We start from the raw sequence: 54,293 nt of genomic DNA, 5'->3' as shown, positions 1-54,293 counted from the left end.
CCCCCCCCCCCCCCCCCCCCCCCCCCCCCCCCCCCCCCCCCCCCCCCCCCCCCCCCCCCCCCCCCCCCCCCCCCCCCCCCCCCCCCCCCCCCGCCACCGGACGGCGGAGGGCGGGACGCCCGCCACGGCCGGCGACCCCGCGCCGACAACGGGCGCAACTTACGCATACGCCATTTCTACCCGCACTCCCGCGAACCGCACGTCGCCGCCGGTCCCGGCCCTGGCGGAGACTCACGGGCAGTGCCCGACCCTCCGCGATCACCACGGCACCCTCAGCGACCAGGGCGCCCTGTCCGCCCCGCTTGCGGCCCGGCGATGCCGCTGCCGCAGTCACCGTCGCCTCGGCAGCCCGGACACCGCCTCGCGCAGCTCCGCTGCGGCGTCCGGCCGGTGCTCGACCCGCTGGGGGCCGTGCTCCCACTGGGGGGCGGTAGCGGTTCCGCTCGTTGAAGGTGGCGCCGGCATGGGCGGCGCCAAGTTCGTCGGCGAGCACGTGGACGTCGGCGTCCGGGAAGTCGGCGAGGCCGCCGGCGTGGTCCGGGTCGAGGTGGGTGAGCACGACCGCGCGGACGTCGCGCGGGTCGTGTCCGAGGGCGCGGACCCGGCCGTCGCATCGCTGGTGAGCCGCAGGCTACCCGCAAGTAGCCGGCGAATGGCCCGGCACCGTTGAACGCGCCCGCCCGTCGGTCCCGTTGACGGAGAGGGGCGCGCACCAGGGCGCCCGCAGACCCGGGGAGGACATGGATGCAGTCCCGACGCGACCAGGTGCAGGCCCACCTGTTCGTGGTGAGCAGGCTCGCCTCCGGCATGCTGCGCGCCGAGCCCGACGCCGCCGACACCCCGACCGGGCGCACCACCCGGGGCGCCGTGACCGGGCTCGCGCTGGGCGTGCTGATCGGCCTCGGGGCCGCCGTGTACGGGGTCATGGTCCCCGGCGGCGACACGGCGTGGGCCAAGCCCGGCACGCTGGTGATGGTCAAGGAGACCGGCGCCCGCTACCTCTACGTCGGCGGGCAGCTGCACCCGGTGCTCAACGACACCAGCGCGAAGCTCGTGGCCGGCGAGCAGATGGCCGTCGAGGAGGTGAGCCGCGCCTCGCTCGCGGACACGCCCCGCGGCGCGCCGGTCGGCATCGCGGGCGCCCCGGACGGGCTGCCGCCGGCCGCCGACCTGGCGGGCGGCACCTGGCTGGTGTGCGGGACGGTCCAGCCGGCCCCGGGTGGCGGCGCGCCCGCGCCGAAGCTGGGCGTGCAGCTGGACCCGGCGAGGGAGGGCAAGGCGCTGGCCCCCGGCCAGGGCCTGCTGGTGACGACCCCGGACGGCGCCGTCCACCTGCTCTGGCAGGGCCAGCGCCTGCGCGTCGACACGGCGGACAAGGCGGTCCAGGCGCTGGGCTACTCGGGCACGACGCCGTTCCCCGTACCGGCCGGGCTGCTCAACGCGCTGCCCGCCGGGCCCGACCTCGCCGCCCCCGCCGTTCCCGGGCGCGGCGACCCGGGTCCGGCGCTGGCCGGCGGCCCGACCCGCGTCGGCCAGCTCTTCGAAGCCCCCGGCGGGGTGCACTACGTGCTGCAGCGGGACGGCCTGGTACCGCTGACGAAGACGCAGTACGGGCTCCTGATCGGCGATCCGAGCACCCAGAGCGCGGCGTACGGCGGCACGGCTCCGGCGCCCGCACGGATCGGCGCCGCGGACCTCGCCGCGCACACCGCACCGGGCGCCGGAGCCCCGGCAGCGGGTCTGCCGGAGTCCCCGCCGACGCTCGTCACCCCGCTGCGCGACGAGGGCGTGTGCGCGGACCTGCACGTGGGCGCCGGGGCGCCGGTCGGCTCGGTGACCGTCCTGGCCGCGGCGGACGCCGCGGCGGGCCGGGCGCCGGCACCACCGGTGCCGGGCTGTTCGGTCGCCGACCTGATCGCCATCCGTCCTGGCCGCGGCGCGCTCGTCCGGGCGCTCTCCGGTGCGGGCACGGGCAGCACGGAGTACCTGGTGACGGAGGCGGGCGTGCGCTACCCGCTGCCGTCCACCGCCGCCGTCAAACAGCTCGGCTACGCCGGTGCCACCCCGGTCGCCGTCCCCTCGGGCGTCCTGGGACTGCTGCCGACGGGTCCGAGCCTGGACCCGTCGGGGCTGGGCGCGGGCGCCTCCGCGAGCGCGCCCGCCAACGCTGGCGGCGCCACCGCGAGTTCACCCGCCTGCGGCTGAACCCCTCAGCGAACAGCCTCCGTTGACGAGATAGACCGACGAACGAAAGGAGCTCCGATGGCCACCCCCGCACCCGGCGGCATGCTCAATGTCGAGCAGCAGGCGATCCAGAACGCCCTGCAGAGCCTTGAGGGCCAGATCTCGGAGATGATCACTTCCGGCCAGACGGTCGAGCGGATCAACATGGAGATCGCCGCCAACTACGTGTCCGGGGCCAGCAAGGCCTTCCAGGACAAGGTCAGCGACTGGGTCGTGAACTACAAGCGGGTCATGCAGGCCTTCGACAAGCTCACCCAGGACCTCGGCAGCGCCCGCCAGATCCTCACGAAGGCCGAGGAGGACGCCCACGTCCACGGCGGCAACTGGGGCGCCTCGGACGGCGTCTACCACGCCCTCGGCGGCGCGAGCTGACGGGTAGCCAGCGCCCGCCAACACGACCACACCCACCGAACACGAGGAGGAGGCGCCCATGAGCGGCCCCACCGACATCATGCTCAGGCACGAGTCGATCGACGCGGCCTTCCAGGACCTGCTCAGCGCGGCCCAGACCATGCAGAACGGCCTGACGGAGCTGATCCGGCAGCTGCAGGGCATGGAGGCGAACGCCGGCCAGTACAAGCAGGCGTTCGGCGAGTTCCTGACCACCGCGCGGATGAGCTCCGAGGCCATGCACGACGACATGCGCGACGGCGCCAAGGCCCTCAACGAGATGAACGAGGCGATGAGGTACGCCGACCGGGCCGCCGCCGCGGGCTTCTGAGCGGGGCACGGGCATGGCCAAGGAGTTCCGTACCACCGAGGACAGCCTCAACGCCATCAGGACGCGGGTCGACCTCTGGCGGAGCTGGTTGCTGGGCAACGCGCCGCCGGACAACATGCCCAAGCGCGCGGATGGCGACAAGCACACGAACCTGGTCCGGCAGATCCAGGCCTTCGCGCTCGGCGCGGAGGGCCTGGGGAGTGTGGACAACCCGGACGGCTACGGCAAGTTGCTGGGCGCGCTCGGGATGCCGACGTCGACGCAGATGCAGACGGACTTCCAGAACTTCACCAAGGCGGTGAAGGCCCAGCTGGACGTTCTCGTCAAGTCGTTCGACCGGGTGTCGGACGGCCTCGATCTGGCCACGGTGAAGTTCAAGGACGGCGAGGAGCACGCGCTCAGCGCGTCCGAGATGTTCACGATCCTGTCCGGCTCGCCGAACACGAGCTCGACCAACCCGGTGACGCCCCCTCCCGGGCCTCCGCCGGCCCCGCCGAAGCCCTGAGGGGTGTCGCGGGCCCGGGCGTCGTCGCCGGGCCCGCGACGGCTTCCGTGGGTGGCAACCCAAGTCGTTCGCAGTGATTACAGCGTTCGCAGGACCCGCAGGAGGGTGATTCGATTGGCCGACAGTGGTGGCAGCGGTGGCGGTGGCGGTGGTGGCGGTGGCGCCGATTACCCGTGGGAAAATGCGCTGAAGGCCTTCGGCAACCCCAGCCCCGTCTCCCGCGACGACGTGGCCAATCCCGCGGTCGTCGGGGACTGGATCAAGGGATCGATCGTCCGGTCGGGGACCCTGCTGACCGAGGGCAAGGACAACGACGTCGTCGTCGCCGCCGTCCTGACGAAGTCGGACGGCTCCACGTGGTACGTCGGACTCAACGGCAACTACAAGGGCAACGGCGATGACAAGCCGGGCTTCGACTTCGCGAACAACAAGTGGGACCTGTTCGTCAACAACGTGGACGTCTTCCTGCCCGCTCTGACCTTGGGCGGGGAGAACAAGGCCACGAGCCGGCCGAGCCTCCGGTCCGGCGCCTATCTGGTGAAGAACCTGGGCGCCCTGCTCGATCTGATGAAGTCCGACATCCACTCATGGGGGAACGACCTCGACGTCGCGGACAGCGACTTCCAGGGCAGTGCGGCCGGCGAACTGAAGTCGTTTCTGGCCGGCATCGAGGACGCCCTGTTGCTCCTGGAGTTCCGGATCAAGCGGCACGGAGACCCCGTGACCACGCTGGACAAGGCGCAGCTGGCCCTGGGGGACGCGTACACCAACCTGATCAAGGCGCGTGATGCCTGGAAGAACTTCAGTACGCGGTGTTCGCCCATCCCCTGTCTGCGGGACGCGCTGACGGAGCTGCTCAAAGATCCTACGTTGGGCAAGGGCACCGACGGGAATGACACGGTCCTCTCCGGTGGCCTCGACGTGAGGAGCGACGCGTTCCTCTCCGCTGTGGAAGGCCGGGCGAAGCAGCTCTGGAAGAACTACGTCATCGACAACCTCGACAAGGCCGCGATCGGGTACATGGGCGCCCTCAGCGGCGCGTTCGTCGACGTCTCGGAGTCGCTCTACACGGACATCCCGACCGAGACCCCCGCACCGGCCCCCATCGCCCCGCCGAATCCCGGCGGCACGGACGGAGGTGGGCCGGGTGGGAAGGACGGCGCCGGCGGCCCGGGAGGGAAGGACGGCAACGACAAGCTCAACCTCGACGGTGGCGGAGGTGGCGGTGACGGCAAGGGCGGCGACAAGCACGGCGGCGGCCCGCTCCACCTCAACGGCGGGGGACCGCCCCCGCCGAAGCACGGCGGGCCGCTCACCCTGGACCCGAACGGCGGCAACACCGGCGGCACCCGCATCCCACTGCTCGACAAGGACGGGAACAAGCTGCTCGGCAAGGACGGCCAGCCGCTGACCGTCCCGCCCGGTTCGACCATCGACGGCCAGGGGCGGGTGATCGGACCAGACCACAAGCCGGTGATCGGACCGGACGGCAAGCCGCTGGTGGTCCCCAAGGGCACCAAGCTGGGCACGCCGACGCCCGTGGTCCCCGGCGGTGGGTTCTTCACGGTGCCGCCGGGCTCGAAGATCGATGAGAACGGGATGGTCGTCGGCCCGGACGGCAAGCAGCTGCGGGATGCCAGGGGCAATCCGGTCTACGCGGGCAAGAAGGGCTCGATCGACAAGGAGGGCCGGCTCCTCGGCGCCGACGGCAAGCCCGTCACGACGAACGAGCAGCTGTTCGCCGACGAGGAACACGCCCTGAACTCCCTGACCACGCTCGACCCCGCCACCAGCAACGGCGGGTTCGACCTCGGATCGCTGCGCGGCGGGAACCGGTGGCCCGATCCCGGCTCCTTCAACCTCGACAGCGGCCTGTCGGGATCGTCGGACGCCAGCCGCCTGTCCCTTGCCGACGTGGGCGTACCGAAGCCGGAGACCGGGTCCGGCTCACCACTGACCCTCGCCGGCGGTTTCTACGGCGACAAGGCGGTGCGTGAGGGCGGAGCGGTCAACTCTCCCGAGGACCTCGCCCTGTTGGAGACCGCCAAGAAGGCCGCTGCCCAGCAGTCGCTGAGTGAGAAGAGCGGCCCGAAGACGCCCAACCCGGCCCAGGAGGAGGCTCAGCTCCAGGGCCGCAGCGTCACCACCACCGGCGGAGGCATGCCGCCCATGATGCCGCCCGGCGGCATGGGCGCGGGTGCGGGCGGCCAGCAGGACGGCAAGGAGCGCCAGCGCACCACCTGGCTGGCCGAGGACGAAGAGGTGTGGGGCACCGATGCGGGTGCCGTCAGCGGGGTCATCGGTCGGTGACCGCACCCGCGCTGAACGCGTCCCGGCGACCGTCCCGTTGTCCCGAGTAGCAACCCGAAGGCCGATGCGCACCGGGCCCCGCCCCCGTGTGGCCCGGTGCGCGTCCTTCTCCGAGAGAGGCGTCAGATGGCGGTCTCCCCGTTCGCGCAACAAATCGAAGAGGCCATGGAGACCCTGCGCGAGCAGCAGGGCAAGCTGGCCGAGGCGACGCGCAAGCTCCAGGCGGAAACGGTCTCCGTCACCTCCAAGGACCGCATGGTCACGGCCGTCCTCGGCGCGCAGGGCCAGGTGGTGTCGCTCACCTTCCACACCACCGGCTACCGCTCCATGGCCCCGGCCCAGCTGAGCGCGGCCCTGGCCGACGTGCTCAACCGGGCCCGCGCGGACATGGGCGCCAAGGTGACGGAGTCCCTGGGCTCCTTCGAGGGCCTCGGCGAGACGCTGCGCACCTCGATGACCGGCGGCACCGAGCTCGACGAACTGCTCGCCCCGCTCCAGGCGATGCGTCCCGGATTCACCGCCGGGGCCCGGCGCGAGCGGCAGGAGGAGTTCCGTGGCTGAGTTCAAGGCGACGGCGGAGATGGGGTCCGCCTTCTCCAAGTACCCCGAGATGTCGGCCCTGCTCCTCAGGATGCAGGGCAGGGTCCACGAGATCGACGGATTCAACACCAACTCGGCCGGCCACGACGAGATCGGCAACGCCTACTTCGAGACGGTGAACCCGCCGACGAAGGGCCTCCTCAAGCTGCTGGGCCAGGTCAGCGCGATCGCCGAGAAGGCCGGCCACAACGGCCAGACCGCCGCCAAGCTGTTCGTCCGCACGGACGACGACCTCGCCTCGGGCGTCTGACAGCGCCTCCGGACGACCCGGCCGACGCACCTCGTACCTCAGGAGTCCCACCGCCATGTCGATCCACATCCCGGACGGGCTCGCCAAGCTCTTCCACGGTCTGACCGGCATGGCGTGGCCGGAGGCGGACGAGGACAAGCTGCGCCTCGCCGGCGACGACTACCTCCTCGTCGCCAAGGACATCCCGCAGTTGGAGGACTATGTCCGTGACCTGACCGTCTATTGCCAGAACCAGGTCTCGGGCCAGACCGGCGACGGCTTCGCCGAAATGGCGGCCACGCTGATGGGCATCAGCGGGGGCAACGCCCTCGCCCAGGCCGTCGAACAGGCCAATCAACTGGGCAAGGTCGCGCACGACACGGCCAACCAGGTCGAGTACACGAAGTGGATGATCATTGGTCAGCTCGTGCAGCTGGCCATCGAGATAGCCTGGGCGATCGCGGCCGCCCCGTTCACCGGCGGGTTGTCCCTCGGCGAGGCCGTGGCCGCCAAGCTGGTCACGCAGGCCGTGCTCCGCAAGATCCTCGCCTGGCTGATCGACCGGATCGTGATGCACACCTTCGTGAGCATCGCGGGCGGTGTGGTGATGGACACCATCATCCAGCTCATCCAGATCGAGAAGGGCCACAAGGACCACTGGGACACCAAGTCCCTGCTCCAGGCGGTCGAGTTCGGTGCGCTCAACGGCCTCGTCGGCGGCCCGCTCAGCCTGCTCGGGGCCGGCCTGACCAAGCTCTTCCGGAACGTGATCGCCAAGAGCCTGGGCAAGGAGGCCGGCCGCGTCCTCGGCGGTGACCTGGCCAAGGTCTCCAACGGGCTGGCCAAGGACAGTCTGGGCGGAGTCCTGTCCAAGGACGGCCTTCGGGCGATCGAGAACGACGCGACGAAGGCCGTGGTCGAGAACCTCGGGAAGGGCGCCGAGAACGCCCTCGCCAACGAGGCCGCGCACACCGCAGCGGGCGCGGCCGCACGGGACGGCGAGAAGTGGCTGGCCAAGGAGTCCGCCGAGGCCTTCGGCAACGACCTGGCGCAGACCATCGGCCGCTACTCCCACGACATCGCCAACGCCTTCAAGGGCGGCCTGCGCGAACTCCCCGCCCAGGCGGTGGCCCGGTTCGAGAAGGACGTCGCGCAGGTCTTCGAGAAGCACTTCGGCGCCATCCTCGGCAAGGAGGAGGCCGCAGCCCTCGGCAAGGACTTCGCCCGCGCGATGGCGGCGAACGGCGGGCGCGGCGCCGCCGAGCACGAGGCGCTGCGCGACGCGATGAAGGCTGCGCTGAAGCCGGGCGGGTTGAGCTCGGAGGGCGTCGACCAGTTGGTCGAACACCTCCCCGGCCTGCTCGACAAGGTGGGCGGCGACACCAAGCTGTTCAAGGTGGGAATGGCGCTGGGCGGTTACCTGGCCGGCGGCGTGCAGAACGGGCTCACCGAGGGGTTCTACAACCTGACCTTCGGGCCCGACCACGAGTTCTCCGTGAGCTGGGAGAGCTTCGTTTCCGGCATGGCCATGGGCTTCGTCGGCCACATGGGGCACAAGGCCGTGGCCCCGCTCGCCGAGCACTACAGGATCTGGGTCTCCAAGAAGCTGGCCGATCCGAACGACACGGGCCCGGGCACCCAGTACCTTCCCTGGAACCACCCGCTCACCATCCTGTCGGCGGTAGCCAACCTCACCGGTCGCTCCACGCCGTTCCCCGTACCGCGGCCGAAGCCGGTCGCGGGCAAGGTGGAACACGTGGGCGAGTCGGCGCACACGGAGATTCCGAAGGCGGGGAGCACGTCGACGGTCGGGGGCAAGACGGCGCCGTCCCCGTCGTCGTCCCCGTCGTCGTCGGAGAAGGCCCCGATCGCGCCGGTGCCCGATTCGGTGAAGGTCCAGGGTGGTGCGGAGCACCAGCAGCCGTCCGGGCAGGAGACCGGCGGGCAGCAGGGGGCGGTCAAGACCTCGTCGGAGGACGGGAGTTCACCGTCCGCGCCGCCGTCGAGCGAGCCCGAGGCGCCGGCACACGCGGCGACGTCGGGCGGGGAACCGGGGCAGGTCGCCCCGCCGGGGCGGGTCGCGACGTCGGGGTCCGGGGCGCACGGGGTGCCCGAGGAGCCAAGGAACGTCGACGTTCCCGTCCTGCCGGTCGCCGAGGGGACGCCGGACGTCACGCCGCCGCACGACGCCCCGGCGGTCGGTCGCCACCTCCCCGACGGGAGCGGCTGGCTCCTCCACGACCCGGGCGCGGACGCGCCGCCCGTCCCGACGGACCTCGGGAGCGTCCTCGACCGTACCCAGCAGGACGGCACCCGCTTCCCCGTGCTCGTGCACGTCGGCGAGAACGGCCGGCCCGTGCTGGACGGCCAGGAGGTGCCGCCGGAGCGGATGGCCGACCTCCTCCGCCGTCGGGAGGCGGACGGGGAGTGGGAACCCGGCGCCCAGACCGTCGAGTTCCTCGGTTACGGCGACCGCCGTGCCGTCGACCCGCGGTACGTCCAGCATGTCGTCGACGAGCTCGCCCGCTCCCCACGCTTCGCGGACACCCAGGCCCGGACGGCCGGAAACAGCACCGGGGCCGGGTTCCGCAGCACCGAGTCCGCCGAGCGCGCAAGGGCGTTCGACGAGTCCTCCGCCGACCGGCGCACCTTCGGAGACCTTCTGCGGACGTCGTCCGACGGCGACACCGGTCCGTCCGCCCACGATCGGGCCGGCTCCGAGGACGGCGCGCGCCCCGCGGCGCCCAGGGTGAGCCCGGACCGGACGCCGCGCTTCGTCGTCCGCTCCGGCTTCGAAGCCCGGCGGTTCGAGCACGATGGCCCGGTCACCGACCTGACGGTGCGGGTCGCGTTCCGCGACGGCGCTGCGGGGCACGAGGTCGGGCCGGTGTGGGAGAAGGTCGTCCGGGGTGTGGAGGACCACCTCAACGCACCCGGCTACCGCCTGGCGAACGGTGATCGGATGCACGTCACCGTGCTGCGAGCCGAGCCGGGCGAGCAGGCGCACCTGACCGTCGACCTGGTGGGCCGCGAGCGCGGCATGGACCAGCACTCCTGGTGGCCGGACGCCGACCCGGTCGACTACGCCCACGAACTGGGCCACCAGCTCGGCCTGCGCGACGAGTACCGTGAGGCGGACCTGCCGCACCGGCCCGCGGTGGCCGGGAGCCTGGCCGGCGACTACCGTGCCCCGGCTCCGGACGGTTTGCGCGGGGGTGGTCTGCGCAGCCGCCACCTGGACCTGATCTCCTCGGTCGTGGGACACCTGGATCCGCCGGTACGCGGCGGGGGCCGCCATTCCTGGGGCCAGGCGCGGGCGGCTGCGCCTCCGCACGCCCGGAGCCACGTCTGGGTGGATCCCGTCTCGGCTCCGCGCGGGCCCGTCCGGCCGGACGCGTCCGGTGGGCCGGGCCGCCCGGAGGTCTCGCCGCGCACGCACGGCGGAGACGGGACGCCCGGCGAACAGCATCCGAACCCGCCCGGCGCCAACGGGGCGGCCCAGAGCGACACCTCGAACAACTCGATCATCATGCACCCCAGTTACGCCTCCGGTGACCAGTTCGGCGTCGCCGTCTCGATGCTCCACGACCGCAACCTGCACGTGGTGATCGCCCGCGGGCCCGAAGCGGGGCAGCCCGGGCACGACCCGGTGAACGACAAGTCCCGGGAGATCGCGCGGTTCTACCTCGACTCCGGCATCCCGGCGGACCGCATCCACGTCGTGGACGTCCCCAGCGTGGAGAAGAGGGGGCAATGGAGGGCGCTGAACCGCGAGGCCGAGCGGATCGCGCGGGAAGACTGGGGCATCGCGAAGTCCTTCGACGAGATGTACCAGGTCAAGGAGATCTGGGGCGTGACGGACGGCACCGACTACGTTGCCCGGACCTTCTCGAAGGACCTGCGCAGCAGGGTCCGCGACGCCTGGGGAATGACCGACGAGCACGACGGACGGATTCACGAGTGGCTGGAGGGCCGCGGGATCCACCTGCCGGATGACCGCAGGGGGAAGGTCCTGGTCCTCTGGTCCCGCTTCACCGGCAAGCGCACCCAGTGGTCCGACCTGCGGGCACGGATGGAGCACGACACGAGCTTCGAGGGGACGCGACAGATCCTGCGGGAGGTCGCCCGCGACTACGACGCCGTGATCGTCACCGGAGATCCCCACCCTCGCCGGGGCGGCAAGTGGGATGCGCTGGTCGCGGAGATGCGCGAGGAACTCGGCGTCGACAACATCCACAATGTCACCGGCTTCTGGCGCGACACCCGCTCGGACGTCACCGGCTGGACCGAAGGCACGAGGACCGGGCAGCTCCGGCTGTACGACTACCTCCACCGCAACCACAGGCTGGACCACCTCGGTGCCCGCTCCGGAAACCTGGAGGCCTCGGCGCTCATCGGTCACCGGGTCTCCTACCTGGAGGAGGAAGGTGCCAGCGGCTCGAAACGGATGGAGCAGTGGCACGACGCCGGCGGCGGCCGCACGAGGCTCGGCGGCCTCGCGCCGCGCTACGAGCGGGCGGTCATCGCCGAGCCGCCCACCGCGTCCGGGCGGTACGCCAAGCCCTACGACAACAACCGCCAGGACCGCACCGGCACGCACCGCTACGACGCGCCGGACCGAACCGCCTGGTGGCGCAAACCCATCGACGTGTACGGGAAGGAACGCGGCTTCGACTACATGTCCCTGAGCAGCATCCGGAGGAGGCTCGACCTCCCCACCAGGCGGTCCGTCGACTACCCGGCCTTCCTCCAGCACCGCGCCGAGCACCTCCAGCGCCGGTACGACAAGCTCCGCCGCGAGGTCGAACCGTACCTGGCCGGGACCGAGGAGGAGGCCGCCTACCTGGCCGGCTTCGACGCCTACTTCCGGGCCACGGCGCCGCCGCCCGGCCACGACAGCCTCTACCAGTGGTACTCCTCGGAGCTGCTGCCCCACCTGCCCGCCCTCTGGGCGTACTGCCGGAGCCGCTACAACGCCGGTTCGCTGTACAGCTGGGGCTACGAGTTCGTGACGGACGTACCCCGGGACGGAGACTGCCTCTACCACTCCGTCAACGCCCTGCTCGGCCGGACCGAGGGTGCGCAGGCACTGCGGAACGAGGTCGTCGGCTGGATGGACCGGAACCGGCAGGCGGTCGCCCAGTACGCCGCCGAGTTCAGCACACCGCAGTTCCCCGTGTCGTTCCGGGGACTTCGCGAGCTGATCGCCGCCCAGGGCCAATGGGCCGGGACCGCGGGCGACCTCGTCCCCCGGATCGTCGCCTCGGCCCTGAGGACCCGGCTGCACGTCTTCGACGGAGAGGTACAGCACAGTGTGGAGCCGCTGGACGGCGTGGTCGAGGGCGAACTCCACGTGTTCCTCAACGAACGCCACTACACGCCTGTGCGCCCCTTAGGGAGCGCCGCGGCCGACGGCGCGCTCAAGCGGACGCACGACGCCCGTGACAGTGACGGCGAGGGCGAAGACGGGGCGGGACCGCAGGGCCAGGGCGGCAAGAAGGCCCGGCCGGCCGCGGCGCCGCCCGCCGGCGAGGCAGCGGCGGAGCGACAGCAGCCCCCGGCACCGCCCGGCGGCGGGGCTCCGGCGCGCACTCCCGTGCACGAACGCGTGGCCGCGCTGGAGCACCTCGACGCCGGGACCAGGCGGCAACTCGCGGGCGACCCCGCCTTCGTGAACGGGCTGCGGTCCGACCTCGGGGCTGCCGACTTCGCCCAGGTGACCGCCCGGCTGATCATCGACGTCGACCCCCGCACCCACCAGCCCGTCACCGCTCGTCGGGAAGCCGAGGCGCAAGTGGCCCGGATGCTTCACGACCCGCAGACGGCCGCGCGGCTGCTCCGCGAGGGCGTCCGGGTCGTCGTCGTGCCGCGCGACGTGCCGATGACGCACGTCCAGGGCATGGAGGGGCTGCGCGGCCGGAAGGCGGGCGGTGACGCGGGCGACGGCCGGGCCTGGGACACCGTTAGGGGCGCCTTCCTGGACAGGGTGGTCGCCGTCACGGAGGAAAACCTGCTCGGGGCAAGGACGGGCGTCGAGCCGGCCGGCGGGCCCTCGACCGCCCACCCCGAGGGGTACTCCATCACGACTCACGAACTCGCCCATGCCATCCACGAGTTCGTCCTGACGGACCACGAGAGGGAACTCGTCAGGGATGCCTACCAGGGCAAGCGCCAGGCCGACGGGCTGACGGACCTGTTCGGCGATGAGCCCGTCACGGCCTGGCCCGACGGCGGACGGCGCAATGCGGCCGACGAGCTGGTCGGAAACTATTCCTCGGCCGACGAACACGAGTTCTTCGCCCAACTGACCAACGCCTACCTCGGCACCAATCGCGGCAACGACCCGGGCACCGGACTGCCCCGCAACAACGGCGCCGACTGGGTCCGCCGGAACGAGCCCGAGCTGCTGCCCCTGCTGGAACGCCTCTACGGCCCCGACCCGCAGGCCGCCCACCTCGAACCGGCCAACCCGGTCAGCCGCACCACGGCCGAGGAGGCCCTGTTCGACGGCTTCCGGGAGTTCATGCGCGCGGCGACCGGTGAGCCGCACTCCGAACCGCATGAGCAGTATCCGGCGGCCGAGGAGCCGCACCACCCCCTCACCGAGGTCGACCTGATCGAACTCGCCCTCAATCCCTCCGCAGCCCATGTCGCCCTCTCGTCACCCAAGGGCGAGGACCCGAAGCCCGTCCCGACTGTTGAGCAACTGGTCACGCCGCTGGTCAACCAGATCCTCCCGAGCCCGCACCCCGGCATGACCTTCGCCATCGGGCATCTGCGCCTGGAGGGGAAGGACAGGGACGGGAACCCGTACGAGTGGACGTCACCGCGGGCCAACAGCGGCGCGAGGCAGTTCCCCGGGATCAATGACCGGGAGCAGCTCGAGGAGCTGAAGGCGCAGTCCTGGCCCGAGGACGAGAGAGCGATCAAGGAGGGGAAGGGCTACCAGAGCGCGGAGAAGTGGCGGGCGGATACGGTCGCCGCGGTGCTCCGCGACGCGGCCGCGGAGCACCGGGCCGCATCGGCCGGCCTGAAGGACGCGGCCGCCGAGTACCAGTCCGCGCTGGCGGCGCTGAAGACCTGGGTCACGAAGCCTGGCGAAAGGGCAGCGGCCGAGGAGCGTCTGGTCGCGTCCACCAGGAAGATCGACGATGCGCTGGCCGTGGCCGCGGCCGCGCGGGAGAGGACGACGAAGGACGAAGAGTCCGAAGAGACGCCCGAGTTGTGGCGGAAGGTCGAGCTGGCGAACAGCCGCCACGCGGAGGCGGTGAGCCTCCACGAGCAGGTCGTGGACATCCAACAGGCGCTCAAGGATGCCAAGGCCCGGAACGAACCGGCGGCCAGGATGGAGGAGTTGGGCAAGCAGGCGGAGGATCTCCACAGGCGGGCCTTCCAGAAGGTGCTGGACTACGCGCAGGCCGAGGAAAGGGTGGTCGTCGGACTCAGGGGGACCGCAGCCAAGCACTCCTTCGGGTACCAGCGGAAGGATGCGGAGGTCAGCCTGCTGAACGGGACGTACCGTCAGCTGGAGGCGTGGGGTTTCAAGGAGAAGAACCGGGTGACGGGGACGTTCACCGTCTTCTCCAGCAAGGGCACCTGCGAGAGCTGCAAGGACGTCGTGCGGGACCTGAACGCGCGGTATCCCGGGATCCGGGTGGTGGCCGCCTATCCGAAGGACGACGGCAAGGCCGTGCCGAGCCGGGAGGTCACGTTCAAGGGCGCGAAGATCAATGTGGCGATCCCGTACGGATACGAGCACGTCGACGGAACCTTCGAGGTCACCGTCGCCGACGCGCTGGGAAGGAAGAGGAAGCACTGGATCGAGTACAAGACCGTCGCCCCCGTCGTGCGCCCGAGCGATCCGTCGGTGAAGTCCACGCCGCAGCCCGTGAAGGCGGCGTGGGGCAAGCCGGCGCCTCAGTCGTAGTCGTCCGGGCCCCACGCAGCGCCCGCAGCCCCCGCAGCCGGACACGAGGACCAGCCGCACTCTCCGCCGGCCACCCCGGCGAGCAACCAGGCGGACCGGCCGCAGCACCAGCGCGTGCGGCGGGCCGAGGCTGCGCAGGAGGCGGCCAGGGCCGCGTTCGGCGCAGCGATCGCGGGCGGGGAACAGCAGGTGTGGCCCGGGACCGGAGCCGACCCGGCGGCCGTGGCCGCCTGGTACCGGCGCATCTGGGAGTCCTACGGCGGTGCCGATGGGGGCGCCGAGCCGGAGCCGACGGAAGAGTGAGCACCACTCGTCCGGGGCCTGCCGGGAGCTGCCGGGCCTCGCCGCCCGACAGACCGGAGCCCCGGCCGTCATCGGCGGCCGGGGCACGAGGCGGGGGCGTGGGGGCTCAGCCGCCCAACGCGCGCAGCGAGTGGTAGAGGCCGCAGGCCTGGAGGGCCAGGGGGAGGAGGGCGAGGGCGGTGAGGGTGTGGAGGAGGTCGGCGATGCGGCCCCAGTAGGGCAGGAGGCGGCGGCCGGGGACGGTCCAGGCGGCGACCAGGAGGGCGGCGGTCAGGGCCACCAGGGCGCCGAGGAGGGCGAGGCGTTCCGCGGGGGAGGCGTCCGTGGTGAAGCGGGTGAGCAGCACGGCGCCGCCGAACACACCGGGCAGCAGGACGGCGAGGCGCTGGCGGACGCTGCCGATGGCACGGGCGTGGAGGACGAGCAGCAGCGCGAGCGCCCCGGCCTCGGCCGGGCCGGCCCAACTGCCGGCGAACGGCAGGACGGTGAGGCAGACCGCGCAGACGGCGCCGATCGCGGTGTAGAGCGCCATCAGGTGGTCGTCGGCGACGAGCGCGCGGGGGAGGACGGCGGCGGCCGGGACGGGATCGATGTTCTCCTGGAGCTCCTCGGCGTTGCGCGGCAGCATCGGCAGCCGCAGCCCGGAGAGCCGGAACGCGACGGACGGCACGAAGGCGCCGACCAGGACGGCGAAGACCGATATCAGAGAAACGAGTTGGTCCGTCGTGAGGCCGAGCAGGAGCAGCGCCCCGGCCACCACCCCGAGCGCGGCGACCAGCACCAGGCCTATGAACAGCGGCGCCGCTGCCCCCACCGCCGCCAGCGACAGCACGGCGGCGCCCGCTGCCGCGGAGGAGGCCGCGAGCACCCGGGCCCCGAGCAGGTCGCCGCCGTCCGGTCCGGCGGGTAGCAGCAGGGCGGCGAGTGCCAGGTACGGGACGGCGGCGGCGCCGAGCGCGGTGCCCGCGCCGGCGTCCGCCATCGCGCGGGAGGCGCTGGCCGCGCCGAGCAGCAGGAGCAGCGCGACGCCCGCCGCCGCGGCCTCGCGCGGCGCGGCCGGGCCCGGGAGGGCGAGCACGATCCAGCCCGCCGCGAGGGCGGTCAGGGCGAGTGCGAGGGCGAGGCGGCGGGTGAGGGCGGGGCGCCAGGTGTCGCCGCGCTCCCGCATGCCGGTGGCGACACCGTCGACCAGGTCGTCGAAGTGCACCGGGGGCAGGGCCTCGTGACGGGGGCGCAGGTAGAGCGCGTCGCCGTCGTGGAGGGAGAGCGCCTCGACGCTCTGCTCCTCGTCCAGCGGCTCCTCGCCGAGCCGCTGGAGCACCCAGCCGCCGTGCTCCAGGCCGGTCTCGGCGAGGTCGGGGCCGGCGTGGCCGATGATCGCGGGGAGCAGATCGGCCAGGGGGACGTCGGCGGGGACGGCGAGTTCGAAGACCGCCTCCGGCGCGTGGAACCTCAATCGGCACAGTCCTGCGACGGCGCTGGTGCTCACGCCTCTCCTCGGGGTCGGGGTCCGTAGTGTTCTCCGTCTTCTCGAACGGGCCGCGCGGGAGTCGGCGTTCAAGCACCCGATGAACCCCGCGCCCGCCGCCGCCCGTCAGCGGGAGAGGACGGCAGCGGAACGTGAGGAGCCCTGAGTGAGCGTGGTCCTGGTCAAGCGGACGCCCAGGCGCCCGGGGCCCGAGATGCCGGACGGCGACGTCCAGCTCCAGGAACCGCCGGTCCTGCCCGAGAAGCAGAGCGGCATGGCGGGCGTGATCGCCATGGCGCCGATGGCGCTGGGCTCGCTGTCGATGGTGTTCATGTTCCTGCGCCCGGCCGGGCCCGAGGGCGGCGGCGCGCTGAGCTACGTCGCGGTCGGCATGATGGCGCTGTCCTCCGTCGGCATGCTCGTCACCCAGCTGATCCGCGGCTCCAGCGACCGCAAGCACCAGCTGCGCGCCGAGCGCCGCGACTACCTGCGCTACCTCGCCCAGATGCGCCGCCAGGTGCGCCGCTCGATCGACGCCCAGCGGCAGGCGCTGGCCTGGCGCCACCCGGCGCCTTGCGAGCTGTGGTCGCTGGTGGGCACCACCCGGCAGTGGGAACGGCGGGCCGCGCACCCGGACTTCAGCGACGTCCGGATCGGCCTGGGCTCCCAGCGCCTCGCGACCCCGCTCGCCCCGCTCGCCACCAAGCCGGTCGAGGACCTGGAGCCGCTGTGCGCCCACGCGCTGCGCCGCTTCATCCACGCCTACGGCACCGTCGCCGACCAGCCGATGGCGATCCACCTTCGCGGCTTCGCCCAACTCCTGCTGCGCGCCGACGATCCCGAGGCCGCCCGCGCGCTCGTGGGCGCGATGCTCGCCCAACTCGCCGTCGTGCACGGGCCGGACGAGCTCCACATCGCCGTCGTCGCCGACCCTGAGCGGCGCGCGGACTGGGAATGGGCCAAGTGGCTGCCGCACGCCCTGCACTCGACCGACACCGACGGCGCCGGCCCGGTCCGGCTCGTCGCGGGCAGCCTAGGCGAGGTCGAGCAGCTGCTCGGCGAGGAGTTCACCGGCCGGCCCGCGTACGAGCCCGACGCTGTCCCGAGCCGGGAGGAGCCGTTCACCGTCCTCGTCCTCGACGGCCCCGGCGCGCACGCCGGCAGCCGTGCGGCGCTCACCGGCTACCGCAACGCCGTCCTCGTCGACCTCGCCGACACCCTGGAGTGGCGTCCGGCCCGCACCACCCTGCGGCTGCGCGTGGAGGAGGGGCGGCTCACCATGGTCGGCGCCGACCGCAACCGCAAGGACGTCGTGACCGACCTGGGCCGCCCCGACGCCCTCGCCCTGCCCGCCGCCACCCGGCTCGCCGCCGAGCTCGCCCGCTACCGCATCGCCGACGGCGTCGACGTCGCCGAGCCGATGGCCACCGACTTCGACCTCACCGCCCTGCTCGGCATCCCCGACCTGCACGCCCACGACGTCGAGACGCTGTGGGCCCAGCGCGGCATCCCGCAGCGCCTGCGCGTGCCGCTCGGCCTCGGCCCGGACGGCCGGCCCGTCGACCTCGACCTCAAGGAGTCCGCGCAGGGCGGCATGGGCCCGCACGGCATGCTCATCGGCGCCACCGGCTCCGGCAAGTCCGAACTGCTGCGCACGCTCGTCCTCGCGCTGGCTGTCACCCACTCCTCCGAGGTGCTGAACTTCGTCCTCGTCGACTTCAAGGGCGGCGCGACCTTCCTCGGCCTCGACACCCTGCCGCACACCTCCGCCGTGATCACCAACCTGGCGGACGAGGCCTCGCTGGTGGACCGCATGCGCGATGCCCTGCACGGCGAACTCGTCCGCCGCCAGGAGCTGTTGCGCGTCGCCGGGTACGCGTCCCTGCTGGAGTACGAGACGGCGCGGGACGGCGGCGCGGCGCTGCGGCCGCTGCCCACCCTGTTCGTCGTCGTCGACGAGTTCAGCGAACTGCTGTCCGCCCACCGGGACTTCATGGACCTGTTCGTGATGATCGGGCGGCTCGGCCGCTCGCTCGGCGTCCACCTCCTGCTCGCCTCGCAGCGGTTGGACGAGGGCCGGATGAGCGCGCTCGAATCCCACCTGTCCTACCGGATCGGCCTGCGGACGTTCTCGGCCATGGAGAGCCGGGGCGTCCTCGGCGTCCCCGACGCCTACCAGCTGCCCTCCCAGCCCGGCAACGGCTTCCTGCGCAGCGACATCTCCACCCTGACCAGGTTCAAGGCCGCCTACGTCTCAGGCCCGTACCGGCCCAAGCGGCGCGCAGCCCAGCAGGCCGCCGTCGCCGGACAGGTCGTCCGGTACGGCACGGATTACGTGATGCCGCGGCGGATTCCGGCGGTGTCGGAGGTGGAGGAGGAGGCCACGGCGCCGGCCGGTTCCCTGCTGGAGATCGCCGCCGACCGCCTGCGCGACGCCGGCCCGCCGGCCCACCGGGTCTGGCTGCCGCCCCTCGGCGTCCCGCCCACCCTCGACGAACTCCTGCCCCCGCTCGTTCCATACGCCGACCGTGGCCTCACCACCGAGGACGAACGCACCCACGGCGCCCTGGAGTTGCCCGTAGGCGTCATCGACCGCCCCTTCCACCAGCTCCGCGACCTGCTCACCGCCGACCTCTCCGGCGCCGGCGGCCACGTCGGCATCGCCGGCGCCCCGCAGAGCGGCAAGAGCAACCTGCTGCGCACCCTCGTCACCGGCCTCGCCCTGACCCACACCCCGCGCGAAGTCCAGTTCTACTGCCTGGACTTCGGCGGCGGCACCCTCTCCGCTTTGCGCGGCCTCCCGCACGTCGGCGGCGTCACCGGACGCCACGACGGCGAACGGGTGCTGCGTACCATCACCGAGGTCAACGGCATCATCACCCGGCGCGAGAAGTACTTCGCCGAACTCGGCATCGACTCCGTCGCCGCCTTCCGCCGCCGCAAGGCGGCCGGCGACCCCGCGCTGGCCGGCGACCCGCACGGGGACGTCTTCCTCGTCATCGACGGCTGGAACACCCTGCGCCAGGAGTTCAACGACCTCGTCCAGCCGCTCACCCTCATCTCCCAGCGCGGCATCAACTACGGCGTCCACCTCGTCATCGCCACCACCCGCTGGGGCGAGATCACCGGCGGCCTCCGCGACCAGCTGCAGACCCGCTTCGAACTGCGCCTCGGCGACTCCGTCGACTCCGTCATCAACATGCGTGCCGCCGCCAAGGTGCCCAAGCTCCCCGGGCGCGGCCTCACCGACGACCAGCTCCACTTCCTCACCGCCCTGCCCCGCATCGACGGCGCCGGCAGCGCCGACGACCTCGGTGAGGGCGTCGCCGACCTCGTCGACGCCGTCGCCGCCCACTGGACCGGGCCCCGCGCCCCCGAGGTCCGGATGCTGCCGCTCAGCCTCGACGCCGGACAGCTGCCCGCGCCGGAAGGGCGGCTGCGCGTCGCCATCGGCCTGGAGGACACCGAACTCGCCCCCCTGTGGCACGACTTCGAGGAGAACCCGCACCTGCTCGTCGTCGGCGACAGCGAATCCGGCAAGACCAACCTGCTCGAACTCCTGATCCGCGGCATCACCAGCGCCTACACGCCGGCCGAGGCCCGCATCATGCTCGTCGACTTCCGGCGCGGCCTCTACGACGCCGTCCCGGAGGAGTACCGCCTCGGCTACGCGGTCGCCGTCGACAAGCTCCGCCAGATCGTCGACGGGGCGTCGCGCGCGATGAAGAACCGCATCCCGCCCGCCGACATCACCCCCGCCCGCCTCAGACTGCGGGACTGGTGGGAGGGCCCCGAACTGTTCGTCCTCGTCGACGACTACGACCTCGTCGGCGCCGGCACCGGAGCCCACCCGTTCGCCGCCCTGCTCGACGACCTCGCCCAGGGCGCGGAGATCGGCCTCCACCTCGTCGTCGCCCGCGGCGCCAACGGCATCGCACGGGCCATGGGCGACCCGCTGGTCCGCAAGCTCCAGGAGGTCAACTCGCCGACCATGCTGCTCTCCTGTCCGCCGTCCGAGGGCTACGTGTTCGGCAACCTCAAGCCGAGGGAGTTCCCGGCAGGGCGCGGGCTCTACATCACCCGGCGGCGGACCGCGCAGGTGCAGACCGGCCGCTTGGCGCACCCGGCCGGCTCGGGCGGAGATCCGGAGGGTGACCGGTGAGCCGGGTGGTCGAGCGGTCGACGTTGCGGGGGTTGGGTCCGCACTTCGTGATCGCGCCGCCGGGTGCGGAGGCGGCCGGGTTGGCGGCGGCGCTGGCGCCGGTACGGGCCGAGGCGCGCAGCCTGCTGGTCCTCGCGGCGGCCGAGGACGCGGCGCCCGTGTTGCGCGCGTCGCTTTCCGAGCTGACCGGTGCCGCTCTCGGGTCGGGTGCGGACACCCTCGTCCTCGCGGCCTCCGGCCTGGCCGCACCGGGTCCGGACGGCCGTCGACCGGCCGAACTCCTCGCCGGGCTGAGCGGGCTGACCGTCGTCGCGCCGGACGCGGTGGTGTCCGTCGAGCCTGACGGCACCCTGCGGGCCGCGGGCGGCTCCTGGTGGCGCTGCCGGCCGGGCGGCGGGCCACCGGAGGTCCTGGGCGAGCGCTGGCCGGCGGCGGTGACGCTCACGCCATTGGCCGGGGGCGGATTCTGGGTGACGTCCGGGCCATCCGAGAGGCGGCCCGCGATCCTCGACCACGCCTCGGGGCCGGACGGCGCCGTCGTGGTGGTGGTCGGCGAGCCGTCGGAGAAGCCGCCCTCCGGCTTCCACGTCGCGTACGCGGCGTCGGAGGCGATGAGGTCGGCGAGCCCGAACGCCGTGCTGCTGCTCAGCGCTCCGTGGGCCGAGCCGATCGAACTCGTCGAACTGGCGGCGGTCGTCGCCGTCTCACTGCGGTGCGAAGTGCGCGCCGCAATCGGCCTGCCCGTCCGCGACGGCGCCGGTCACCGGCACGTGCACGTGGCGCCCGACGGGACGGCCGGCTGGGAGCCGTACCTGACCGAACTGGCCGCCCGCCCGGTCGAACGCAAGGTCACCGCTGTCGGCTGGCGCAGCCGCCCCGGCACCCCCACCGCCCCCGGACCCGCCCGTTACCCCGCCTTCCCAGGCTGGGAACTGGAGGCGGTTGCGGCCGGCTTGTGGCTCCGCCCCACCGGCACCAGCAACCGCGGCCCCCGCATGCGCCGCCCCGACCCCGCCCGCCCGGTCCTCGTGGTCGGGACCCCGGACCGCCCGGTCACCGAGGACACCTGGGCCCACCTCGGGGACGCCCTGGTCGCCCTTCCGTCCGCACCCCGGCTCGGCCTGGTGGTGGCGGGCACGATGGACGCGGAGTCCCAGGCGGTGGGCCGCTTCTGCGCCCGCCTCCACGGGTTGGACTGGCTGGGGCCGGAGATCCCGTGGCCCGCCCCGGGGGCGGGGGAGACGGCCGGCGAGCCGTGGCTGGGCGGGGCTGCGGAGGCCGAGGGGGTGTCCGTCCCGGCACCGGATGGTACGGACCCCGGCACGCCGGTGCCGGGGCTGCCGGCGGGGCGGGGGGAACCGACGGCGCCGGCCGCCCTTGCGGCGGCCGTGCCTGTGGCCGTCGGCGGACCGGCGCCGGCTCTCAGCGCGGTACCGGACCGCAGCGCGGCGCCCGGGTTCGCCCCGGTGTCCGGACCTTCCGCCGGCGGCGTGCCGGAGTCGGACCTGGTGGCACCCGTGTCGGGCAGTGGCGGGGAGCCGGGGCCGCTGGCGGCCACGGCGCCAGAAGTCGGCGGGACCGACTTTTCGGTACCCGCCTCGCCGAACGCGCCGGAGCCGGGTCCCACCGAGGCGTCCTCGGCACGTCCCGAGGCCGAAGCGCCGGACGGTGAGGAGCCGCCCGAGGCCGCTCCCGAGCCCGTACCCGCGCCGACGCGGGTCTCCGCCGTCGGTGGCCTGGGGGACGGCGCGACACCGTCCGCCTCCAACGGGGCCTCCGAGCCGGCCGCCGCCACACCGACGCCCGGTGAACCGTCGTCGGACCGCGCGGCAGTGCCGCCCATCCCGACCGCCGCGGCACCGCCGGCGCGCAACACCGCGCCGGTCCCCCGTTCCCAGCCCACCGAAGCCCCGACCCCGGCCGGGGACCGTGCCGCGCTCGTCGCCCTCCTGGGGTCCGCATACCCGCGCCTCGCGCGCCGCGCCGAGGACGCCTCGACCAGGCTGCCAGGGCTGCGCCCCCAGGCCGCCGAGGGCGATCCCGGCCCGGAGCTGGTCGCGGTCCTGCTGCACCACACCGAGTCCGCCCTCCCCGCCGCTCGTGAAGACGTCGTCGCCGCGGCCCGGACGGGTGCGCCCGGTCCGCTGGGGTCGTACCTGCGGTGCCTCGCCGCCGGGTTGCGGCGACTCCCGAGCCACTACGGCGGCGTGCTGCTCGCGGCACCGGCCGACGGAGGCGACCTGGCGCGCTTCACGCCCGGCGCGGTCGTCACCGAGCGGGCGCCGGTGAGCGGGCTGGCCGCGGTGGACGCCGATCTCGGGGAGAACGTGGAGGTGGAGTTCGCGGTCTGGTCCGTCGGCGGGCGACGGTGCTCGGCCTTCGGCGAGCCGGGCGAGCCGGCGGCGGTGGTCTTCGCGCCGGGGACGAGCTTCGAGGTGATGGCCGTCGACGAACCGGACCCGGCCGCCGGCCTCCCCGCCCGCGTGCTGCTGCACGAGGTGGGGAGCATCCGTCCGGCCCCCGACCGCCTGCGCACGTGGCTCGCCCGCCGGGACGCGATCGCCCCGGCCGACCGCGTCCGCCCGCCCCACCCGGCGCACCACCGCGTGGACTTGGGAGCGGTCGGCTGATCCCGGAACCGCCCGGGTGCGCCGGACCGGGACCCCCCGTGTCACCGAGGCCGGACGCGGCGCGGTGCTCGTCGGGGAGCAGCAGCGGAAGGATTGGCGCGCCGCCTGGACCCGAAGGTCCGGCCGGGCGCCGCGCTCGCGGCCGCCTGGCGGCGCCTGGTCGCGTCACCTGGGCATGCTCCGCCGAATCGGAGCGCGCAGAGCAGATCGAACCGGTTCCGAGCACCTCTCCGTCACCACTTGTGAGGGCCGAACCGTCCGTTCGGCCCCGGCTGGAATCCGTGCCTCTTCCCTGGAGCAATCATGAAGCAGATCAAGTCCGTTGCCGTCGCCGTCGCGGCGCTCGCCGCCCTCGTCGTGGGCGCCGCGCCCGCGGTCGCGGCGGGTCCGGGTGGGGGCGGCTCGGGTTCGGGCGGCAGTGGGGTGAGCACGTGCAGCAGCCCGGTGTGGGGCGGCAAGTACCTGTGCGGCGGCGCGTACGGCGACGGCACGGCGACGTACTACTTCCGTGACGGTCGTCAGGAGGTCTTCGTGGTCGGTACCGACCACGCCATGTGGACGCGCTGGACCACCGGTGCGTCCGGCGGCAAGAGCGGCTGGCTCTCCATGGGCGGTGTCCTGGCCGGCCCGGTCGGCCTCATCGCCCAGGACATGGGGGCCGGCCGCTTCGAGATGGGCGCCACCGGCACCGACGGCCGCCTCTGGGCCCGCGCCCGCGACACCAACGGCAACTGGACCGGCTGGTACGTGATCTCGAAGTAGCACGGCAGCTGAACCTCCCGCCGCCGGCCGGCCGTCGGAGAGGACGTGGACCCCGGTGCGGATCGTGCCGGACGCGCGGGAGGAGTGCCGAAGGTGAGCGTGGGCGAGGAGAACGAGGAGAAGCACGGCACGGGGAGTCAGGGCTCGCCCGGTTTCCGGCTCCCCGTGGTGAACTGGGCGATGGCAGCCGAGGGGGACGGCGAGGAGGAGACGGTCGAGGTCGACCCGGTCGCCTCGGTGCCGGGATCGGTCGGGGTCGGCTCCGCCCCCGAGGTGCCGGTCACGGCCGGGCCCCCCACGCCGGTGGGCCCCGCCCCTCGGAACGCCTTCGAGACGGCGAGTGAGCGGGCGAGCGAGGCGGGGGCGCAGCCCGACACCGGTAGCGCGGCCGCCACACCGGAGGCGCTCGCGGAGGCGGCCGTGGCGGACCCTGAGGGCGCCGCGGCCGCCGCCAACGGCCCCCGCCCGGGGCGGGTCTCGCGTCCGATGGTCGCGGCCGCCGTCGCGGTGGGCCTGGTCCTGGTGGGTGCGTCCGTCGTCGTCACGCAGCTGGGCGGCGGTGACCCGAAGCACGGCCCAGCGCAGGCGGACAACCCGCCCGGGTACGGGCAGGGCGACGGCGGCAACGGGTACGTGCCGGGCACCGACGGCAACAACGGCGGTAACGGCGGTAACGGCGCGGCTCCCGGGGATCCGGGCGCGCCCGGTGGCACCACTCCGGGCGTCGCGGTGCCCGTCGGCGACCCCGCCGCGGCGGCGCCGACCACGGACGCCGGTCAGCCAGGCGCCCCCGGCCAGCCGGCCGGTGCCCCTGCGGCCGGCGTGCCCGGAGCGGCCGGCGTGCCCGCACCCCGGCAGGCCGGCACGGTGAGCCAGGGAGGTGGCAACCCGGCCACCACGACCGGCGGTTCGTCCGGAGGCGGCACCCCGCAGCAGCCCGCATCGGGGGCGGCGAAGCCCGCCGTCCCCGGCCCGCAGCAGCCGGCGCCCCAGCAGCCGGCCCCGCAACAGCCCGCCCCGGCCGCGAAGCCCGCCGACCCGCCGCCCGTGGTGACGGTCCTCGGCCCGGGATGCAGCGGCAAGGGCGCCTACCGGGAGGTCGGCCGGTTCAGCAAGGGCATCGAGGGCTGGATCGGCAACTCCGGCGGCTGGAACGGGGACGGCTGCAACGGGAGCTACACCTCCGTCCCGATGTCCGGCGACGCCTCGAAGGACGACCCCTCCGCCTCGGTGGTGTGGACGTTCACCGTGGGCAACGTCAGCACCTGCGCCCTGTCCGTCCACGTCCCCGCGAGCGCGGACGTGACGAAGGTCGGCGGCCACCCGACGTACTACACGGTGCAGAGCGGCGGATCGGGCCGGTCCTTCACCGTCAACGAGACGGCCAGTCAGGGAAGGTGGGTGGACGTGGGCAGCTTCGCCTACAGCGGCTCGCTGGCCGTCACCCTGCACACCCGCGGCGTGGACTGGGGCGGCGGCGCGTCCCACGCCCACCACGCGGCGAGCGCGATCCGCGCGACCTGCACCTCTTGAGCTCCTCCACGTCACACCTGAGCCACCAACGAAGGGAATCCCCCGGCATGTCGCGCGCGGTGCTGACGGTCTGTGCGGAGCAGCGGGAGTCCGGCTCGCAGCCGGGCTTCTACCGCACGATCGGCGAGGCCCTCCAGGCGGCCCGCAGCGGCGCGGTGATCTCGGTGCGCCCCGGCCGGTACGAGGAGAACCTGGTGGTCACCAAGATGGTGACGATCACGGCCGAGGACGTCCGGGGCAGTGTGCGGATCAGCCCGCGCCGCGGCTCGGTGCTCCAAGTGCTGGCCGAAGCCGTGCAGTTGACCGGCCTGGTGCTCCAGGGTCGGGACGAGGAGCTGCCCGCCGTGGACGTGCCGCGCGGCCAGCTCGCCCTCCAGGACTGCGAGGTGGCGGGCAGCGCGTGGACGGCCGTACTGACCCGCCAGCAGGGCGAGTTGGTGATGCGCGGCTGCCGCGTGGTGAACCCGGCGGGCGCCGGGCTGGTGGAGACCTCGACCGGCGCGAGCGTCATCGAGGACAGCGTGATCGAACACCTCGGCACCTCCGCCCTGGTGATCGGCGAGCGAGCCAACCCCACCGTGCGCCGCTGCGTGCTGCGCGACGCCCGCGGCAACGGCGTGTGCGCCAACGGCGAGTCGCGCGGCGTGGTCGAGGACTGCGAGATCTCGGCAACGGACAAGCCCGCCATCGCACTCGAGGAACAGTGCACCACCCGCGTGGTGCGCACCGAGATCCGAGACAGCGCGCTCGGCGTGTTCATCGGCTCCACCGCCCGCGTGGAGCTGGAGGACTGCACCGTCAGCGCCGTGCGCGCCCACGGCTACGTGCTCACCAACGGCACCGACCCGCTGCTGCGCCGCTGCCGGGCCGTCCGTTCCCAGGGCAACGGTCTGCACATCACCGGACGCGCCAGGGGCACCTTCGAGGACTGCGAGGTCACGGCCGCCGTCCAGGCCGGCATCCACATCGGGGAGTCCGCCGGGCCGAGCCTGGTCCGGACGGTGGTGCGCGACGGCGAGACGGACGGCGTCGAGCTGACCGGCGAGAGCGCGGCCGAGTTCGACCGCCTGGAGGTCCGGGACGCGGCCGGTGCCGGGGTCGTCGTCCGCGACGGCGCCAACCCGCTGCTGCGCCGGCTCGCCGTGACGTCCGCGGCCGGACACGGCGTCGAGGTGCTGCGCGACGGGCGCGGCCGGATCGAGGGCGCGACCGTCGTCGACTCGGGCCGGGACGGGGTGCGGATCGAGGACGGCGCGAACACCTACGTCGGCGGCAGCACCGTGCGCGGCAGCAAGGGCTGTGGGATCTCGATCGGCCCCGACGGCATCGCGACGCTGCGCGATGTCGAGGCCGAGGACAACGCGTACGACGGCGTGAGCGTCGAGCACGACGGCGAGCTGACCGCGACCCGGGCCGGTCTGCGGGCCAACCGGCGCCACGGCCTGCGCCTCCTGCCCGGCGCGCGGGCGACGCTGACGGGCTGCCGGATGACCGGCAACGCGGTGGACGGCGTCCGTTCGGAGTCCGCGGAACCCGTCCGGCTGAGCGACTGCCTGGTCGCCGAGAACGCGGGCGCGGGCCTGCGGCAGACCGAGCCGACCGAACGGCTCGCCGTCGAGCACCTGGACAGCCGTGACAACCGCTCCGCGGACGCCCACGGCACGGCCACGGCCGCGGCCGCGACGACCCCGCCGGGCGCGGAGGGCGCATCGGACGGCCCGGTCGGTGAGGCCGCCGCCCCCGTGAAGGAGCAGGGCGCGCAGGCCGTCCTGCAGACCCTCGTCGGCCTGGAGGGCGTCAAGGACCAGGTCGCCACCCTCGTCAACCTCAACAAGCTCGCCCGCCGCCGCGAACAGGCCGGCCTGCCCGCCCTCCCGATGAGCCGCCACCTCGTCTTCGCCGGCCCGCCCGGCACCGGCAAGACCACCGTCGCCCGCCTCTACGGCGCCATCCTGGCCGAACTCGGCGTGCTGCGCAGCGGCCACCTGACCGAGGTGGCGCGCGCCGACCTGGTCGCGTCCATCATCGGCGGCACCGCGCTCAAGACCACCGAGGTGGTCAAGGAGGCGCTCGGTGGCGTGCTGTTCATCGACGAGGCCTACACGCTCTCCGCCGGATCGGGCGGCAGCGGACCCGACTTCGGCCGCGAGGCCATCGACACCCTCGTGAAGCTCATGGAGGACCACCGCGAGGACCTCGTGGTGATCGTCGCCGGGTACGAGGACGAGATCCGCGAGTTCCTGGCCTCGAACCCGGGCCTCGCCTCCCGCTTCAGCCGCACCGTCGAGTTCGAGAACTACAGCGACGACGAGCTCACCACCATCGTCGAGCGGGCGGCCGCGAGCCACGGCTACGAACTCGGCGAGGGCACGCGCGAGGCCCTCGCCGTCCACTTCGAACGGATGCCCAAGAGGCCGGACTTCGGCAACGGTCGGGCGGCGCGCAAGGTGTTCGAGGAGATGGTCGACCGGCAGGCCGGGCGGCTCGCCGAAATCGAACACTTCTCTGACGGCGACCTCACCCTGCTCCTCCCGGCCGACGTCGGTGAGGAGGCCGCGGCGGCGGCGTCCCGGGCCGCGGCGGGGGAGGAGGAGCCGACGGCGCCCGGCCTGCTGGACCGGCTGCGCGCGATGGTCGGCCTCGCAGCGGCCAAGGAGCAGGTCGAGGACCTCGTCAACCTCACCCGCCAGACCCGCCGCCGCACCGAGGCCGGCCTCCCGTCGGCGACCATCAGCCACCACCTCGTCTTCTCCGGCCCGCCCGGCACCGGCAAGACCACCGTCGCCCGCCTCTACGGCGAACTCCTCGCCGAACTGGGCGTGTTGCCCGGCGGCCAGCTCATCGAGACCGCTCGCGCCGACCTCGTCGGCCGCTACATCGGCCACACCGCCCAGCTCACCCGTGACGCCTTCGAACGCGCCCGCGGCGGCGTGCTGTTCATCGACGAGGCGTACACGCTGACGCCCCGGCACGGCGGTGGCGGCGACTTCGGCCAGGAGGCCGTCGACACGCTGATGAAGCTCATGGAGGACCACCGCGACGAGGTCGTCGTCATCGTCGCCGGCTACCAGGACGAAATGCGCGGCTTCCTCGCCTCCAACCCCGGCCTGGCGTCCCGTTTCTCCCGCGAGATCACCTTCGACCACTACTCGGACGACGAACTCCTCACCATCGTCCGCCTCCAAGCCGAGGCCGCGGGCTACACCTGCACCCCTGACACCCTGACGGCCCTGAGCGACCTCTTCCGGGCCGTTCCGCGCGACAACTCCTTCGGCAACGGCCGCTTCGCGCGCCAGGTGCTGGAGGCGATGATCACCCGCCAGGCGGGTCGCCTGGCCCGCCTGGACATCGCGGACCTGGACGAACTCAGCCTGTTGCTGCCCCAGGACATCTCGGCCGAACGCATCGGCAGCTTCGCGTGAGCCGGGGGGCCGGGGCTGGAGCAGGGGCGGGAGCGCTGCCGGTAGGGCCGGCAGTCGGGGCATCGGCGACCGTACTGGCCGCTGCGCTGCTGCTTCCGGCGGGGGCCGCCCGGGCCGACACGCCCGTGCCCGCGCCCCTGCCTTCCGCTTCGTCCGGGGACGCCCTGCCGGGCGTCAGCCAGCTACGGCGGGAGGTGTCCGGAAAGCCCGCGGGCTGCCTGCCCGCGTCGGCGAAGGGCACCCAACTGACGCCCTGGCCACAGACGTTCCTGCGACCCGACCGGGTTTGGCAGCTGAGCCGTGGCGACGGAGTGACGGTCGCGGTGCTCGGTTCGGGGTTGGGCGACGGCTCCGGCCTGCTCACCGGCCGGACCGACTTCGCGCCGAGGCTCGACGGCGCCGCCGACCCGGCCCACGACTGCGTCGGCCACGGCAGCTTCCTGGCCGGACTGATCGCCGCCGACCGGCGCGACGGCACCGGCTTCGCCGGCCTCGCGCCCCGCGCGAGGGTCCTGGCGGTGGGCGTCACCGACGACACCGGCATGACCACCGCCGACCGGCTCGCCCAAGGCATCAGCGCAGCGGCCGACCGGGGCGCGCGCGTCATCGCCGTCGGCGTCACCGTCCCCGAGGGCAGTGACGCGCTGGCCGGGGCCGTGCGCCGGGCCCGGGCCAAGGGCGCGTTGATCGTCGCCCCGGCGGCGCCCGACACCCCACCCGGCGCGCAGACGAGTCCGGGCCCCGTCTTCCCCTCCGCCTACCCCGAGGTGCTCGCGGTCCGCGACCTCGGCCCGGCCGGGGCGCTGCCGGAGAACACGGCGGTCGGCGGCCGGGTGGACCTGGCCGCGCCGGGCGACGCGGTGACCGGTCCCGGCCCAGCAGCGGGCGGCTACTACACGGGAGCGGGGCCGAGCTTCGCGACGGCCATGGTGGCCGGCACGGCGGCCCTGGTCCTCGGCTACCGCCCGACCCTCACCGCCGACCAGCTGACGGCCCGCCTCGAAGCCACCGCATACCGGCCGGGCGGCCCGGTGCCCGACCCGCAACTTGGCTACGGCACGGTGGACTTGGTCTCCGCCGTGACGAGCACGCTCGACCACGAGACATCCCCGAGCCCGCACCGCGCCACCTCGGTCGCGTCCGCGCCGGCGATGCCCCCGCCCCGCCCGACGTCCGAAGCCCCGGCCCAGGCCACCACGGTGGCCCTCACGGCAGTGGGCACAATCGGCTTGGTGGCCATCGCCGCGACCGTAGCGCCCCGAGGCCGCGCCCGCCGCTGGCGGCCCGCAAAGGCGGACGACGCGTCGTAGCGCTTCCGGAGCGCCGACCGCACGCGGAGCGGAAAGTCGACGGGCCCGACTTCCCACTCCGCCCGTCAGGCACGCCGATCGACACGGCCCTCGGCCGTCGGTTCGGCTGAGCGTGACCACACCAGGTCCCGGGCCGGTTGGCCCGGGGCTCGTTCAGGCGAGCCGGTCCGGGGACGGGAGCCGGGTGACCGGATCGTCGGACCAGGAGTAGACCTCCAGGCCGGACAGGTACCCCTCGGTCACGAACAGCATGGCGCCGCCGACCGGTTCGCCCGTCTCGTCGAGGACGGTGGCCTCGGCGACCGGGCTCCCGGCGACGGGCGCCGCAGGCACCGCCGTCCGGTCGAGGGGGAAGTCGATGCTGGGGCACGGGCAGGAGCAGCGGCCGGCGACGCGCAGATGGGGGATCTGCGCGGACAGCTCCGGGTGGGCGTCCCCGAGGAGGGCGTTCAGGAGGTGCACCGCTTCGTCGGATACGGGTTCGCCGGTCATGACCCGACCCGATCATCCGCTGGGCGGGACGGTCGAATCCGACGGTCGGCCATCGCGCCACCGGCGGCGGCCAGTTCGGGCCCCGATCCCGCCGGGGCCCGCTCGTCCGCCCGCCCCGGGGCGGCCCGCCCAGCCGGAACTACGGCGGCCGGTGCGCGCCGGGTTCAGTCGGGAGCGCGGGGCGCCGCTCGCCGGGACGGTGCTGAACCCCGTTCACTGGGGGGCCCGTTGAGCGGGTCAGGGCGCACCGTGCGTCCTGATCGTGCTTGGAGGAACCCCATGCGCACCACCACCCGCGCCGTCGGCCTGCTGTTCGCGGCCGCCGGCCTGGTCGGCCTCACCGGAGTCTCCGCCGCGCAGGCGGCCACCGCCCCACTGACGCCGAGGATTCCGGCGCAGCCGGGCGTCCCCGTCACCCCCGGTACGCCGGCGCTGCCGAGCGGCACCTTCGTCCTGTGCTCGGGCGGGACCTACGCGTCGTACGCGGTGTTCCCGAAGCGGGGAGGCCTGTCGACGCACATCGTCGCACCGCACCAGTGCGAGCAGCTGACGCTGACCGGCATCGCCAAGGAGCAGGTGGTGCTGTACGGCCTCAAGCCCGGCGGCGCCTCGTTCCGGATCGCCACGGACACCTTCGACGACCGCGACGGCGAGCGGATCCGCACGCTCGGCACCCCGGACGCCAACGACTGGACCACCTTCTAGGACGGGCGGCCCAGCCGCCGACCGGGCGGCGACCAGGCCCGGCCGGCGGGTTGCGCTGTCCGCGGACCCCCGACCGGGCCGGGCCACCGGTCGGTACCGTCTCCGGGGCACGTCCGGCCGGTTCAGGCCGGTTCCGGGCTGCTCCGGGCGGCCCCGGTGGAACGACGGAGCGAGTCCCGGCCGCGGGACGGGGGAAGGACCACGAGACATGGGAACCGAGTGCGCGGAACCGCGTGAACTGATCGCGGCGCTGCTGGCCGAGGGCGCGCGGGCCGTGCCGGGGCCGTCGGTGCTGCCGGTGCGGCCGGGGACGGCGGAGGACGTGATCGCCGTCGCCCGGCGGCTGGCGCTGAACGGGCTGCCGTCCGGGCGCTGGCGGCCGGTGTCGTCGCCGGGGCTGCTGGAGCTCGCGGCGGCGATGGTGGTGGACGAGCACCCGTCGGCGCCGGGTTGGTCGGCGAAGGAGCGGGAGCGGTTCACCACCTGGGTCGCCGTGCTGATCGAGCACCGCGGCGAGGACGGCGTGCAGGACCTGGTCCGGGCGCTCAACGAGGAGCGGAACGCCGCCTGACGCCGGGCCCTGACTCCACTGGGGGAGGAGCGTTGGCGCGGAGTTGGTGCATCCTTGGCGGCCGTTGACAGTCTGCAGTCACAGCCGCCGGGGGATCCGGTCGGACTGTCCCCTGACCCCGACCCCCTGTGAGGTAGCGCGTGTCCAAGCAGCCTGTCGCCCCGACCGCCCCCGGCGTCCAGCAGCCCGCAGAGTCCGCCGCCCAGGCCGCTCCTGCCGTGGAGACCGCCGCGCAGCCCGCCACGGGGACCACCGCGCGCCGGGCGGGGCGCCCGACCCTCGACCCGCAGGAGCTCGCCGAGATCCACCGGCTGCACGGCGGCTACCTGCTGAACGTCCTGCTGCGCACCACGCGGGGCGACCGCGGCAAGGCCGAGGACATCCTCCAGGAGACCCTGCTGCGCGCCTGGCAGAACCCGGAGGCGCTGAAGGCCGGGCCCGAGCACAGCCGCCCGTGGCTGTTCACGGTGGCCCGGCGGATCGCCATCGACCACTACCGGATGGCGGCCTCCCGGGCGCCCGAGGCGCTCGGCGAGACGGTGGAGGCCCGGCCGGTCGCGGACGACCCGTACGAGCAGGTGGTGGCCTCCCGGGACATCGCCCTGGCGCTGCGGCGGGTGCAGAAGCACCACCGCGAGGTGCTGGTCGAACTGCACCTCAAGGACCGGTCGGTGGTGGAGGCGGCGGCGAAGCTCGGGGTGCCGCCGGGGACGGTCAAGTCCCGCAATTTCTACGCGATCCGCGCCATGCGCCCGGTCCTCGCGGCCGAGCACGGGTACGCCCCGAAGGCGGCCGATCGCGGGTCTGTCGCCGAGGCCGCGATGAATTGACGGTACGTCAGGCGAGACGGCGGTACGTCAGCGCGTGCAGCTGCTCCTCGACCGCGCCGACGAAAGCCCCAGGGCTGGCGGGAGCCGGCCGGTAGCGGTCGAGCGCCGCCCAGTTCCGCCCATTCCAGTTCCGCCCCGGGCAGTTCCGCCCGCGCGTCAACAGGCAGGACTACCGGCAGTTCTGCCACTGCCGCCACGCATCCGCCCGGCCGGACGCCCGTGGGGACACGTACCGGGCGACGCCGTGGCGCCGGACCCGGGCGAAACCGCGCGTACTTCTGCCTGCGCGTAGTGATGGCGGCACAAGTGGTGACAGAGCACAAGTGGTGACAGAACTGCCGAAAGGGCCGGCGGCGAGGCCGGTGGATCGGCTCAGGAGAGCGTCGCGGGAACGAGGTGGTCGAGGCCCTGCGCACTGGCCGTCGCGGCTTCGATCGAGCGCGGCAGCATGGTGCTCTCGTAGGCGCGGACGGCCTCGCCGATGGTGGATTCGGTGGCGAGGGCGTGGGCGAGGTCGGCGCCGTCGAGCATGGCGAGGTTGGCGCCCAGCCCGACCGGGGGCATCAGGTGCGCGGCATCGCCGAGCAGTGTGACGCCGGGGACGTGCTCCCAGGTGTGCTCGGCGGGCAGGACGAACAGGGGCCGGTTGACGTATCCGCTGTCGTTGTCGCGCAGGAGGTAGCGCAGGCTCTCGGCCCAGCCGTCGAACATCTCCAGCAGGTGCGCCCGTACGGCCGGCTGGTCGCCGAGCTCGAGGCCGGCGGCCACCTGCCAGTCCTCCGGCGCGCGGAGTGCGATGTAGGCGCGGATGTGGCCGTTGCTGTTGCGCTGGGCGACGAGGGACCTGCCGGCGCCCTTCGCCAGCATCGAGCCGTTGCCGACCAGCCGGGCGAGGTCGGGGTGGCGGGTGTCGCAGTGGTCGAACCCGGTTTCGACGAAGGTGACGCCGGTGTAGCGGGGGGTGGCGTGCGACAGGGCCGGGCGGACGCGTGACCACGCGCCGTCGGCGCCGACCACCAGGTCGAAGTCCTCCTCGGTGCCGTCCGCGAAGAGCAGTCGGCAGCTGCCGTCCGGGAGCGGGGTGACCGCGCTGACGGCGCGGTCCCAGCGGACCGTGCCCTCGGTGAGCGAGTCGAGGAGCAGTCCGCGCAGTTGGCCCCGGTCGATCTCCGGCCGGCCGTCGCCGGTGGAGGGCACCTGGTGCGACAGGAGCGAGGCGTCGGCGAAGTCGAGTACGCGCCACTCTTCGCCTTCGGGGCGGGCGAGCGCCTGGAAGTCGCTGAGGAGCCCCGCCGCGCGCAGGGCGGTCTGACCGGTGTCGGCGTGCAGGTCGAGGGTGCCGCCCTGCGGCCGGGCGTCGGCGGAGGCCTCGCGTTCGAAGACGGTGACGTGGCGGCCGTGTTGCTGCAGGACGCGCGCGCAGGTCAGGCCGCCGAGGCCGGCGCCGACGATCGCGATGCGGGGATCACGGGCAGAGTTCATGGGGTGTCCCTGGAAGGGTGGGTGAGCTGCCGGGAGGTCCGACACCTCCACAAAAGCACACTCACCCAATAAGTGCAATGACTAAGCTTTTGTAGTCGATGCACCATGGGTTAGGGTGGGCGAGTGACCGAACCGACCGGGCGCCGCGAGCGCAAGAAGGCCCAGACCCGCCAGTCCCTGGCCGACGCCGCACTCGAGCTCTTCCTCGACCGCGGCTACGACCAGGTCGGCGTCAAGGACGTCGCCGACGCCGCCGACGTCTCGGTGACCACCCTCTTCAAGCACTTCCCCAGCAAGGAAGCCCTGGTCTTCGACCAGGAGGACGACCTGGAAGCAGCGCTCGTCGCCGCCGTGCGCGAGCGCCCCCCGGGCCGGTCCATCCCGCAGGTGCTGCGTGAGCACATCCTGCTGAAGCAGACCCAGCTCGCCGTTCACGCCACGGACCCGCGGTTCGCCGACTTCACGCGCATGGTGCAGGAGACCCCGGCGCTGCGCGACTACGCCCAGCACATGTGGACGCGCCACGAAGCAGCCCTGGCGCGGGCCATCGCCGAGGCCGTCGGCGCCCCGGTGGACGACGTCAGCTGCGCCGCCCTGGCGCGTTTCGCCCTTGAGGCCCGCGGTCTCATCCTGCGCCACCCCGAGCCCCGCCGAGCCGCCGAGGAGGCCTTCGAGCTGCTCGAACACGGCTGGGCGGCTTCCCACCCGGGCAGCTGACCCGCCCTCCGGACGGCCCGACCACCCCCGGCGGCCTCCACCGCGCGTCTGGTCTCCCGCTGGTCATTGCTGGACAAGACCCTGGCGTGGTGGCCGGTGCTGCCGCTGCCCGGGGCCGGCTGCGCTGGTGCAGCCCTGAACAAGGATCAGGTGTGCATACGGCTGATCGCCGACTGCGTCGAGCGGTGGCGGCGGACGGCGTCGCGGTTGGCGCACCGCTGGCAGCAGTAGCGCTGTCGGCCGGTCCGCGTGGTGTCGGCGAAGATCGTGCTGCATTCGGCGACGGCGCACCGGCCGAGCCGGTGCATGCCGCGCCCCACCAGGTGGAACGCGGTGCCGACGGCGATCAGTGAGGACAGTACGGCGGCGAGCGGCTGGTGGTCGTCGCGGTAGTGGAGGTGCCAGACGCCGTCCGAGTGGTCGGTCAGCCGGGGATGGGCGGCGCCGGCCGCCAGCAGGCGGTTGAGCCGTCCGGCCCGCTCGCGCTCGTCCGCCGCGTCGACCACCCCCTCCCAGGCGTCCAGCAGAGCGAGGGTTCGGGCCAGGTCCGACGACGTGGCGGGCCCGTCGATCACCAGGCCGGCGGCGCGGCAGCGGTCCGCCAGTTCGTCGACGGTTTCCGGGCGCCGGTTGGCCAGGTCCGCGGCGAGGTTCACGGCGTCCGCACCGTAAGGGTTGAGGTGCATAAGACCATTACATCAGGCTGGACGGCATGAGTCACCACACCCTCCTACGGGCGCACGCCGCCACCGCCCTGCCGAGCCACGCACGCACCGGCGCACCGGCAGGTCCGCGAATCAGCCCGCGAACCGCCGTAGTTGACGACATCGAGGAGATCGTCCGGCTGTGCACGCTGTCGGTCGAACGCCCCGGCGGAGACCGCGGCGCCCCACCCTCCGGGCGGGAAGCCTGGCGGGACGTCCTGCCCGCCGGGCTGCGCGGACAGATCACGGCGGACACCACGCGCGTCCTCGTCGTCGGCGCGAGCGGCCGCGCACTCGGTTTCGCGGACTACTGCTGCCCGGCCCCGGACCGGCGCCCGTGAAGCACACCTCGACCGCCCCTGCTGCGGCGGACCCGGCCACGACCGGCGGCGCCGTGGCCGGGGCGCGGAACGGCTCCCGGGGCGCCGCCGACCCGCTCCGGTACCGCTGGGTGGTCCTGGGCATCGCCACCTTCACTCAGGCGGCCTCCTGCTTCTTCGTACAGGGCATCGGGGCGATGGCCGTCCCCCTGCAGCACGCGCTGGACCTCAGTACGGCGCAGCTCGGGCTGCTCCTTTCGGCCTCCCAACTGGTGCCGCTGGTAGGCCTGTTGGTGGCCGGGGAGCTACTGGACCGCCACCACGAGCGCTGGGTCGTCGGCATCGGCGCGGCCGTGGTCGGCGCAGGGCTGCTCCTGGGGAGCCTGGCGCAGGGGTACGCCTCGCTGCTCGTCGTCCTGCTGGTCGTCGGCGCGGGGTACAGCACCGCGCAGCCCGGAGGCAGCAAGTCGGTGGCCGCCTGGTTCGACCCCGCCCAGCGCGGCCTGGCGATGGGCGTGCGGCAGGCCGGACTGCCGCTGGGCGGGGCCACCGCCGCCGCCGTCCTACCGGCGGTGGCCACCTCGTACGGGTGGCGGACGGCACTGGTGGTCGGCGGAACGGTCGCGCTCGTAGGCGCCGCGCTCTTCACGGCCCTCTACCGTCGGCCACCCACCGCCGTGGTCGCCCGTCCTGCCCGGGGTGAAACCCCGGGTGGCGCGCCGCCCGCAGTGCCGGCGGGGAGCCGGCGTGCTTCGCCGTCGGCCCGGCTCGGGATGCTGCGCGACCCGTCGATGAGAAGGATCCTGCTGTCCGGGATGAGCCTGGTCTCGGTGCACGGCGGCGTCGGTGTCCTCGGCGCGCTGTACCTCCACGACGTGACATCCCTCGGCGCCGGCCCGACCGCCGCCGTTCTGGTCGCGGCCCAGGTGGCGGGGGCGATCGGCCGGATCGCCCTGGCGGCGTGGAGTGACCGTAGCCGTGCCGGCCGGTACCGGCCGGTCCTGGTCAGCCTGGGCGCCGTGGTGGGGGGCCTGACGGCCTTGACCACACCGGTGGGCCAATCCCCCCTGGCGGCCGCCCTGCTGTTCGTCTGGCTCGGCTTCTTCGGAATCGGCTGGTACGGCCCCTGGGTCGCCCACCTGGCGGAAGCCGCCCCTCCGGACCGCACCGGCTTCGCCCTCGGCCTGGTCATGGCCATCAACCAACTGGCCGTCATCCTCGTCCCACCCGCCCTCGGACTGCTCCGCGACACCACCCACAGCTTCACCCCCGCCTGGGCGGCCCTCGCCGGGGCCACGGCGGCGACACTCGCGGTCACCGCGCGCGGCAACCACAACCTTCGGACGAAGGCCGCGCCGTGAACGCTGGGCGGCCCGCACCGCGACTTCGGTGGGGTGAACCCCCTCCCGGCAGGACCCGCGCAGGTCGCGGCCCCAGTCGACCGGGGCCGACGACGACCGGGGGAGGGAGGCCCATGCCGCGCACGCGGAAACCTGGCCTGCCGCACGCCACGACCGTGCCCAGGAGTTCCGCACCCGTTGGCGTCGATCGGACCCGGCTCGACTCGCCGGAAGCCCCTCAACAACGTCGCGGTATCCGGCGCCAGGAAGGCGTTCCGTGTTCGGACGGGTGTGGGTTCACGCTGTGGTTGGCATGACGTTGGTGTCGCCGCCGCGGATCTCGTGGATGATCCGCGTTGCCCAGTCCGCAGGCCGCTCGTGGCCGAGGAGGCCGGAGAGCTGGTCCATGCGGGCGCGGCGCTCGACGGGGGTGAGGTCGAGGGCTCGGGACAGGACGGTGGTGAGGTCTTCGAGAGAATGGGGATCGGTGAGCAGGGCCGCGTCGCCGAGTTCGACGGCGGCGCCCGCGTGGCGGGAGAGCACCAGGACGCCCGGTGCGCCGGTGCGGTGGTGGGGGAGAGCTGCCTGGGCGGCGATGAATTCCTTGGCTGTGAGGTTCATTCCGTCCTGGAGCGAGGTCACCCAGAGCACGTCGGCGGCCAGGTACTCGTCGATGACCGCTGTGCTGGGCAGATTGTGGGGGAGGTAGTCCACGGGCTGCCAGCCGCCGGACCCCCAGGCGTCGTTGACCTCGCTGATGCGGTGCTCGAGGAGGCGGCGGGTGGTGTCGTAGGCGGTGAGGCCCGGCTCTGGCGGCGGGCAGATGAGCCGGAAGGTCAACTGTCGGCGCAGCTCGGGCCGCCGGGTGAGCAGTAGGGCGATGCTGTCGACCTTCTGGACGGGGGCTTTGGCGTAGTCGAGGCGTTCGACGGACAGGACGAGCCGGCCGGTGGCCGGTGGGTGCAGGGTCGCGCGGTGCCGGGCGAGCGCCTCGATGGCGGGACGGTCGATCCCGAGGGGATGGACGGCGGTGCGCGGGCGGCTGCGGGTGCGATCGGGCGGGCCGTCCAGGGCGCGCCGGAAGCGGTCGGCGAACGCGGGGGTGTGGAATCCGGCCCAGTCCAGGCAGGCCAGGGAAGCGCGCAGTTCCGCGGCGACCGGTAGCGTGGCGAAGACCTCCGGGGGCGGGAACGGCGTGTGGTGGAACAGCCCGGTCCTGAGGTCGGGGCGGATGGTGCGCAGCAGACCGGGCACCAGCCAGAGGTTGTAGTCGTGGAGCCAGACGGTGGCGCCAGGGGCGGCTCGAGTCCTGATCTGGTGCGCGAAGCGGGCGTTCACCGCGCGGTAGTGGGCCCAGGTGCGCTCGTCGAAGACCGACCGGCCGGGTTCGGACATGAGCACCGGCCACAGTGTCTCCTTGCAGGCCCGGTGGAAGTAGCCGGTCCACTCGTCGGTGGTGAGCGGGACGAGGGACAGCGGCAGTCCGGTGGGCTGCGCGCGGGCGGCCTCGGGGTGATCGCCGGCCGTGGCCGCGACCCAGATGCCCGGCAGGCCGTCGGCGAAGGCGCTGGTCAGGGTCGGCAGAATGCCGTTGGGACTGGCGGGCCGCTGCCAGCACGCTCCGGTCCAGCGCAGCGGAGGGCGGTGGTAGCCCACCACCAGCGCGTGCCGCTGCCCGGCAGGCTCGGCGTCCGGCGACACCCAGCCCAGGGCGTGAAGGGCCGCCAGGATGCCGGCGGCGCCGCGGCGGCCGGGGCGGTGGACCAGCGGATCGCCTGCCAGCGCGGCGAGCAGGGCGGGTTCGGCGTCACCGACTACCACTGCCGGCGTGCCGAGCCGGAACAGCGACAGGTCGTTGAGCGAGTCCCCGGCGACCAGGATCTGCTCGGCCCGCCAGTCCAGCTTCTCGGCCAGGGCCCGTAGCGCGCTGCCCTTGGAGGCCGCTGCCGGCAGCACGTCGAAGAACCGGTTGGCGGAGTAGGTCCAGCTGCAGCCGAGGTCCTCGACCGCCTCGGTGAGCTCGCCGGTGAGCTCATCCGGAGCCAGGTGGTACGAGCAGCGTCCGTCTTGGACCACGCCGTGCTGGTAGGCGAGCCCGGGGAAGCGGCGTAAGACGGCCCGAACGCGCTCCGGCCCCGGCCAGCCGGCGCGCAACTGTTCCTGCAGCGGTTCGACGGTGGACAAGTCGGCGCCGTCGAGCACAGTGGCGCCGACGTCCGCGATGATCCACCGGGGCCTCGGGACGAGTGGATCCCGCAGGAGCCGCCGGATCGAGGCCACTCCGCGGCCGGTGGCGAAGACCACGGTCAGCTCTGGATGATGGGCCAGTGCGTCACGCAGTCGGCGCCGGTCCGCCGGATCGCCACCGAGGAGGGTGCCGTCCAGATCGGTGACCAGAATCCTCGACATCCGACGGACGCTAACACGACCACTCGGCGCGGTGAAGTGTGCCCGCTCGGCAAGGTGACGGCTCATCAGGGCTGCGGGCTGCGGGCTGCGTGCCACCGCCACCGGGTGCACCTCAGGAAGGCGCGGGTTTGTGCGTCGACCGGGTCGGCGTGATGGACCGTCAGGCCCTCGTGCCGCCCGTCACGGCCGGGCGGGAATGCTCGGCTCGGCCAGCAGGCGGTAGCTGCCCTGGTGGCTGCGCACCACGCCGGCGGTGGGGTGCGGGAAGTGCGTCCCCAGCAGCAGCCCGTCAGTGTCGGCCAGGCCGGCGAGCAGCCGGTGGCGGGTGCGGACGGCCTGCTCGGGGTCGATGTCGACGCAGCTGGTGAGGTGGGGGTGGGAGAGCTGCACCGGGTGGTGGACGCTGTCACCGGTGATCAGGGCCGACCGGTGAGCGCCACGGATCTCCACGGCGACCTGACCGGGCGTGTGGCCGGGAGCGGGGATCAGCCGTACGCCGGCCGCCACCTCCTGCCCCTGCTCGGGCACGTCGACGAGGTCGAACAGACCACTGTCACGGACGGGGTGGACGGAGTCGCGGAACATCTGACGGCGGTGCTCGTCCATCTCGGCGGCGGCCCAGTAGTCCCACTCGGTCCGGCTGGTCAGGTAGCGGGCGTGCGGGAAGGTCGGCACCCAACGGCCCTCGTCGAGCCGGGTGTTCCAGCCGACGTGGTCGGTGTGCAGGTGGGTGTTGACGACCAGGTCGACGGACTCGGGCGGGAAACCGGCGGCGGCGAGGCGTTCGAGGTAGTCGGTGTGCAGGTCGTTCCAGGCCGGGTTGGCGCGGGCCTTGTCGTTGCCTATGCCGGTGTCGACCAGGATCCGCAGCCCGCCGATCTCCACCGCGAAGGTGTGGCTGGCCAGGTGGGGGGTGTCGGCGTCGGCGAAGTCGGGGCGCAGCCAGGGCGCTTCGTCGATGACCTGCCGGGTGACGCCGGGGAGCAGCCAGCGCCCGGTCTGCGGGGGAAGGGCGATCTCGTCGACGCGGTGGATCGCGACATTGCCGAGGTCCCAGCGGGTGTGACTGCCGGCGGTGGGCTTCTGCTGCGGGGTGGCGGGGGTCATGGTGAGTCCTCTCCTGGTGGTCGGTGGTGGCGAGTGGCGGGGTGGGGTGGCGGGACCGGATTCACCGGCTCCGCAGTTCGCCGACCATGGGCAGCAGGTCCCACTCGACCACCCGGCAGCACCATGCCGAGGTCACGGTGTCACGATCCGCGGACACGCGAACGCCGAGTTGTCGATGACGACATCCGATTCAGGATGCGCTTGGCGATCTCTTCGACCAGCATGCTGCGCTCGATGGAGGCCGCCGGAGGACAGGGCTGCCGCCAGGACGAAGCCGAGTGACGCACGCCCGCCTGTGGTGAACTCATGGAATGAACCTATCGGCTGGCCCGACGGCCGGGAAGATCAGCGATCAGTGATCAGCAGTCGAGCGGGTCGACCGGGCGGCCGAATCCGTTCCGTCAGGTCTGTGGTCGCCGTGGCACCTGGGGTTCGGCCGTGTCCGCAGGCGTCGGTGCACCGGGGCGCGGGCGGGGGCGGTCACGCTCTGTCCGCGTCGCTCGCGCTCCGACGTCCCAGGGCTCCGGCTCTGCCGTCACCGCTAATGCCTCGATAGGATAGCCACAGGTGTGCCGGGAAGCCTGGTCGGCGCGGGGGATGACTGCAGCGATTCGGCGGCGGTGACCCCGGTTCTTGCGAGGGGTCCTTTCCACCGATGCATGTCGTGGCGATCGTTCTCGTCCTGGTGGTCCTGGCCACGGCCGTGGCCACCTTCGCCCGGCGCCTTCGCGTCCCCGCGCCGTCATTGCTGGTCCTGGCGGGCATCGGGGTGGCCCTGCTGCCCGGCGTCCCGGCCCTGCACGTCCCGCCGCAGGCGATCGCCATGGTGGTCCTGCCGCCGCTGCTCTACGCCTCCGCCGAGGAGCTGTCGCTGCGCGACCTGCGCACGGTGTGGCGCCCGGTGACGATCCTCTCCTTCGGCCTGGTCTTCGCCTCCGCCGCCGCCGTCGGCTTCACGGCCGTCGCCGTCGCCGGGCTGCCGCCCGCGATGGCCTTCGTGCTCGGGGCCGTGCTCTCCAGCACCGACCCGGTGGCCGTCACCGCGCTCGGCCGCCGGCTGGCGCTGCCGGGGCGCGTCCAGGTCCTCGTGCAGGCCGAGAGCCTGTTCAACGACGCCACCTCGCTGGTGCTGTTCAAGGTCGCCATCGGTATCGCCGTCGCCGTCGGCGCCTCGGTCAGCCTGCCGGCGGCGGGCGGGGAGTTCCTGCTGCTCGGCGGGGGCGGCAGCCTGGTCGGCGCCGCCGTCGCGGGCCTGGTGTGGCTGGTGCGCCGCCGCACCACGGACCCCGTCCTGGAGACGGTGATCGCCCTCGTCACCCCGTACGCGGCCTACGTCCTCGCCGAGTCCGCCCACACCTCGGGCGTCACCTCCGTGGTCGTCGCCGGCGTGCTGCTCGGCCGCTCCGGGCACCGGCTCACCGACGCCCACATCCGGCTGCAGCTGCACGCCGTGTACGCGGTGGTGGTGTTCCTGCTGGAAAGCGTCGTCTTCAGCATCGTCGGCCTGGAGCTGCCCACGCTCGTCCGGGACCTGCCGGCCGGCACCGGCTGGTGGCCGTTGCAGGCGCTCGCCCTGGCTGCGGTGCTGATCGCGGTACGGGTGCTCTCCACGCTGCCGCTCACCCGCGCCGTCAAGCCCAGCCAAGGCCGGGGCCGGCTGTCCTGGCGGGTCGCCGGGGTGGTCACCTGGGCCGGCACCCGCGGCGTCATGCCACTGGCCGCCGCGCTGTCCATCCCGCTGCTCGCCGACGACGGCACCAAGCTCGCCGGACGGCCGCTGGTCCTGGTGCTCACCACCGCCGTCGTCGTCTTCACTCTGGTCGTCCAGGGCTTCACCCTCGCCGCCGTCGTCAACCGCTCCGGCCTCGCCCTCGAACCGGAACACACCGCCCGCGAGGAGGACGACGCCCGCGACGCCCTCAACCGCGCCGCCCTCGACCACGTCGACCACCTCACCGAGCTGGAGACCCTGCCGGACACCGCCCTGGACCGGGTGCGCCGCGGCCTCACCGCCCGCCTCGACCGCGGCGCCGAAACCCCCGACGGCACCAGCGCCGACGCCGCCTACCGCCAGCTGCGCCACGAGGTCATCGCCGTCCAGAGCGCCGAACTGCACCGCCTCTACGACGAGCACCGCATCAGCGACGCCACCCGCCGCCGCCTGCAGCACGACCTGGACCGCGAGGAGGCCGCCCTCGGCACTCCGTGACCCGCCGGGGCCGTACGGGTGCCGGCGAGGCGGCCGTGGGGGAGGAGTTCAGCGGCGGCGCCGCCCTGGGGCGCGGGCGGCGAGCGCGGCGCAGACGGTCGAGCCGAACAGCATGCCGACCCACGGCACTTCGCCGCCGGGGCGGTGAGCCACCAGCGCGCAGACGGCGTAGCCGATGGCGCCGCCGACGAGGAAGAACGCGAAGGCGCGAGCTGCGGAGCGCCACCTGGGGCGAGTCGATCCTGAGGTCACGGTCGGGATTATCCACCTGAGGATCGCCCCATCCTCCGCCGGGGTCGGTGGGGCCGCTGCGACTGGTCGCCGAAGTCGCCGATGGATGGTGGTTGCCATGCGGGCGATCGAGCGGTTTAATAAATGAACAGGCATTTATTAATGACGGAGGTGGCTATGGCCGGACGTCCCCGAGGTGTCGAGGATGTGGCGATCCTGCGTGCGGCGGCCGAGGTGATCGGCCGGGTGGGCCCGGCGGGGCTGACCCTGGCCGCCGTGGCTCGCGAGGTCGGGCTGGTGCCCGGCACGCTCGTGCAGCGGTTCGGATCCAAGCGCGGCCTGCTCGTGGCGCTCGCCGAGCAGTCCGCGAAGGACACGGACCGGCTGTACGGGCGCGTGCGGCAGGAGCACGAATCGGTGCTCGGGGCGATGGCGGCGCTGGTCGTGGAGTGGATGGCTCCGATGGCCACGCCGGAGAGCTTCGCGAACCATCTGGCCTTCTTCTGCAGCGACCTGACGGATCCACAGCTCCACGAGCACGCCCTCGCCGTGCACCAGGCCCAGCGGCGGGTGATCCGGTCACTGCTGGCGGAGGCCGTCGCCGCAGGTGAGCTCCGGGACGGCACGGAGGTCACGGCGTTGGCCCGGACCGTCCAGGCGATCACCGCCGGTGCGGGCCTCTCGTGGGCGCTCGATCGCCAGGGCACCCTCGAACAGCGGCTCCGGCAGGAGCTCGACACCGTAATGGCCCCGCACATCCCGCCGCGAAACAGTCACGACCCGGAGGAATCATGATGAACGGCATACGGCCGCTGGCCGGGAAGGTGGCCCTGGTCGCCGGCGGAACCCGGGGCGGCGGGCGGGGTATCGCCGTCGAGCTCGGCGCAGCCGGTGCGACGGTGTACGTCACCGGCCGCAGCAGCGCGGCCGCCCGCTCCGACCTGGACCGCCCGGAAACCATCGAGGAGACCGCCGAGAAGATCACCGCCGCCGGCGGCCTCGGCATCCCCGTCCGCACCGACCACAGCCGTCCGGAGGAAGTCCGTGCCCTGGTCGACCGGATCGCGGCCGAACAGGACGGGCGGCTCGACGTCCTGGTCAACTCCGTGTGGGGCGGGGACCAGCTGACGGACTGGGCGAACCCGCTGTGGGAGCAGGACCTCGACACCGGGATCCGGCTGCTGCGACGGGCGGTGGAGACCCATGTGATCACCAGCCGGTTCGCCCTCCCGCTGATGGTCGCCCGCAGGAGCGGGCTGGTCGTCGAGGTCACCGACGGCAACACCGCCCGCTACCGCGGCTCGTTCTTCTACGACCTCGCGAAGTCCGCGGTGATCCGCCTCGCTGTCGCGCAGGCCGCCGAGTTGAAGGAGTACGACGTCGCGGCCGTGGCGCTCACACCCGGCTTCCTGCGCTCGGAGGCCATGCTGGAGCACTTCGGAGTGAGCGAGGCCAACTGGCGGGACGGCGCGGCCAAGGACCCGAACTTCGCCCACTCCGAAACCCCCGCCTACCTGGGGCGGGCGGTGGCCGCACTGGCCGCCGACCCCGACATCATGGCCAAGAGCGGGCGGGCCCTGGCCACCTGGGGCCTCTACAAGGAGTACGGCTTCACCGACGCCGACGGCACCCAGCCGGACTTCGCCGCCTACTGGGCCGACTCCCTGGAAGCGGACTTCGGACCGCTGGGCGACCCCCTGTGACACCACGGCGCGACGCACCGGTGTGATCCCGCACCGAAGCCCGGGCACGGTCGGCGGCACCGGCCCGGGCGCGTCGGGCGGCCGCCCGGGCCGACGTGGGTGCGGGCCATGGCGCCGACGCCGCCACCGGGGTGGTGGAGTGGTGAACGGCCCGCGATCGCCCCTGACGGATCATGGGGCAAGGGGCGGGAGCACCCGGTTGTGGGTGTGCTGGTAGATCACCGAAGTGCGGAATCCGACGACTTCACGGCGCGCGGTGAACTTGTCCATCAGGAAGCCGTGGAGGTAGTCCACGCTCGGCGCGGAGACGTGCACGATCATGTCGTCGCCGCCCGTGACGACGTACACCGTGCTGACTTCGGGCAGGCCGGCGGCGTACGCCTTGAACGCCTCGATGACCGACCGGCTCAGGGGGCGGATCTGGAAGTGGATGAGCGCCTGGACGTGGCGGTTCAGGGCGGCCGGGTCGACCGCCGCGTGATAGCCGGTGATCACCCCGCGGGCACACAGCGCCCGGACGCGTTCGAGACAAGTCGAGGGGGCGATGCCGAGGGTGCGGGCGATGGCGCGGTTGGTCTGGCGCGCATCACGCTGCAGAAGCCGGACTATCGCCGAATCAAGTTCGTCCATGCGGTGAGTATCGCCCTCCCGCCGACTTTCGTTCGGCCGAAGGCCGCCGGCCATGCCGGAACGGTTACCTTCGCACCATGACAGCCGTACTTGAGCAAGCTCTGCCCCCCAACATCCCGAATCCCTCACATGAGTTGGTGCAGGTGGTGCGCGGCCGCCGCAGCGGCCTCGCCATCTGCGTCGCCATCCACTCGACCGCCCTGGGCCCGGCCGCCGGCGGCTGTCGGATCGCCCACTACGCCGACCCGGGCGCGGCGGTCGCCGACGCGCTGCGACTCTCGGAGGCGATGACCGCCAAGAACGCGCTGGCCGGCCTGGAACACGGCGGCGCGAAAACAGTCGTCGCCCTGCCGACCGAAGCCCGGCCGGTCGGAGCGGAGCGCACGGCACTGCTCCACGACCTCGCAGACGCCGTCGAATCGCTGGGCGGCCGCTACATCGCAGGGCCGGACGTGGGCACCAGCCCGGCCGACATGTCCGTGATCGGCGAACGCACCGCCCATGTCTGTTGTCGGCCGGTCGAGGACGGCGGCAGCGGCGACTCCGCCCTGCACACCGCGCGCGGCACCCTCGCCGCACTGGGCGCGGTGGCCGAAGAAGCTTTCGGGTCACCGCGGTTCACCGGCCGGACCTTCGGCGTGATCGGTCTCGGTGCGGTCGGCGGCCAGGTGGCGCGGCTGCTGGACCGGGCCGGTGCCCAGCTGGTGGTGACGGACGTCAACCCGGCCATGCGCAGTCTGGCCGAGGAGCTGGGCGCGACCTGGGTGGAGCCGGACGACGCCCTCACCATGGAGGTCGACGTCCTCGTTCCTGCGGCGCTCGGCGGTCTGTTGACCGCCCGCACGGTGCCGCGCCTGCGGTGCGCCGCCGTCGCCGGCCCGGCGAACAACCAGTTGGACGAGCCGGCCACCGCTCTCCTCCTCGCGGCCCGTGGCATCCTGTGGGCGCCGGACGTGGTGGTGAGCGCCGGAGGCGTCATCCACGCCACCGGGGTTGAACTGCGCCAGGAATCCGAGCAGCGGCTGACCGCGCGCGTCGACGGCATCGCGGCCACGCTCCGCCAGGTCTTCCAGCTGGCCAGGGGCCGCCGGATCACGCCCGCGGCGGCGGCCGGGGAGCTGGTTGAGGAACTGGTCCGCCGGGGGCCGGCGGCCTCTCGCACCGCGACGCAGGGGAGCTGACACCATGCCGAACCGTTGGGCCGGAGTGACCGTCGACTGCGCCGACGTCGAAAAGGTGGCGGGCTTCTGGAGCGCCCTGCTGGACCGTCCGCCGGGGCCGACCCGCCCCGGCTGGATCTACCTCGGCGACCGCGGCGATCCGCTGCCCCGACTCGTCTTCCAGCCGGTGGCCGAGCCGAAACGGGGCAAGGTGCGCCTGCACCTCGATGTCGTGGTCGATGACATTGCCGAGGGCATGGCCCAAGTCATCGCCCTCGGCGGCCGGTTCACCGGCGAACGGCACGACTACGACGAAGGCGTCGTCGTCGTGATGGCCGATCCCGAGGAGCACGAATTCTGCCTGGCCCAGTACTACTGAGCCCACGAACGGCACCCGCCGCGCTTGCCGCCGGCACGGCGGCGAGCACGGTGGACGGTCGGCGGACAGAGCGGCCGCCACTGCGGTCGTGGCCCCTGCGCCGCGGGAGCTCCCTGCGGTGACCAACCACCGCACGGAGCTGAGAGCGGGGGAGTGGCGGGCGACCCGGCGCGCAGCGGTGGTTGCGCTGCGTAGCGGGCGGCAGTCCGGCCGTCCCGATCCGCGTAGTACCGGGGTACCGCTCCAGCTGGGAGGTTCCGTCCCGGGTACCGCGGTCGGCCGTCCTGCTGCCGCTAGCGTGATAAGCAGGACAGCCGGTCGGCCGCCGGGGTGATCGGCTCGCCGAGGCGCCGTCCGGATCTTCCGGCGCCACGCGGCCCCGGGTCTTCCGGCGCCACGCGGCCGTCCGTGCTCGGGACCGGCACCACCGTCGACCATGCGGAGGGTGGCATGAACGCTGTGACCTGCCTGAACGGGAGCGGCCACGGGCTCGCCCGGGCCGTCCGGACGCCCGACCCGGCCGTCACGCCGGCGGAGTGGGCGACACGCAACATCTGGCCGACCTGGACGCCGGCACCCACGATCCACCGCACCCCGGGCTCGGCGGCCGCGGCCACCTGGACCGTGAAGACACCGGTGCCGCCGAGGTGCACCTGCCCGTGCTCGTCGTCCTCCGGGGCGTGCGCCCCATGGCCGGCTCCCTCGGCCGCCGCCCCCTGGTGACCCACGCCACGTCGAACGGCGCCCAGCCACTCCTGGACTGACCGAGCAACCGCTGCCGCGGCGATCATGAGGAGCGCGGCGCGAGCTCCGCGGTCCAGTCGTGGAAACGGCAAGGCGGTGGTGGGCGGGCCGGGGGGGGCGGTGCCGGCGTGGACGGTGGCGCGGGGTGGTGTCCGGGGCCCTACCCAGCGTGGTTTCCGCAGGTCGGGCTGGGCGGTAGCCTTGGGGCCCCGGTGGACGGGCCGGGTCTGGTGAGGGGAACGAAGAGTGGTGGGAGACGGGCGGACTCCTGCCCTGGTGGGGCGTCAGCGGGAGACGGAGCTGCTGACCGCGGCCCTGGTGCAGGCCGTCGACGGGGCGAGCGGGTCGACGGTGCTGCTGCGCGGGGAGGCCGGGGTGGGCAAGAGCACGCTGCTGGCCTGGGTCGAGCGGGCGGCGCGCGAGCGCGGGTTCACCGTGCTGCGGGCCGTCGGCGCGGAGGCGGAGACGGACCTCGCGTTCGGCGCCCTCCACCAGGCGTTCTGGTCCCCGCTCCAGCGGTCCGCCGGCCTGTCGGCGCACCAGCGGGAGGCGCTGGAGAGCGCGCTCGGCGTCCGCTCCGGGACACCGAGCGGCTTCGCCGTGGGCGCCGCCGCACTGGCGCTGCTGGAGGACTCCGCGCGCACCGCCCCCGTGCTGCTGCTCCTGGACGACCTGCACTGGATCGACTCGTCGAGCGCGACCGTCTTCGCCTTCCTGCACCGCCGCAGCGCCGGGCTGCCGGTGGTGATCGTCGGTGCCACCCGTCCGTACGGGACGGCCGCGCAGACGTGGTCGGCCGAGGCCGTCGACGTGCCGACGCTGCCCCGGTCGGACGCGGCCCTGCTGCTGGGCTCCTGCTACCCCGAACTGGCGGCGCCCGCCCGGGACCGGGTGCTGGCGGAGGCGGCCGGGAACCCGCTGGCACTGGTGGAGCTGCCGCGCCAGCTGGCGGCCGCCCAGCAGCGCGGGGCCGCTCCGCTGCCGGAACGGCTGCCGCTGGGGCGGAAGCTGGAGCGGATGTTCGCCGAGCGGCTGGGGGCGGTGACGCCGGAGGTGGGCCGCCTCCTGCTGCTCGGAGCGCTGGCCACCGGCCCGGACTTCGGCAGTGCGGTGTGGCTGCGCACCATCGCGGACGAGAACGCGCGGGAACTCCTGGCGCGGATCGAGGCGGAGGGCCTGGCCCGGATCGACCCGGCCGGACAGCTGGTGTTCCGGCACCCGCTGGTGCGGACCGCCGTGGTCTCCACCGCCTCGGACACCGCGCGCCGCGAGGCGCACCGGGTGCTGTCCGAGGCCCTGGCGCCGGACGACCCGAGGCGGCTGGTGCACGAGGCGGCCGCCGCGGTACTGCCGGACGAGGACCTCGCGCACCGCCTCCAGCAGGCCGGCCGCGACCTCGCCCGGCGTGGCGGTGACGCGGAGGGCGCGCTGCTGCTGGAACGCGCCGCGGTGCTCAGCCCGAGCACCTGCGACCGGGTCCGGCGGCTCACCTGGGCCGCGGTGATGTCGGCCCGCGGCGGCCAGCTGCGCCACACGGCCGCCCTGGTGGAGGAACTGAAGACCGTCACCGTGCCGCAGGACGTCGCCCCGCTGTTCGCGTACGCCGTCGTCTACGCCGACCAGAGCCACCACGTCGACTTCGCGTCCTCCGCGGCGCTGCTGCCCGCCGCCCTGGACGCGCTCACCGCACCCGGCGCGGACACCTTCGGCGGGCTGACCGAACAGGTCTTCTTCAAGCTGCTCCTGGCCGCCACCTTCACGGACGACCCGTGGGCCTGGCTGGCCCTGGAACGGCACCGGGAGAACGTCTCGGAGGCGGGCCGGCTGTGCCTGGGCGCCTGGACGGCCCCGGGGCCGGAGACGGCCGACACCCTGCGCGCCGTCGCCGAGGGCATGACGGAGGAACAGGAGGCCGGCGCCGCCTGGCTCCTGCTGTGGACCGCCTCGGCGCTAGACTGCCCCGACGGCGGCCTGTGGCAGCGCTTCACCGGTCTGCACGGCTACGCCACCCAGGGCTCGATCGCGAAGGCCAGGTGCCACCAGGACTTCCTGCTCGGGCACTGGGACCGCGCGGCCGTCTGCCTGCGCGAGGCCGAGATCGCGGACGAACTCGGCTACCACACCAACGCCTTGATGTTCCGGCAGTACTACGCCCACTTCCTGGCGGGCCGGGGCGACGAGGCCGGGCTGCGCGAGGTCGACCAGGCCGTCCGGCCCACCGCGACCAGGGCCGGGATGCGGTACGTCCTCGACCGCCTCACCCACCTGCGCGGCCTGGTGGCGCTCGCCCACCAGCGCTACGAGGAGGCGTACGCGCACTTCTGCGAACTCACCCCGCCCGGGCGGCTGCCCAGCGGCCCGCCCTGGCACCACGCGCTGGTCTTCGACCTGGTGACGGCCGCCGTGCACACCGGCCGGCACGCGGAGGCGCGGGTGCACCTCGCGGCCGGGCGGGCGGCCCGCACGGCGGAGATGTCCGGGCGCCACGGCTTCCTGTTCGCCGCCGCCACCGCACTGGCCGCCGAGGACGACGACGAGGCCGACGCCGCCTACCGCGCCGCGTACGCCGTCGACGGCGCCGAGCGCTGGGCCTTCGACCTGGCCCGGCTGCGGCTGGCCCACGGCTCGTGGCTGCGCCGCCGCCACCGGCCCGGAGCCCGGGAGCCGCTGCGCGCGGCCCACCACGTGTTCCGCCGCCTGCGGGCGGATCCGTGGGCCGAGCGCTGCGAGGAGGAGCTGCGGGCCGCCGGCGATCCGGTGGCACCCCAGCCCGGCGCGGCGGCCGCGGGACCGTCCGGCCTCACCGGTCAGGAGCTGCGAATAGCCAGGCTGGCCGCGACCGGTCTGACCAACAAGGAGATCGGCCGGCAGCTCCAGTTGTCGCCCCGCACCGTCGGGGCCCACCTGTACAAGATCTTCCCGAAGCTCGGCATCACCTCGCGCGCCGCGCTCGCCCACGCCCTCGACACCGGCTGACCTGCCGGAACGCCGCCGGCCCCGGCCCGGCGGCGTACCGCCCGAACACGACAGTCAGATGACCTAACGACCCGCCGCGCCCGAGCTCCAGGCTGAGAGTGCAGGACTTCGGCGAGAGGGTGGTCAGATGGACCTGGGCGTACGGGTGACGACCGCGTCGGTCGCGGACGACCGGAAGGCGGCCGTGTGGAGCGGCGCGGTGGCGCGGACACTGGTGCCGGTGGAGGTGCTCCCGCTCACCGGGGGGCCGTTCGACGGGCTCGTGGAGTCCCACCGGATCGGCTACGTGCGGATCTCCACGCTGGAGGCGGACGCCGCCCGGCTCTCCCGCACCGCGGAGCTGATCGCCCGGGCGCCGGCGAGCGAGCCGCAGGTCGGGGTCGGCGTGCAGGTGTCGGGCCGGGCCGTCCTGGAGCAGGAGGGGCGCCGCGCCGAGGTGCCGCCGGGCGGGCTCGTCCTCTACGACACGGCGCGCCCGTACGCCGTCGACTACCCCGAGCGCTTCCGCACCCATCTGTTCCACCTGCCGCGCCGGCTGCTCGGAGTGCCGGAGCACGACCTGAGGCACGCGGCGGCGACGGCCGTCGGCCCCGCGGAGGGGTGCGGACCGGTGCTGCTGCCGTTCCTCGGCGTCCTCGCCGACTCGGCGCACGCCTACCCCGCCCCGGTCGGCGACCGGCTGGCCGGCAGCGTGGCCGACCTGTTCAGCGCCCTCGTCACCCAGCTGGCCCGGGCGCGGACGGTGCACGGCCCGGACACCCCCAACGCCCACCTGCTGCGCAGGATCCGGCAGTACGTCGACCGCCACCTGGCCGACCCGGACCTGGCGCCCGAGCGGATCGCGGCCGCCCACCACATCTCCGTGCGCTACCTGCACCGGCTGTTCGAGGGCGAGGGGGTGACGGTGAGCCGGCTGATCCAGCAGCGCCGTCTGGAGGAGTGCGCCCGTGAACTGGCCCGGCGGGGCCGCGCCGCGCCGACCGTGTCGGCCGTCGCCCAGCGGTGGGGCTTCGTCAATCCGGCGCACTTCAGCCGCACCTTCCGTGCCGCGTACGGCGTCCCGCCGCGGGAGTGGCGCGCCCAGCCGGAGGGCTACGCGGGCTGACGGGGGCGTGTCCCGACCGACGGCGCGTGTCCGATGAGCGTCGGAACGACGCCCGACGCCGCAGTGCCCCAATCCGCAGAGCCCGACGGCCGCAGTGCCTCCCGACCGATGACCAGGAGCGAAGAGTTGTCCGACCCCACCCCCCTGCCGGACCGCCGCCCGGTGCTCGACCGGGCGCTCCAGGAGTTCCTGGACGCCGCGGCCGTCCGGTCCCCGACGGGACGGCCGGATCTGTCCTCCCTCCTGGCCGCCTGCGCCCCGGACGACCGGGCCACCGGCCGCCCGGACGAGGACGACCCGTACGGCACCACCAGCGAGTGGCTGGCCCTGCCCTGCGGGCCGACCGGGCGGGTGCGCGTCCAGGTCACCAGACCGGTCGGCGCGGCCGAGCCGAGCCCCGTGGTGCTGTTCCTGCCCGGCCTCGGCTGGTCGCTCGGCGACGCGGCCTGCTACGCCCGGCTGCTACGGGAGTTCGCCCTGGGCACCGACGCCGCGGTGGTCTACGTCGACTACGCCCGGGCGCCCGCGGCCCGTTACCCGGTGGCCGTCGAGCAGTGCTACGCCGTGGCCCGCTGGATCCACGCCCACGGCCGGGAGATCGGGCTGGAGGGCGTGCGGATGGCCGCCGTCGGCGACTCCGCGGGCGCCAACCTCGTCGCGGCGCTGACCCTGCTGGCCCGGGAGCGCGGCGGCGCGCCGCTGGTCCACCAGGTGCTGCTGTACCCGGTGACCGACGCGGACTTCGACACCGAGTCCTACCACCGGTACGCGACGGGATACTTCCTGCACCGCGACCACATGCGGCGGTTCTGGGACGACTACCTGCCCGAGCGGCGGCGACGGGGCGAGGCCACCGCAGCGCCGCTGCGCGCCTCGCTGGCCCAGCTCGCCGGGCTCCCGCCGGCCCTCGTGGTCACCGCCGAGGCCGACGTGCTGCGCGACGAGGGCGAGGCCTACGCGGCCAGGCTCCGGACCGCCGGGGTGCCGGTCGTGGCACTGCGCTACCAGGGCGCCGTGCACGGCTTCCTGCTGCTCGGCGGGCGCTGCCCCACCGGCACCGCCCGCGCCGCACTCGTCCAGGCCGTGGACACCGTGCACGTGGCCCTGCACAGCCCCGCCCGGTAGCCCGTTCCGCCCGCCCGGGCCCCGGAGAGGGACCCCGGGCCGATCCCCCCGACACCTGAGACCGGTCGGCCCGGCCGACCACCGTTCGAGGAGCACCGATGTCCTTCGTCCTGGACACCGCCGACGTACCGTCCACCGATCGCGCCGAGTACTGGCACGAAGCCGTCTCCCACACCTTCATCCCGCTGGACGTCGCCCTGCTGGAGAGCACGCCGGGCCCGGCGACCATCACCAGCCACCGCCTGGGCGCCCTCCAGGTCTCCCTGGTGCAGGCCGGCCCCCAGCGGGTCGAGCGCAGCGCGGGCCTGATCGCCCGCGGCGGGGAGGACCACCTCACGCTGGCGCTCCACCACCGCGGTACCGCCCGGCTGGTCCAGGACGGCCGTCAGGTGGCGCTGCGGCCGGGCAGTTTCGCGATCTCCGACGCCGGGCGGCCGTTCGCCAAGGAACTGCCGGACCCGTTCTCCTTCACGGCCTTCCACTGGCCGCGCTCGGCGGTGGGCGTCTCCGAGGAGGACCTGCGGGTGCTCACCGGGACGGCCTTCGACACCGGCGACGACACCGCCCGGCTGGTGGTCGCCTACCTGGAGTGCCTGTCCCGGTCGGCCGGCACGATGGAGCCGCAGGTGGCGTCCTGGCTGTCGACCACGGCGCTGGACCTGCTCGCGGTGCTCGCCCACGAACGCCGCGGCCGGTCCGTCCCGGAGGCGCCCGAGACGGCCCTCGCCACCCTGGCCCGGGTGAAGGACCACATGCTGCGCCACCTCGGCGATCCGGACCTCTCCCCGGAGCGGATCGCGGCGGCCCACCACATGTCGGTGCGCCACCTGCACAAGCTGTTCCGCTTCGAGGGGGTGACGGTGGCGCGCTGGATCCAGCGTCAACGGCTGGACATGTGCCGTCGCGACCTGGCCCGGCCGGCGGCGGGCCGGGCGACCGTGGCGGCGGTCGCGGGCCGGTGGGGCTTCGTGAGCGCCAGTCACTTCAGCCGGGCGTTCCGGACGGCGTACGGGATCTCCCCGCGCGAGTGGCAGGCCTGCGCCGGAACGGGCCTGACCCCGGCGGCCGTGCGGCCGCCGCTGCCCGGCGGTGTGCCGGGGCAGGGCGGCGGTGCGCCGGCCGGGTACGGCGTCGCGGTGTAGCCCGGTGGGGGGGGGGGGGGGGGGGGGGGGGGGGGGGGGGGGGGGGGGGAAAGGGGAGGGGGGGGGGGGGGGGGGGGGGGGGAGCG

At 73.8% G+C, this 54,293-nt stretch carries 39 protein-coding genes and 1 pseudogene; 31 read left to right on the top strand and 9 right to left on the bottom strand.

Annotated features, from left to right (window positions below):
- Window positions 1–559, bottom strand: a pseudogene (locus ACZ4WV_RS15330) (hypothetical protein); the annotation flags it as partial.
- Between ACZ4WV_RS15330 and ACZ4WV_RS15325 the strand changes: the two are divergent.
- The 9 genes from ACZ4WV_RS15325 to ACZ4WV_RS15285 all read left to right on the top strand — a co-directional run bounded on the left by ACZ4WV_RS15325 (window position 464) and on the right by ACZ4WV_RS15285 (window position 14,536).
- Entirely contained in the window at window positions 464–670 is a 207-nt protein-coding gene (locus ACZ4WV_RS15325) for a hypothetical protein (RefSeq protein WP_465746710.1), read from the top strand. The pseudogene ACZ4WV_RS15330 and the gene ACZ4WV_RS15325 overlap by 96 nt on opposite strands.
- Window positions 671–744: 74 nt before the next feature.
- The gene (gene eccB / locus ACZ4WV_RS15320; RefSeq protein ID WP_465746702.1) at window positions 745–2,205 is read left to right on the top strand and encodes a type VII secretion protein EccB; all 1,461 of its coding nucleotides are present in this window, start codon (window positions 745–747) and stop codon (window positions 2,203–2,205) included.
- 57 nt (window positions 2,206–2,262) lie between these two features.
- Window positions 2,263–2,616 carry a hypothetical protein gene (locus tag ACZ4WV_RS15315; protein WP_465746700.1) on the top strand — a complete coding sequence of 118 codons (354 nt, stop codon included), beginning with the start codon at window positions 2,263–2,265 and terminating at the stop codon, window positions 2,614–2,616.
- Between the two features lie 58 nt (window positions 2,617–2,674).
- Window positions 2,675–2,965, top strand: a complete 291-nt coding sequence (locus tag ACZ4WV_RS15310) for a hypothetical protein (protein ID WP_465746698.1) — start codon at window positions 2,675–2,677, stop codon at window positions 2,963–2,965.
- Between the two features lie 13 nt (window positions 2,966–2,978).
- Complete coding sequence (locus ACZ4WV_RS15305) at window positions 2,979–3,470, top strand: hypothetical protein (RefSeq protein WP_465746696.1); 492 nt, start codon at window positions 2,979–2,981, stop codon at window positions 3,468–3,470.
- A gap of 114 nt (window positions 3,471–3,584) precedes the next feature.
- On the top strand, window positions 3,585–5,780 hold the full coding sequence (locus ACZ4WV_RS15300) for a hypothetical protein (protein WP_465746694.1): 2,196 nt from the start codon (window positions 3,585–3,587) through the stop codon (window positions 5,778–5,780).
- Window positions 5,781–5,906: 126 nt separating this feature from the next.
- Window positions 5,907–6,341 carry a YbaB/EbfC family nucleoid-associated protein gene (locus tag ACZ4WV_RS15295; protein WP_465746692.1) on the top strand — a complete coding sequence of 145 codons (435 nt, stop codon included), beginning with the start codon at window positions 5,907–5,909 and terminating at the stop codon, window positions 6,339–6,341.
- Window positions 6,334–6,630 (top strand): hypothetical protein, encoded by a 297-nt coding sequence (locus tag ACZ4WV_RS15290; protein WP_465746690.1) that lies wholly within the window; start codon window positions 6,334–6,336, stop codon window positions 6,628–6,630. Before ACZ4WV_RS15295 ends, ACZ4WV_RS15290 begins: the two co-directional genes overlap by 8 nt.
- Before the next feature lie 55 nt (window positions 6,631–6,685).
- Window positions 6,686–14,536: a WXG100-like domain-containing protein gene (locus ACZ4WV_RS15285; RefSeq protein ID WP_465746688.1), complete on the top strand. Its 7,851-nt coding sequence runs from the start codon at window positions 6,686–6,688 to the stop codon at window positions 14,534–14,536.
- Between the two features lie 409 nt (window positions 14,537–14,945).
- Here ACZ4WV_RS15285 and eccD read toward each other — a convergent pair whose 3' ends face one another.
- Window positions 14,946–16,328 (bottom strand): type VII secretion integral membrane protein EccD, encoded by a 1,383-nt coding sequence (eccD, locus tag ACZ4WV_RS15280; protein WP_465746686.1) that lies wholly within the window; start codon window positions 16,326–16,328, stop codon window positions 14,946–14,948.
- A gap of 145 nt (window positions 16,329–16,473) precedes the next feature.
- Between eccD and eccCa the strand changes: the two genes are divergently transcribed.
- The 6 genes from eccCa to ACZ4WV_RS15250 all read left to right on the top strand — a co-directional run bounded on the left by eccCa (window position 16,474) and on the right by ACZ4WV_RS15250 (window position 30,126).
- Window positions 16,474–20,469: a type VII secretion protein EccCa gene (eccCa, locus tag ACZ4WV_RS15275; RefSeq protein ID WP_465746684.1), complete on the top strand. Its 3,996-nt coding sequence runs from the start codon at window positions 16,474–16,476 to the stop codon at window positions 20,467–20,469.
- 32 nt (window positions 20,470–20,501) lie between these two features.
- Window positions 20,502–23,099, top strand: coding sequence for a hypothetical protein (locus ACZ4WV_RS15270; protein ID WP_465746682.1), 2,598 nt, complete (start codon window positions 20,502–20,504; stop codon window positions 23,097–23,099).
- A gap of 303 nt (window positions 23,100–23,402) precedes the next feature.
- The gene (locus tag ACZ4WV_RS15265; protein ID WP_465746680.1) at window positions 23,403–23,861 is read left to right on the top strand and encodes a DUF8189 domain-containing protein; all 459 of its coding nucleotides are present in this window, start codon (window positions 23,403–23,405) and stop codon (window positions 23,859–23,861) included.
- Between the two features lie 93 nt (window positions 23,862–23,954).
- Complete coding sequence (locus ACZ4WV_RS15260) at window positions 23,955–25,394, top strand: carbohydrate-binding protein (protein ID WP_465746678.1); 1,440 nt, start codon at window positions 23,955–23,957, stop codon at window positions 25,392–25,394.
- A gap of 47 nt (window positions 25,395–25,441) precedes the next feature.
- Window positions 25,442–28,816, top strand: a complete 3,375-nt coding sequence (locus tag ACZ4WV_RS15255) for a right-handed parallel beta-helix repeat-containing protein (protein WP_465746676.1) — start codon at window positions 25,442–25,444, stop codon at window positions 28,814–28,816.
- 194 nt (window positions 28,817–29,010) lie between these two features.
- A complete protein-coding gene (locus ACZ4WV_RS15250; RefSeq protein ID WP_465746674.1) occupies window positions 29,011–30,126 on the top strand; it encodes a S8 family serine peptidase in 1,116 nt (371 codons plus the stop codon).
- A 153-nt stretch (window positions 30,127–30,279) separates the two neighbouring features.
- On the opposite strand, the gene ACZ4WV_RS15245 is transcribed toward ACZ4WV_RS15250, so the two are convergent.
- Entirely contained in the window at window positions 30,280–30,618 is a 339-nt protein-coding gene (locus ACZ4WV_RS15245; RefSeq protein WP_465746673.1) for a hypothetical protein, read from the bottom strand.
- A gap of 279 nt (window positions 30,619–30,897) precedes the next feature.
- On the opposite strand from ACZ4WV_RS15245, the gene ACZ4WV_RS15240 reads away from it, so the two are divergent.
- From ACZ4WV_RS15240 to ACZ4WV_RS15230, 3 genes are all read left to right on the top strand, one after another.
- Window positions 30,898–31,323, top strand: coding sequence for a hypothetical protein (locus ACZ4WV_RS15240; protein WP_465746671.1), 426 nt, complete (start codon window positions 30,898–30,900; stop codon window positions 31,321–31,323).
- A 208-nt stretch (window positions 31,324–31,531) separates the two neighbouring features.
- Complete coding sequence (locus ACZ4WV_RS15235) at window positions 31,532–31,894, top strand: hypothetical protein (protein ID WP_465746669.1); 363 nt, start codon at window positions 31,532–31,534, stop codon at window positions 31,892–31,894.
- A 140-nt stretch (window positions 31,895–32,034) separates the two neighbouring features.
- On the top strand, window positions 32,035–32,724 hold the full coding sequence (locus tag ACZ4WV_RS15230; protein ID WP_465746667.1) for a sigma-70 family RNA polymerase sigma factor: 690 nt from the start codon (window positions 32,035–32,037) through the stop codon (window positions 32,722–32,724).
- 372 nt (window positions 32,725–33,096) lie between these two features.
- Here the strand turns inward: ACZ4WV_RS15230 and ACZ4WV_RS15225 are convergent, their stop codons facing one another.
- Window positions 33,097–34,206, bottom strand: coding sequence for an FAD-dependent oxidoreductase (locus tag ACZ4WV_RS15225; RefSeq protein ID WP_465746665.1), 1,110 nt, complete (start codon window positions 34,204–34,206; stop codon window positions 33,097–33,099).
- 123 nt (window positions 34,207–34,329) lie between these two features.
- On the opposite strand from ACZ4WV_RS15225, the gene ACZ4WV_RS15220 reads away from it, so the two are divergent.
- Entirely contained in the window at window positions 34,330–34,923 is a 594-nt protein-coding gene (locus ACZ4WV_RS15220; RefSeq protein ID WP_465746663.1) for a TetR/AcrR family transcriptional regulator, read from the top strand.
- A gap of 146 nt (window positions 34,924–35,069) precedes the next feature.
- On the opposite strand, the gene ACZ4WV_RS15215 is transcribed toward ACZ4WV_RS15220, so the two are convergent.
- Entirely contained in the window at window positions 35,070–35,609 is a 540-nt protein-coding gene (locus ACZ4WV_RS15215; RefSeq protein WP_465746661.1) for a CGNR zinc finger domain-containing protein, read from the bottom strand.
- Window positions 35,610–35,635: 26 nt separating this feature from the next.
- Here ACZ4WV_RS15215 and ACZ4WV_RS15210 point away from each other — a divergent pair, with 26 nt between their 5' ends.
- Both ACZ4WV_RS15210 and ACZ4WV_RS15205 read left to right on the top strand, forming a co-directional pair.
- Window positions 35,636–35,968, top strand: coding sequence for a hypothetical protein (locus ACZ4WV_RS15210; protein ID WP_465746659.1), 333 nt, complete (start codon window positions 35,636–35,638; stop codon window positions 35,966–35,968).
- Window positions 35,965–37,308: an MFS transporter gene (locus ACZ4WV_RS15205; RefSeq protein WP_465746657.1), complete on the top strand. Its 1,344-nt coding sequence runs from the start codon at window positions 35,965–35,967 to the stop codon at window positions 37,306–37,308. Before ACZ4WV_RS15210 ends, ACZ4WV_RS15205 begins: the two co-directional genes overlap by 4 nt.
- Before the next feature lie 276 nt (window positions 37,309–37,584).
- On the opposite strand, the gene ACZ4WV_RS15200 is transcribed toward ACZ4WV_RS15205, so the two are convergent.
- Both ACZ4WV_RS15200 and ACZ4WV_RS15195 read right to left on the bottom strand, forming a co-directional pair.
- The gene (locus ACZ4WV_RS15200) at window positions 37,585–39,696 is read right to left on the bottom strand and encodes a trehalose-6-phosphate synthase (protein WP_465746655.1); all 2,112 of its coding nucleotides are present in this window, start codon (window positions 39,694–39,696) and stop codon (window positions 37,585–37,587) included.
- A 180-nt stretch (window positions 39,697–39,876) separates the two neighbouring features.
- Window positions 39,877–40,803 (bottom strand): MBL fold metallo-hydrolase, encoded by a 927-nt coding sequence (locus ACZ4WV_RS15195; protein ID WP_465746653.1) that lies wholly within the window; start codon window positions 40,801–40,803, stop codon window positions 39,877–39,879.
- A gap of 655 nt (window positions 40,804–41,458) precedes the next feature.
- Between ACZ4WV_RS15195 and ACZ4WV_RS15190 the strand changes: the two genes are divergently transcribed.
- Complete coding sequence (locus ACZ4WV_RS15190) at window positions 41,459–43,012, top strand: Na+/H+ antiporter (RefSeq protein WP_465746651.1); 1,554 nt, start codon at window positions 41,459–41,461, stop codon at window positions 43,010–43,012.
- A 48-nt stretch (window positions 43,013–43,060) separates the two neighbouring features.
- On the opposite strand, the gene ACZ4WV_RS15185 is transcribed toward ACZ4WV_RS15190, so the two are convergent.
- Window positions 43,061–43,264 carry a hypothetical protein gene (locus ACZ4WV_RS15185; RefSeq protein WP_465746649.1) on the bottom strand — a complete coding sequence of 68 codons (204 nt, stop codon included), beginning with the start codon at window positions 43,262–43,264 and terminating at the stop codon, window positions 43,061–43,063.
- A gap of 186 nt (window positions 43,265–43,450) precedes the next feature.
- Between ACZ4WV_RS15185 and ACZ4WV_RS15180 the strand changes: the two genes are divergently transcribed.
- Window positions 43,451–44,038: a TetR/AcrR family transcriptional regulator gene (locus ACZ4WV_RS15180; RefSeq protein ID WP_465746647.1), complete on the top strand. Its 588-nt coding sequence runs from the start codon at window positions 43,451–43,453 to the stop codon at window positions 44,036–44,038.
- Window positions 44,035–44,946 (top strand): SDR family oxidoreductase, encoded by a 912-nt coding sequence (locus ACZ4WV_RS15175; protein ID WP_465746645.1) that lies wholly within the window; start codon window positions 44,035–44,037, stop codon window positions 44,944–44,946. Before ACZ4WV_RS15180 ends, ACZ4WV_RS15175 begins: the two co-directional genes overlap by 4 nt.
- A 171-nt stretch (window positions 44,947–45,117) precedes the next feature.
- Here ACZ4WV_RS15175 and ACZ4WV_RS15170 read toward each other — a convergent pair whose 3' ends face one another.
- The gene (locus ACZ4WV_RS15170) at window positions 45,118–45,576 is read right to left on the bottom strand and encodes an Lrp/AsnC family transcriptional regulator (RefSeq protein WP_465746708.1); all 459 of its coding nucleotides are present in this window, start codon (window positions 45,574–45,576) and stop codon (window positions 45,118–45,120) included.
- 77 nt (window positions 45,577–45,653) lie between these two features.
- Here ACZ4WV_RS15170 and ACZ4WV_RS15165 point away from each other — a divergent pair, with 77 nt between their 5' ends.
- The 7 genes from ACZ4WV_RS15165 (at window position 45,654) to ACZ4WV_RS15135 (ending at window position 54,207) form a co-directional block, all read left to right on the top strand.
- On the top strand, window positions 45,654–46,757 hold the full coding sequence (locus tag ACZ4WV_RS15165) for a Glu/Leu/Phe/Val dehydrogenase family protein (protein WP_465746643.1): 1,104 nt from the start codon (window positions 45,654–45,656) through the stop codon (window positions 46,755–46,757).
- A 4-nt stretch (window positions 46,758–46,761) separates the two neighbouring features.
- On the top strand, window positions 46,762–47,115 hold the full coding sequence (locus ACZ4WV_RS15160; protein WP_465746641.1) for a VOC family protein: 354 nt from the start codon (window positions 46,762–46,764) through the stop codon (window positions 47,113–47,115).
- Between the two features lie 536 nt (window positions 47,116–47,651).
- Window positions 47,652–47,879: a hypothetical protein gene (locus ACZ4WV_RS15155; RefSeq protein WP_465746639.1), complete on the top strand. Its 228-nt coding sequence runs from the start codon at window positions 47,652–47,654 to the stop codon at window positions 47,877–47,879.
- Window positions 47,880–48,135: 256 nt separating this feature from the next.
- Window positions 48,136–50,835 (top strand): AAA family ATPase, encoded by a 2,700-nt coding sequence (locus ACZ4WV_RS15150; RefSeq protein WP_465746637.1) that lies wholly within the window; start codon window positions 48,136–48,138, stop codon window positions 50,833–50,835.
- 127 nt (window positions 50,836–50,962) lie between these two features.
- A complete protein-coding gene (locus ACZ4WV_RS15145) occupies window positions 50,963–51,940 on the top strand; it encodes an AraC-like ligand-binding domain-containing protein (protein WP_465746635.1) in 978 nt (325 codons plus the stop codon).
- Between the two features lie 126 nt (window positions 51,941–52,066).
- Window positions 52,067–53,065 (top strand): alpha/beta hydrolase, encoded by a 999-nt coding sequence (locus ACZ4WV_RS15140; protein ID WP_465746633.1) that lies wholly within the window; start codon window positions 52,067–52,069, stop codon window positions 53,063–53,065.
- Between the two features lie 98 nt (window positions 53,066–53,163).
- Window positions 53,164–54,207 (top strand): helix-turn-helix domain-containing protein, encoded by a 1,044-nt coding sequence (locus ACZ4WV_RS15135; RefSeq protein ID WP_465746631.1) that lies wholly within the window; start codon window positions 53,164–53,166, stop codon window positions 54,205–54,207.
- Window positions 54,208–54,293 lie beyond the last annotated feature (86 nt).

The sequence above is a fragment of the Kitasatospora sp. NPDC029312 genome (assembly GCF_055569215.1).
This window is presented reverse-complemented; position numbering and strand designations above follow the sequence as displayed.

Bases quoted from the DNA above. Each gene is read 5' to 3' on its own strand.
- ACZ4WV_RS15325 (WP_465746710.1), top strand. From the start codon at position 464: ATGGGCGGCGCCAAGTTCGTCGGCGAGCACGTGGACGTCGGCGTCCGG.
- eccB (WP_465746702.1), top strand. From the start codon at position 745: ATGCAGTCCCGACGCGACCAGGTGCAGGCCCACCTGTTCGTGGTGAGC.
- ACZ4WV_RS15315 (WP_465746700.1), top strand. From the start codon at position 2,263: ATGGCCACCCCCGCACCCGGCGGCATGCTCAATGTCGAGCAGCAGGCG.
- ACZ4WV_RS15310 (WP_465746698.1), top strand. From the start codon at position 2,675: ATGAGCGGCCCCACCGACATCATGCTCAGGCACGAGTCGATCGACGCG.
- ACZ4WV_RS15305 (WP_465746696.1), top strand. From the start codon at position 2,979: ATGGCCAAGGAGTTCCGTACCACCGAGGACAGCCTCAACGCCATCAGG.
- ACZ4WV_RS15295 (WP_465746692.1), top strand. From the start codon at position 5,907: ATGGCGGTCTCCCCGTTCGCGCAACAAATCGAAGAGGCCATGGAGACC.
- ACZ4WV_RS15285 (WP_465746688.1), top strand. From the start codon at position 6,686: ATGTCGATCCACATCCCGGACGGGCTCGCCAAGCTCTTCCACGGTCTG.
- ACZ4WV_RS15265 (WP_465746680.1), top strand. From the start codon at position 23,403: ATGAAGCAGATCAAGTCCGTTGCCGTCGCCGTCGCGGCGCTCGCCGCC.
- ACZ4WV_RS15255 (WP_465746676.1), top strand. From the start codon at position 25,442: ATGTCGCGCGCGGTGCTGACGGTCTGTGCGGAGCAGCGGGAGTCCGGC.
- ACZ4WV_RS15245 (WP_465746673.1), bottom strand. From the start codon at position 30,618: ATGACCGGCGAACCCGTATCCGACGAAGCGGTGCACCTCCTGAACGCC.
- ACZ4WV_RS15240 (WP_465746671.1), top strand. From the start codon at position 30,898: ATGCGCACCACCACCCGCGCCGTCGGCCTGCTGTTCGCGGCCGCCGGC.
- ACZ4WV_RS15235 (WP_465746669.1), top strand. From the start codon at position 31,532: ATGGGAACCGAGTGCGCGGAACCGCGTGAACTGATCGCGGCGCTGCTG.
- ACZ4WV_RS15225 (WP_465746665.1), bottom strand. From the start codon at position 34,206: ATGAACTCTGCCCGTGATCCCCGCATCGCGATCGTCGGCGCCGGCCTC.
- ACZ4WV_RS15215 (WP_465746661.1), bottom strand. From the start codon at position 35,609: ATGCACCTCAACCCTTACGGTGCGGACGCCGTGAACCTCGCCGCGGAC.
- ACZ4WV_RS15210 (WP_465746659.1), top strand. From the start codon at position 35,636: ATGAGTCACCACACCCTCCTACGGGCGCACGCCGCCACCGCCCTGCCG.
- ACZ4WV_RS15200 (WP_465746655.1), bottom strand. From the start codon at position 39,696: ATGTCGAGGATTCTGGTCACCGATCTGGACGGCACCCTCCTCGGTGGC.
- ACZ4WV_RS15195 (WP_465746653.1), bottom strand. From the start codon at position 40,803: ATGACCCCCGCCACCCCGCAGCAGAAGCCCACCGCCGGCAGTCACACC.
- ACZ4WV_RS15190 (WP_465746651.1), top strand. From the start codon at position 41,459: ATGCATGTCGTGGCGATCGTTCTCGTCCTGGTGGTCCTGGCCACGGCC.
- ACZ4WV_RS15175 (WP_465746645.1), top strand. From the start codon at position 44,035: ATGATGAACGGCATACGGCCGCTGGCCGGGAAGGTGGCCCTGGTCGCC.
- ACZ4WV_RS15170 (WP_465746708.1), bottom strand. From the start codon at position 45,576: ATGGACGAACTTGATTCGGCGATAGTCCGGCTTCTGCAGCGTGATGCG.
- ACZ4WV_RS15165 (WP_465746643.1), top strand. From the start codon at position 45,654: ATGACAGCCGTACTTGAGCAAGCTCTGCCCCCCAACATCCCGAATCCC.
- ACZ4WV_RS15160 (WP_465746641.1), top strand. From the start codon at position 46,762: ATGCCGAACCGTTGGGCCGGAGTGACCGTCGACTGCGCCGACGTCGAA.
- ACZ4WV_RS15145 (WP_465746635.1), top strand. From the start codon at position 50,963: ATGGACCTGGGCGTACGGGTGACGACCGCGTCGGTCGCGGACGACCGG.
- ACZ4WV_RS15135 (WP_465746631.1), top strand. From the start codon at position 53,164: ATGTCCTTCGTCCTGGACACCGCCGACGTACCGTCCACCGATCGCGCC.